Source organism: Peribacillus frigoritolerans, from assembly GCF_001636405.1.
Classification (GTDB): domain Bacteria; phylum Bacillota; class Bacilli; order Bacillales; family DSM-1321; genus Peribacillus; species Peribacillus frigoritolerans.
Genome location: NZ_KV440950.1, coordinates 2793767 through 2851437, shown reverse-complemented (window position 1 = coordinate 2851437; position 57671 = coordinate 2793767). Strand labels below are relative to the sequence as shown.

General features: G+C 37.1%; 42 protein-coding genes and 1 pseudogene (2 of these 43 running past the window's edge). 14 read left to right on the top strand and 29 right to left on the bottom strand.

Features of this window, described 5'->3' with window-relative positions:
- The 6 genes from A6755_RS13750 to A6755_RS13725 form a co-directional block, all read right to left on the bottom strand.
- Positions 1-2071 carry the 5' portion of a dihydroxy-acid dehydratase domain-containing protein gene (locus tag A6755_RS13750; protein ID WP_063590981.1) on the bottom strand. The gene continues 134 nt to the left of window position 1, outside the view, so only the first 2071 of its 2205 coding nucleotides appear in the window; its start codon is at positions 2069-2071; the stop codon falls past the left edge of the window.
- 63 nt (positions 2072-2134) lie between these two features.
- Positions 2135-3385, bottom strand: a complete 1251-nt coding sequence (locus A6755_RS13745) for a nickel pincer cofactor-dependent isomerase, group 22 (protein ID WP_063590980.1) — start codon at positions 3383-3385, stop codon at positions 2135-2137.
- 24 nt (positions 3386-3409) lie between these two features.
- Entirely contained in the window at positions 3410-4456 is a 1047-nt protein-coding gene (locus A6755_RS13740; protein ID WP_063590979.1) for a TRAP transporter substrate-binding protein, read from the bottom strand.
- Between the two features lie 60 nt (positions 4457-4516).
- Entirely contained in the window at positions 4517-5794 is a 1278-nt protein-coding gene (locus A6755_RS13735; RefSeq protein ID WP_063576079.1) for a TRAP transporter large permease, read from the bottom strand.
- Positions 5791-6363, bottom strand: a complete 573-nt coding sequence (locus A6755_RS13730) for a TRAP transporter small permease (protein WP_034307155.1) — start codon at positions 6361-6363, stop codon at positions 5791-5793. Before A6755_RS13730 ends, A6755_RS13735 begins: the two co-directional genes overlap by 4 nt.
- 36 nt (positions 6364-6399) lie before the next feature.
- Positions 6400-7428, bottom strand: coding sequence for a TRAP transporter substrate-binding protein (locus A6755_RS13725; protein ID WP_244889669.1), 1029 nt, complete (start codon positions 7426-7428; stop codon positions 6400-6402).
- 609 nt (positions 7429-8037) lie between these two features.
- On the opposite strand from A6755_RS13725, the gene A6755_RS13720 reads away from it, so the two are divergent.
- Together A6755_RS13720 and A6755_RS27385 are read left to right on the top strand one after the other, a co-directional pair.
- On the top strand, positions 8038-9207 hold the full coding sequence (locus tag A6755_RS13720) for a HAMP domain-containing protein (RefSeq protein ID WP_217349289.1): 1170 nt from the start codon (positions 8038-8040) through the stop codon (positions 9205-9207).
- 10 nt (positions 9208-9217) lie between these two features.
- A pseudogene (locus tag A6755_RS27385) lies at positions 9218-9766 on the top strand (methyl-accepting chemotaxis protein); the annotation flags it as partial.
- 76 nt (positions 9767-9842) lie between these two features.
- On the opposite strand, the gene A6755_RS13715 reads toward A6755_RS27385, so the two are convergent.
- The 5 genes from A6755_RS13715 to A6755_RS13695 form a co-directional block, all read right to left on the bottom strand.
- Positions 9843-10802, bottom strand: a complete 960-nt coding sequence (locus A6755_RS13715) for a DUF4822 domain-containing protein (protein WP_063590978.1) — start codon at positions 10800-10802, stop codon at positions 9843-9845.
- An 83-nt stretch (positions 10803-10885) separates the two neighbouring features.
- Positions 10886-11587: an ankyrin repeat domain-containing protein gene (locus A6755_RS13710; RefSeq protein ID WP_063592550.1), complete on the bottom strand. Its 702-nt coding sequence runs from the start codon at positions 11585-11587 to the stop codon at positions 10886-10888.
- Positions 11588-11860: 273 nt separating this feature from the next.
- Positions 11861-12547, bottom strand: coding sequence for a response regulator transcription factor (locus tag A6755_RS13705; RefSeq protein ID WP_063590977.1), 687 nt, complete (start codon positions 12545-12547; stop codon positions 11861-11863).
- The gene (locus tag A6755_RS13700) at positions 12544-13992 is read right to left on the bottom strand and encodes a sensor histidine kinase (RefSeq protein WP_063590976.1); all 1449 of its coding nucleotides are present in this window, start codon (positions 13990-13992) and stop codon (positions 12544-12546) included. Before A6755_RS13700 ends, A6755_RS13705 begins: the two co-directional genes overlap by 4 nt.
- Positions 13993-14741: 749 nt before the next feature.
- Positions 14742-16985: a metallophosphoesterase gene (locus tag A6755_RS13695; protein WP_063590975.1), complete on the bottom strand. Its 2244-nt coding sequence runs from the start codon at positions 16983-16985 to the stop codon at positions 14742-14744.
- Positions 16986-17301: 316 nt separating this feature from the next.
- Between A6755_RS13695 and A6755_RS28265 the strand changes: the two genes are divergently transcribed.
- The gene (locus A6755_RS28265) at positions 17302-17520 is read left to right on the top strand and encodes a DUF2690 domain-containing protein (RefSeq protein ID WP_174878717.1); all 219 of its coding nucleotides are present in this window, start codon (positions 17302-17304) and stop codon (positions 17518-17520) included.
- Between the two features lie 239 nt (positions 17521-17759).
- Here the strand turns inward: A6755_RS28265 and sdaAA are convergent, their stop codons facing one another.
- The 8 genes from sdaAA to A6755_RS13655 form a co-directional block, all read right to left on the bottom strand.
- Complete coding sequence (gene sdaAA, locus A6755_RS28125) at positions 17760-19322, bottom strand: L-serine ammonia-lyase, iron-sulfur-dependent, subunit alpha (protein ID WP_063590974.1); 1563 nt, start codon at positions 19320-19322, stop codon at positions 17760-17762.
- A 72-nt stretch (positions 19323-19394) separates the two neighbouring features.
- Positions 19395-20576, bottom strand: a complete 1182-nt coding sequence (locus A6755_RS13685) for an amidohydrolase (RefSeq protein ID WP_063590973.1) — start codon at positions 20574-20576, stop codon at positions 19395-19397.
- A 14-nt stretch (positions 20577-20590) separates the two neighbouring features.
- Entirely contained in the window at positions 20591-21826 is a 1236-nt protein-coding gene (locus tag A6755_RS13680) for an MFS transporter (RefSeq protein ID WP_084737729.1), read from the bottom strand.
- Between the two features lie 162 nt (positions 21827-21988).
- Positions 21989-24307 (bottom strand): helix-turn-helix domain-containing protein, encoded by a 2319-nt coding sequence (locus tag A6755_RS13675; protein WP_063590972.1) that lies wholly within the window; start codon positions 24305-24307, stop codon positions 21989-21991.
- 207 nt (positions 24308-24514) lie between these two features.
- Positions 24515-25075 (bottom strand): HPP family protein, encoded by a 561-nt coding sequence (locus A6755_RS13670; RefSeq protein WP_057277470.1) that lies wholly within the window; start codon positions 25073-25075, stop codon positions 24515-24517.
- 194 nt (positions 25076-25269) lie between these two features.
- Positions 25270-25794 carry a GNAT family N-acetyltransferase gene (locus A6755_RS13665; RefSeq protein WP_063590971.1) on the bottom strand — a complete coding sequence of 175 codons (525 nt, stop codon included), beginning with the start codon at positions 25792-25794 and terminating at the stop codon, positions 25270-25272.
- Between the two features lie 147 nt (positions 25795-25941).
- Positions 25942-26928, bottom strand: a complete 987-nt coding sequence (locus A6755_RS13660) for an NAD(P)-dependent alcohol dehydrogenase (RefSeq protein WP_063590970.1) — start codon at positions 26926-26928, stop codon at positions 25942-25944.
- Positions 26929-27705: 777 nt separating this feature from the next.
- The gene (locus tag A6755_RS13655) at positions 27706-28044 is read right to left on the bottom strand and encodes a DUF1360 domain-containing protein (protein ID WP_084737723.1); all 339 of its coding nucleotides are present in this window, start codon (positions 28042-28044) and stop codon (positions 27706-27708) included.
- A 180-nt stretch (positions 28045-28224) separates the two neighbouring features.
- On the opposite strand from A6755_RS13655, the gene A6755_RS13650 reads away from it, so the two are divergent.
- Together A6755_RS13650 and A6755_RS13645 are read left to right on the top strand one after the other, a co-directional pair.
- The gene (locus A6755_RS13650) at positions 28225-29376 is read left to right on the top strand and encodes a BMQ_0737 family morphogenetic spore coat protein (protein WP_063590969.1); all 1152 of its coding nucleotides are present in this window, start codon (positions 28225-28227) and stop codon (positions 29374-29376) included.
- Between the two features lie 324 nt (positions 29377-29700).
- Positions 29701-30135, top strand: coding sequence for a M67 family metallopeptidase (locus tag A6755_RS13645; RefSeq protein WP_244889667.1), 435 nt, complete (start codon positions 29701-29703; stop codon positions 30133-30135).
- Positions 30136-30247: 112 nt separating this feature from the next.
- Here the strand turns inward: A6755_RS13645 and A6755_RS13640 are convergent, their stop codons facing one another.
- Positions 30248-30976 (bottom strand): GT-D fold domain-containing protein, encoded by a 729-nt coding sequence (locus tag A6755_RS13640; RefSeq protein ID WP_063590968.1) that lies wholly within the window; start codon positions 30974-30976, stop codon positions 30248-30250.
- Between the two features lie 43 nt (positions 30977-31019).
- Positions 31020-32261: a hypothetical protein gene (locus tag A6755_RS13635; RefSeq protein ID WP_063590967.1), complete on the bottom strand. Its 1242-nt coding sequence runs from the start codon at positions 32259-32261 to the stop codon at positions 31020-31022.
- A 644-nt stretch (positions 32262-32905) separates the two neighbouring features.
- Between A6755_RS13635 and A6755_RS13630 the strand changes: the two genes are divergently transcribed.
- From A6755_RS13630 to A6755_RS13615, 4 genes are all read left to right on the top strand, one after another.
- Entirely contained in the window at positions 32906-37153 is a 4248-nt protein-coding gene (locus tag A6755_RS13630) for a hypothetical protein (protein WP_063590966.1), read from the top strand.
- A gap of 182 nt (positions 37154-37335) precedes the next feature.
- Positions 37336-38214, top strand: coding sequence for a glycosyltransferase family 2 protein (locus tag A6755_RS13625; protein WP_134402137.1), 879 nt, complete (start codon positions 37336-37338; stop codon positions 38212-38214).
- 82 nt (positions 38215-38296) lie between these two features.
- Entirely contained in the window at positions 38297-38908 is a 612-nt protein-coding gene (locus A6755_RS13620) for a class I SAM-dependent methyltransferase (protein WP_063590964.1), read from the top strand.
- Positions 38909-39614: 706 nt separating this feature from the next.
- The gene (locus A6755_RS13615; RefSeq protein WP_063590963.1) at positions 39615-40847 is read left to right on the top strand and encodes a glycosyltransferase family 4 protein; all 1233 of its coding nucleotides are present in this window, start codon (positions 39615-39617) and stop codon (positions 40845-40847) included.
- Positions 40848-42810: 1963 nt separating this feature from the next.
- Here the strand turns inward: A6755_RS13615 and sat are convergent.
- The 6 genes from sat to A6755_RS13590 all read right to left on the bottom strand — a co-directional run bounded on the left by sat (position 42811) and on the right by A6755_RS13590 (position 49177).
- On the bottom strand, positions 42811-43980 hold the full coding sequence (gene sat / locus A6755_RS13610; protein ID WP_063590962.1) for a sulfate adenylyltransferase: 1170 nt from the start codon (positions 43978-43980) through the stop codon (positions 42811-42813).
- Positions 43981-44027: 47 nt separating this feature from the next.
- Positions 44028-44642 (bottom strand): adenylyl-sulfate kinase, encoded by a 615-nt coding sequence (gene cysC / locus A6755_RS13605; protein WP_063590961.1) that lies wholly within the window; start codon positions 44640-44642, stop codon positions 44028-44030.
- 23 nt (positions 44643-44665) lie between these two features.
- Positions 44666-45532, bottom strand: a complete 867-nt coding sequence (locus tag A6755_RS13600) for a sulfite exporter TauE/SafE family protein (protein ID WP_063590960.1) — start codon at positions 45530-45532, stop codon at positions 44666-44668.
- Positions 45533-46525: 993 nt separating this feature from the next.
- Positions 46526-47491 (bottom strand): hypothetical protein, encoded by a 966-nt coding sequence (locus A6755_RS13595; protein ID WP_063590959.1) that lies wholly within the window; start codon positions 47489-47491, stop codon positions 46526-46528.
- 613 nt (positions 47492-48104) lie between these two features.
- The gene (locus A6755_RS27085; protein ID WP_174878716.1) at positions 48105-48266 is read right to left on the bottom strand and encodes a hypothetical protein; all 162 of its coding nucleotides are present in this window, start codon (positions 48264-48266) and stop codon (positions 48105-48107) included.
- A gap of 194 nt (positions 48267-48460) precedes the next feature.
- Complete coding sequence (locus tag A6755_RS13590) at positions 48461-49177, bottom strand: glycosyltransferase family 2 protein (protein ID WP_063590958.1); 717 nt, start codon at positions 49175-49177, stop codon at positions 48461-48463.
- A 334-nt stretch (positions 49178-49511) separates the two neighbouring features.
- Between A6755_RS13590 and A6755_RS13585 the strand changes: the two genes are divergently transcribed.
- The gene (locus tag A6755_RS13585; RefSeq protein WP_063590957.1) at positions 49512-50588 is read left to right on the top strand and encodes a glycosyltransferase family 4 protein; all 1077 of its coding nucleotides are present in this window, start codon (positions 49512-49514) and stop codon (positions 50586-50588) included.
- 289 nt (positions 50589-50877) lie between these two features.
- Here A6755_RS13585 and A6755_RS13580 read toward each other — a convergent pair whose 3' ends face one another.
- Both A6755_RS13580 and A6755_RS13575 read right to left on the bottom strand, forming a co-directional pair.
- Positions 50878-51594, bottom strand: a complete 717-nt coding sequence (locus A6755_RS13580) for a glycosyltransferase (RefSeq protein ID WP_063590956.1) — start codon at positions 51592-51594, stop codon at positions 50878-50880.
- 99 nt (positions 51595-51693) lie between these two features.
- Positions 51694-52593: an NAD-dependent epimerase/dehydratase family protein gene (locus tag A6755_RS13575; protein WP_063590955.1), complete on the bottom strand. Its 900-nt coding sequence runs from the start codon at positions 52591-52593 to the stop codon at positions 51694-51696.
- An 809-nt stretch (positions 52594-53402) separates the two neighbouring features.
- On the opposite strand from A6755_RS13575, the gene A6755_RS13570 reads away from it, so the two are divergent.
- From A6755_RS13570 to A6755_RS13555, 4 genes are all read left to right on the top strand, one after another.
- Positions 53403-54986 carry a peptidase G2 autoproteolytic cleavage domain-containing protein gene (locus tag A6755_RS13570; protein ID WP_063590954.1) on the top strand — a complete coding sequence of 528 codons (1584 nt, stop codon included), beginning with the start codon at positions 53403-53405 and terminating at the stop codon, positions 54984-54986.
- A gap of 292 nt (positions 54987-55278) precedes the next feature.
- Positions 55279-55725, top strand: coding sequence for a hypothetical protein (locus tag A6755_RS13565; RefSeq protein ID WP_063590953.1), 447 nt, complete (start codon positions 55279-55281; stop codon positions 55723-55725).
- A gap of 416 nt (positions 55726-56141) precedes the next feature.
- Complete coding sequence (locus tag A6755_RS13560) at positions 56142-57374, top strand: glycosyltransferase family 4 protein (protein WP_063590952.1); 1233 nt, start codon at positions 56142-56144, stop codon at positions 57372-57374.
- A 138-nt stretch (positions 57375-57512) separates the two neighbouring features.
- Positions 57513-57671: the 5' end (the start) of an NAD-dependent epimerase/dehydratase family protein gene (locus A6755_RS13555; RefSeq protein ID WP_063590951.1), read on the top strand. The gene runs 759 nt beyond the window's last position; only the first 159 of its 918 coding nucleotides appear in the window; the start codon lies at positions 57513-57515; its stop codon lies beyond the right edge, outside the window.

The window sequence follows — 57671 nt, the reverse complement described above, 5'->3', positions numbered from 1 at the left end:
CCATTTTCTGTCTAACTTTCATCCGCTGCTTGCGTTCAGCTGCCAATGATTGTCTTTCTTCTTTAAAATGATCCGCAAAATCATGAATAACCTTTCCAGAATGAAGTTGAGTAGAATCTACAAAATCAATTCGTCGATCACGAAGCTGAAGGTGAATTACATCCCCTGATTTAAGTAAACCTATGCTGCCACCTTCATACGCTTCCGGTGTCATATGCCCTATGGCAGCTCCATATGTGACTCCTGAATAGCGGCCGTCGCTAATGATTGTAGCGATTTTTTTCATAACACGATTTGCATTGATGTGTTGCATTGGTGTAAACATTTCCGGCATTCCGAATGCCACTGGCCCCTGCCCTGAGATAATAACCGCAATTTTCAATGTGCCGGCTTCAACCATCCTGTCAAATAATTCCCCATAGGTAGCGGTTTTTAAAAGAGACCATTCCGACTCATTGTTGTATTTAAGAGATTCTAGCAATAGATTATGTTCGAAAAGCTTTTGCTCTTTTATTTTTGAAAGCAGTTTTGAATCGAGCAGGCTTTTATTTGCATCATCTTCATTTTCGTAATAAAGGACAAATGCAAGTTTATCGTCGAATTGGTCAAGCTGTGGTGTCGGCATTCCGCTGATTTTTACAACGGCGCTTTCAAAGAAGTTTCCTTTTAATACATCAACACCGCTGAATCCACGTCGTGGATTGGATAAAATGACCTGATTTTTCTTTACATTAACCGCTTTTAGGCTACTTGTGATCGAAAGACGTTCTTTCCAAGTTTTTGCTGCGACAGTCGGCGCATCCTGATCCATTGCTACACCATTCTCAATAAGTTCATGAAAAAGTGTTTCCATTCCTCTGCTTTTCCCGCTGCAACACTGCATCGCAAGAGAATAAATGTCCCTTCCTTCTGTCAAACTGTAATCAAATAAGTCAGGAATTGGATGTGAATGATGAATGCGATCAAGATCCCATAAACTGAATTTGAATCCTGCATAAAGCATGCCTGCGACAATATGCATCATTAAGTTAGTAGAACCACCCGAAGCACTGTGAATACGGATTGCATTTTTTATGTTCGCACCGACAATGTTGGCCACGCCGTAGCGCTCTTCGTTTATCATGCCGGCAAAGCTATCAAGCACCGAGTTAATCTGCCGTTGTGTTGGCGGATCGGTCAACAGCTCCACTGCTGGATGTACGAGACCCATGCCTGCCACTAAATGACGTGAACTATTCCCCGTACCATTAAAGGCACATACACCTCCCTGCCCGTCACATGTTGCGACAGCAAGTCTCATTTCAAAGTATTTATGCTGTTCCTTCGTCAATATTCCTCGTTCATAGGCCCGTTCAAACACGCCCTGGAAAGCAGTATTCGATGAGCATTGCAATATATATGCCATCGTATCTCGTAAATCTACGGCTACATCGGCTGCTCCTTTGCTTTCCGCATTTTTCGCAAGAGTTTCCAATTCCTCAATCACGTCAGCTGGAATCGAACCGCCTTCCAAAACGTGAGCAGGTGCGAATGTTGCGAAAAAGGGTGCTTCACCACGGTTTCGGCGAACACGATCAACATGGGCGAGTGCACTTACAACACCAAGAGGCTGCTTATCACACCCTTGAATGACGAATGCACCATGATAACTGTGAGCTTCCAGCTGGTTGACAACCATTTGTGCAACCGCGTTTCGGCTCTGGAGAGAGTAACTCATTCCTTGATTGTTTTGTGCAGTGCCATCACACATCACCGGTGTCGAAAAATGAAACGGCACGCCGCCGTTTTGCCAAATGCGGATTGCTGCCCGTGCTGACGTTTGGTAATCCATTATATGGGCCGGATGATCGGAAGAACCACCTATTATTGCGATACGCGGGGCATTCCTCTCGAGCCGCATATAAATTTCTTCAAGCGTCCAATCAGGCTTCCCCCCTTCATATGTGGTGCCTAGCGTCAGCTTCGAACGGTCCAACAGCCCTGCAACCGTAATGGGTTCATTTGCTTTTCCCTGCACATTATCGCGGTAAGGGTTTATTTCGTTATCAATTAGTGGATATAGGTGTGTCATTTCAGCACTCCTTTTCTGAGTTCAAATCAATTCTTTCGTTCTATGAAAATAGTAAAGAAGATTTTAGTCCAGTGCCAAGTCTTCTGGGTCTGACAAGATCTCTATATTTTCATTTTTTAAAGCTTCTTCCATCATGTTTTCAGAAATCCAAATTTCACCGATTTCAAGCGTGTTTTTAATTCTTACGATTCTCACTTTATTCAAATCGAAGGCATTGCACGTTTTGATGGCAGCTTTTACAGCCAATTCCTGAGTATCCAAAAACATCGGGAGCTTTACTACATCTGTCACTGTGCTGGTGAGTGCATTTGCATACCCTTTTTCCCATTTTATTTCATTCATGACGGCTTTTGTCGTCATATCTGCCATGCCGATGCCGTTCGCATTACCGTGAGTTTTTTCAGTAAGTCCTAATACAACGGTCCGTTTAACGTCTGGCCCCCCGGTAGCATATGGTGTGGCGAAGTTACCCGTAATGTTCGGGTCCATTCCATCCCCTGAAATGTCCTTTCCGAGTTCATTTACAATAAGTACGTCCATCGAATCGAAATGTATTTTCGGCATCAATGATTTTGCTTCAAGCAACAGTCCCGGTTCCACTACCTCCAGATCCTCCGCTGGGACTGCGACGATTTTCGCCGGTTCATCATAAGCGTTTTCAATCGACGCAAGACCAAATATGATAGAAGCTTTTGACAAGGAAACCTTCGCCATCTCAGGTACATGTTCCGCCATATACTTAAAGCTGTATGCATGTGCAGCTTCGGCTCCCTTTTGCTTTCCTAAACCGATAGTTATCATTTTCATAAGTCCGCTTTCAACCGGTCCGCGAAATGCTGTATGTGGTTTTATCCGATTAATGACTATGATTTTATCCGATTCGTAAGCAAATTTATCAATATAGACAGGGAGGCCATTTGGCAATTCATCCAGTTTAATAACTTCCATCGATGACCTGATAGGCGCTCCAACCGCTTCTTCTGAAATACCCAGCTGAAGCAACACATCGATTTGCCCTTCCGCCGTGGCACCACCATGGCTTCCCATTGCAGGTACGATGAAAGGATTACCTCCCGCCGCCTTAACGGCAGCCACCGTTTCTCTTACTAATGTAGGAAGGTCCGCTATCCCTCTGCTTCCTACTGCAATTGCCACCCTGTCTTCTTCATTTATTCTTGATAAGACACCTGCTTCTTTTATCGCCTTCTTCACCTCACCAGCTACATCAGCGATTTGAGGTGCAGGAAATTTTTGCCTCACTTGTACCATTTTCGGTAATTGGATTTCACGTAAAAGTTCAGAGATAATATCCATTTTCTTTCCTCCAAACAATCTGGATTATTTACCGCGTACTTTTTCAACTTCGCTCATCATTTCCTCTACAAGATCTGGTCCGAATTTCTTGGCATATTCGTCCGTCACTGGTTGGATGGCCTTCTTCATTTTTTCCATTTCTTCAGGTTCTACTTCATTGATTTTCATTCCTTCTTCTTTTAGATACTTAAGTGCCTTTTCGTTTTCTTTTTGGTTAACTTCCCGTTGATACTTTCCAGCCTCTTGTGCGGCCTCACTCATGATTTCTTGTTCTTGTTCTGATAGGTCATCCCAGAACTTTTTACTTACAAGGAATACAAATGGTGTATAAACATGATTTGTAAGACTTAAGTATTCTTGCACTTCATTATATTTTTGCGTTTGAATTGTTGCGAGTGGATTCTCCTGACCATCAACAGTGCCTGTTTCCAGTGCAGTAAACACTTCTGAGAAAGCCATCGGTGATGGATTCGCCCCTAACTTTGAAAATGCATCTAAATGCACTTCATTTTGCATGGTACGAAGTTTAAGCCCTTTGAAATCTTCAGCCGTTTTAACAGGTTTTTTACTGTTGGTTAAGCTCCGGAAACCATTTTCCCAGTATCCCAAACCTACTAAATCATGTTCCGGTAATTTATCCAAAAGTTTTTTTCCTACTGCACCATCAAGTACTGTATAAGCTTCTTCTTCATTATTAAAAACAAATGGGAAGTCATAAATTCCAAATTCCTTAATCATACCAACAAGTGGTGAGGTTGAAGGAACAGTTACTTCCTGTAAGCCGCCTTGAAGAGCTTCTGTCATTTTCTGATCATCTCCGAGAGTGGCATCAAAAAAGTTTTGGACTTTCATTTTCCCCCCGCTTTTTTCTTCAACCAGTTCTTTAAATTTCTCCATTCCTTTTCCTTGTGGATGCATTTTACTATTTCCGATCCCTGCTTTGATTGTTCTTTCCTGTATTCCGTCAGCTGAAGCGCTCTCATTTTGTCCGCTTCCACAAGCGCTTAATAGTAGTAATGAAGGCAGTAAAACTCCAACCGCCAGACGTTTGAACAAATTATTCATTTTCATTTTCCTCCTATAAAATAAGATGAATACCAGCATACACACCCAAATACTTGTTTAATTCCGTTAGGAGGTAAACCATTCTAGAGGAACCAGCACTAGGGAAGGAAACAAAATCAACAAGATCAATACAATTACTTCCACGAGCAAGAAAGGCCAAATCCCCTTCATGATATCTTCCATACTGATCTTACTTATGCCGCACATGACATTTAACACGGTTCCAACAGGTGGTGTAAGTAATCCGATGGCGTTATTCAGGATAAACAGGACACCAAAGTAAACTGGATCAATACCTGCAGCGACCACCAATGGCATCAATACAGGTGTTAGAATAAGGATTGTCGGCGTCATATCCATAGCAGTTCCAACTACGATGACCAATAAGTTTATCATTATTAATAGAAGGAATGGATGATCCATAAATGGCTCCAGCAATCCAATCACCTGACCAGGTAAATCCGCTACAGTTATCAGCCAGGATGATACTAGAGCTGCAGCGACCAGAAACATGACAACGCTCGTCATTTTTCCTGCATGTACAAAGACCTCATACAAATCTTTCACTTTCATTTCACGATAGATTACAAGACCGACAAATATTGCATAGACTGCAGCAACTACTGCCGCTTCAGTCGGTGTAAATAAACCGAATTTCAATCCACCAATGATGATGACGGGCAGGAATAGAGCCCAAACGCCTTGACGAAGAGAAGTAAGAATTTCTTTTGTTGAAGCTCGAGGGTTAACGGCGACTTTATCTTTTCGTGCAACAATGGCCCAGGTAACCGTTAGTCCAACCGCTAGTAATATACCAGGAACGATTCCTGCCATAAACAGCTTTGTAATGGACACTCCACTTGCGACACCGAAAATGATAAAGCCAATACTTGGCGGAATGATCGGGGCAATGATACCACCGGATGCAATCAGCCCACTTGACCGGTTCACATCATACCCTGACTTCACCATCATTGGAATTAATATAGCCCCAAGCGCTGCTGTATCTGCAACTGCAGATCCTGATAAACTTGCAAACAACACACTCGCAATGATCGCAACATAGCCAAGGCCTCCCTTGATATGACCGACCAGGTTCATTGCCATCTCAACGATACGCCGTGATAATCCGCCCCTATTCATCGCCTCTCCTGCCAGCATAAAGAACGGTATGGCCATTAGAGGGAAGTTATCAGCGCCACTGATTAAATTTTGTGCGATTATTTGACTATCAAAAATACCAAGAAAGTACATAAGCACTACACTACTCACAAGTAAGGCAAAGGCAATAGGTATTCCTAGTCCCATGGCTCCCAGTAAAGATCCGACAAATACACCTATCATCCCTGTTTCTCCTCCTTGACAATTCTAATATCTGAAGCAAATTCATCAGTATGGAGAGAAATCAGCTCTTCTGACTCACTTATCATCACCAATTCTTCGTCTTTAATTTTATTGAAGAAAATCCGATACAAATTGAAGATGATCATGCTGCCCATTGACACACTCACAAGAATACCTGTCCCATATACAAATGCCAGTGGCATGCCAGTGGCCGGTGCAGTACTGTCAATGTTTATCAATGTCATTTTCCAGCTGCCATCCAAGATCAGGATAAGAACGAATAACATCATCAAATCACTAATAACTAGCACCACTTTTTTCATCTTATTCGGGAGCCTTTTGATGACCATGTCGACACCTAAGTGTTCTTTGTTTTTAAAAGCTCCGATGGCGCCAAGGAACGTCAACCAAATAAAGAGATACCTTGACATTTCTTCTGACCAAGTAATACCTGAATTAAAGAAATAACGGAGGACTACATTACCAAACACGAGTACGACCATTATTGCTAAAGCAATTGCCATAATAATGTTTAACGAATTTTCCAAGATTCTTGATATTTTATTCACCTATACATCTCCCCCTTCCTATCTAGAGCGCCTGCTTCATTCTGCTTGTATTTTCCCGGCAAGCTCCTTCGCCCAGTCATTTTTCTCAAAGACTTCATCATAAACAGGTTGAGATGCTTTTAACATTTTTTGTGAAAAGTCTTCGTCAGGCTTTGTGAATTTGATTCCATTATCCTTAAGATAAGCTTTGTCATCTTCATAACTTTTTTCCATCAAATCAAACTCATATGCTGCCGACTCCTTTGCTGCTTTTTGAATGATTTTTTGTTGCTCTTTTGTTAGCCCTTTATAGAATTTGCTATTGATAATGTAAATATTGGGGCTGAACATATGCTTGGATTCTAGTACATCACTTTGTACTTCATTCCACCCCGAGGATCTCAGTGTGGCTATGGGATTATCTTGAGCATCAACAACTTTTTGTTCAAGTGCGGTAAAAACTTCTGAAATAGGCAATGGGCTAACGTTTGCCCCCAATGATTCACCTAATTTTATGTAATTCGGGATGTTCGGCATTCTAAGTCGAAGTCCATCAAAATCTTTCATACTCTTAATTGGACGATTACTCGAAAACATCCTAAATCCGTTAGCACTCCATGCGAGCGGTGTCACCCCATGCTTTGGATCCAGATCTTCTGTCAATTCCTCTCCGATAGGTCCATTCAATACCTTCTTTACATGATCGTAATCCCTGAATAGGAAGGGCCATTCCGGAACACCCATTTTAGGAATGTCCGACTGCATGATTAGCCCTGGAACACCCATTTCGATCGTTCCGTTTCTGACGCCGTCATAAAATTCTTTTTCTGCACCTAATGTACTGTTCGCATAAATCCGAACCTCTAGTTCACCATTACTCTCCTTTTCAACCAATTTTTTAAACTTTTCTTTCAAAGCAATGTTTTGAGGATGATTTTCAGCAAAATAATGTGCCACTTTTATCGTTTTCTTTTCAACTCCAGATCCACTGGTTTTTTCTCCCTCACCTCCACCACATCCTGATAAAAGGAATGTCATTGCAAGAGTTAAGCTTGTGGAAAATACAAATAGCTTATTTTTTTTCAATAAAAACCCTCCCCGAAGTTTTTTGTAAGCGTTATCATTTAAGGCTGATCTTAAAAACTTCTCCTCACCCTTGTATAAGCAAAAATCAAATCGTTTTATAATATAAAACTCAGTTCTTGTTTTATTCGGAGTGAGGAAAAAACACTTCACTTCTCATTACGTTTCACAAGTTGTTTCACTTTTTAAGCCATTACCTTAATAAAATTAATGATTAATTGTTCTATAATATAAAACTCAGTTTTCGAATTTTATATCTTACGTTGATTATAAGCTCCCATTTTTACTAATGTCAAACCATTTTTTGAATTTTATAACAATTTAACAAATTCTCCATTTCTCTAATTATTATTTACAGTTGAGATTTTTAGAAACAAAACGGGAAAGATAAAAGTCGTTTTTTTCTATATTAGAATATTTATAGGATGGTAAAACAAGCAAAACCAGGTTTTCCTTAAATACATTCAATATGAACCCCTCTTACAACAGATTGAAATCTAAAAGAATAAAAACTCCACCCGAGGGTTTTAAAAAGGACTCATTAAATAAATTTAATTATTACCGATATATAAAACATGGTAAATATATAACACGGGGAAGGAATAAACAAAGATGAATAAACTTAGTACGAAAATAGGTTTTGTTCTTTTAACAGGCATGATCATTACATTAATTGGAAGTTTAATATTAATGTATAAAAGTACAAATGATACGGTTGAGAAAACAATCGCTATGAGCAGCTTAGACATAGCAAGCAACATCTCTCAAGGAATAAACCCAACATCTTATGCTGATTTTTTAAGTAATCAATCCGAAACCTCTACATATTGGGAGATACGCGAGCAGTTAGACGATTATAGACAAAAAACTGGAGCATTATATGTATATACATTGGGAATTAACGAAAATAGCGAAAAAATCCATATTCTTATAGACGGAATGGGTAAGGGAAATAAAAAAGCATCTCCCATTTTAACACCCACAACTGCAACTTCATTTCAGGATGTAGAAAGCGTCATGAAGGGAAAGGCTTCAACTACTTCCATCGTTCATGATCCTGAATATGGTGACTATTTATCCGTTTTCGTTCCCATAAAGAATGGTAACGAGGTCATTGGAATTCTAGGGGTGGATATCGATGCCAGCAAAGTCGATGCTACGGCCAGCAAGGTTCTGGGTGGTATCCTGCCCCTGACGATAATAATCAATGTAATCTTAATGGCAATCGTGGTGGGTGCACTAATATGGTTCTTGACTAAAAAGTTAAGCCCGCTTCTCAAGGTCAGCTTGGCTGCAAAGGAAATCTCAAATGGGGATTTATTAACAGCCAATAAACTGATTAGCAACACAAGGGTTAAGGGAAACGACGAAATCAAGGTTTTAGTGAAATCCTTTGAAGAAATGATCACCAATACAACTCTGATCGTCAATTCCATGAAAAGCTCATCATTCCAGCTAATGGAATCATCAAGTGATATCGAGCACAAAATCAAAGAAATGGATACTTCCACACAATATATCGTTAATGGGATTCAGCAAGTTGCAGGAGCTGCGGAAGTACAATTGCACAGAAGTGAAGAATCATCGAGGGTCATCGAAGAAATGACTATAGGTATACAAAGAATTGCCGAAGCTTCTTCTGAAGTCAGCGAACAGACAAATCATGTTTCAACTAGGATGTCCATTGGAAATGAAGATATAAATGAACTCTCAAATCAAATTCTGCAAGTAAAAGATGCAAACAAGTTCAAGAATAAAGAATTTGGACGATCAAGCAAATGAGATTGTGAATATTGTACATGTAATTACAGGAATTGCCGAGCAAACAAACCTGCTATCACTAAATGCGGCAATTGAAGCTGCTAGAGCCGGTGAACAAGGTAAAGGTTTTGCGGTGGTATCGAACGAGGTACGGAAATTGGCAGTGGGCACGAAGGAATCTGCAATCCATATTCAAGAGTCCCTGCTTCATTTTAAATCCATCATAAATGAAGCAGTGAAAATGATGGAAACTGGAACTAATGAGGTAGAAGAAGGGACAAAATTTGTGCTGAATACAAGAGAAACTTTTAAACAGACTATAAAATCTTTTGAGCATGTTAGTGATCAGATTCAAGAAATATCAGCCATTACAGAGCAGATGGCAGCAAGTTCTCAGGAAATCAATGCTTCGATAGAAGATTTTGCAGGGTTGACAAGGGAAACGGCAGTGGCTTCAAAGCAAGTGGCACAATCAACCGATCAACAAGCCAAATCCATGGAGGACATTTCCTTCTCCACCTCCTCAATGGTAAAGCTCGCTAATGACCTGGAAACATCCGTTGAACGGTTTAACGCTTAAACATCTCTAACCACCACTCTATTATTATATCAAGAAAGGGATTTTGCTATTCATGCAAAATCCCTTTCTTACTATTTTACTTAGTTGATTTTAGTTTCAAATCACCTTCATAAGGTATATGTTCCACTGTTATCGTTATATCTTTTCCCTCTTTATCTTTACCGATTCGTTTATAAGTGAATTTATTTTCATTAAGCTCTGTAAGTTCAAGAACTGCGCCATATTTATTTTCCCCTAGTGAAACATGTGCTCTTATCTTATTTCCGTGAACAACATCGTAATAGCCGTAATCACCACGGCTTTCACCGGTTTTAGCATCAAAAAATTCATACTTATTTGTTTTATCATCATATTTTGCAAGACCTAAATAATTCGAGTTATAGCTTGATACATCATTTCCCTTTTCATCCAATGCCACTGTTCCTTGCCATGGGGTGCTTGATAAGATTTTATCTCCATCAACATCTGTTTCTACGTCTCCTGTGTAAGTTTCCAAATTTTTGTCTGGATCTGTAAAGGAAAGTTCTGTTTCCTTATAAGGAATATGATCAACAAACACCTCTACGTCATTTCCATTGGCATCTTTACCCATTCTTTTATAAGTAAACATATCCTTATTCAGTTCTGTTATTTCAACAACGGCCTGGTAACCCATCGATTCTGAAATTAACACTCGCATCTTCCCATTGGTAATAAAGAAAGTTCCCTTATCACCACGACTTTCTTTTGTATTTTTATCAAAAAATTCATATCTGGATGTTTCATCGTCATATTTTGCGAGACCAATAAAGTTAGCATTCTCCTTTGTTAAGTCATTATTATTCTTATCATAAACTTTTGTACCTTGCCAATTCGTGCCACTAAGAATTTTAGTCAATTCCTGGCCTGCCGTTAACTTATTTTCTTGTTTACTTTCTTTGGCAGTTTGTTCCTGCTTCTGTGCATTATGACTGACTTGTGCGTTTGTGTTACATCCTGTTAGGGCCAATGTTAATCCAAGTAGTATAGATGATGAAATTTTTGCTTTTTTGTACATTTTTTCGTCTCCTCATATCTTATTGTGATTCTAATTAACTAGCGGTGCAATTGACATTACAAAATGAAAGTATCGCAATCTGATTATTTTGCTCCTGCTGTTAATAAAATTTGTTCAATCTCTTTAAACCCTTTTTCTCGGGCATGTTGTAAAGGGGTCACATTATTATTATCAGGAATGTTGACACCTGCACCATGATCTATTAACAATTGCACTGTTCGCTGCTGTTTTCCATCACCATCATTCAAAATGATGGCTTCTAGCAAAGCTGTCCAACCGAGATCATTTACATGATTCACATCAATATCAGTTTTAGTTAGGAGTTCTTTAATAACCTCTACATATCCATGTTCCGAAGCAGGGATTAAAGCCGTTCCTCCATAACGGTTGGTTATGGATGGGTCGGCACCTGCTTCAATCGTAAGTTTAACTAAATCTAGATAACCTTCAGCACCGGCATACAAGAAGGGGCTATTTTTCATTTCATCCTGAATGTTGACGTCTGCACCCGCTTCAATAAGGATTTTTGCAGACTCTGCATCGTTGTTATAAGTCGCAATCATAGTGGCGGTTCGCCCTGCCGAGTCCTGTGTATTAATATCTGCACCTTCCTCAATCAAACTCCTTATTCTTTCTGTTTCTTTTCGTGCTACTGCTTGAATCAGTAATTCATTCATTCCCTTTCCTGACTCCTTTTGCTGTTTATTTGGCTCTCTTTCGCTATCTAAGGCACACCCTTGAAGGATGAATAGGCATCCGATGACAATCGTTAGCCGTCTCCACATGAAACACACCATCCTTTCATCTGCCCATATGAATTTTCCGTCATCTTGATGCACCAAAATGACTTGTGCTATAAATGTGTTTGAGGTTGCATGATTATTTTTCCCCCTTATATTTTTTAGTTGCATTTCTCGATCCGTCCCCATTATATTAAGGCTTAATCTTAAACTCCCTCTAAACAATTTCTTAAAAAATGATTAACTTATTCATAAAGTTTCTTAAGGTTTTATAAAAAAAATCCCGTCACCTGCGTGACGGGTCATAAAATATATTATTTAAACATTAAAACGATACCCCGCTCCCCAAACAGTTTCCAAAAATTTAGGATGTGCAGGATTTCTTTCAATTTTTTCACGTAGTTTCCTGATATGGACAGTGACAGTCGAAACATCCGCAGCCGATTCCAATCCCCAAATATTTTCATAGAGCTGCTCTTTACTTAATACTTGATTAGGATGCATGACAAAAAACACTAAAGTATCGAATTCCTTTGTTGTAAACGAGACCACCTCCCCGTTTATGTGAACCCTGCGTGCTGACTTATCTATTGAAATTCCATGAACATAGATTGAATTAGATTTGGGGTGACTTCCTGATAAACGTTCATAACGCGCTAAGTGCGCTTTCACTCTTGCAACTAGTTCACTTGGACTAAAGGGCTTTGTAATATAATCATCCGCTCCTAGTCCAAGCCCCCGAATTTTATCAATATCTTCCTTTTTCGCAGATACAAGCAAAATCGGGATATTTTTGACAGCACGTATTTGTTTGCATATCTCAAAGCCATTTAACCCTGGAAGCATGATGTCCAAAATGATTAAATGATAATTTCCTTGAAGGGCCTGTTGGAGACCTGCATCACCAGTGTGTTGAATATCGACACTAAAATCATTAATTTCCAAATAGTCCCTTTGCAATTCTGCAATACTGACTTCGTCTTCAATAAGTAATATCTTTTTCACATTTCCTCACCTTTCTTTATGGAAAAGAAAACACTTGTACCTTTTCCTATCTCACTGGTAGCCCAGATATCTCCTCCATGCTCGTCGATAATTTTTTTTGCGATCGCAAGCCCTAAACCACTTCCACCTGTCAGGGAATTCCTAGATTGCTCAGCCCGATAAAATCGGTTAAAAATATAAGGCAAAGCGGAAGATTCTATTCCATAACCATTATCTGTTACTTGTACAACTACATCATATAGTCCTTCATGCAGAGAAATGGAAATGTGTTTTTCATCTTTATTCATATACTTTACACAATTGCTGATCAGGTTGGCCAATACGCGTTTCAGTTTCTCTCTATCCGCTGACACGTATATCGGTTTATACAGCTGTTGAAGTTCAATTTGGATTCCTTGTTGAAGTAAATCCAGTTGAAGCTCTTCTACGTAATCTTTCAAATATTTATCCATTCTGACCGTCTCAAAAGTGAATAGCTCCTTTTTTAAATCCAACTTTGAAAATAAAAACAATTCATCTATCAATGAATCCATATCCCTTGCTTTCAGGTATACCGTCGATAAATACTTATCCATTTTCTGCGGGGTGTTTGCTACCCCGTCTTTTATCCCCTCAACATAACCCATAATCGAAGTGATGGGGGTCTTCAAATCATGAGAAATATTGGAAAGAAGTTCTTTGCGATTTTCCTCATACTGAAGCTGAAGGTTTACGGACTCCTTTAACTTTTTTCTCATTTCCTCAAATTCCCTATTCAATTGTCCGATTTCATCATTCGAAGTCGCTTTGATTTCAAAGTTTAAATCTCCTGATTTTATCCGCTCCGCTCCCTCTTTAAGTATTGAGATAGGTTTGATGATGCTTCTTGAAACTAAATAATTTAAAAGTCCGATAATCATTACAAACAGTAATAACAATAGGGAGAATAAAATGGGAAATGACTCACGAGTCAGCTCGGCATAGGAACTTGCCTTTCTCATGACAAAAATGCTTCCTTCACTTCTATCCGAAAAATAAAAATCAAACTTCACATAAGTGAAAAAAGAGTCTTTCATTTTGATTGTGTCCCGTGTATTGATGTTCGTTTCTTCGAACATGGGAAGTGATTGAACCAAGCCTAGCTTATCAAGTGCGGGGGACGCATACTCAATGTCATTAACTTTTCTAACGACAATCTCAATATCTCCATGTTCAAGCTTCTTCAGCTGCTCTTCGTTCAGAAGCTGTTCGGGGTTATTTTTTGCCAAAAGCTTTAAATCGAGAAACACACTTTCTTCTGCTGCAGTCAAAGGTTTTTGGAGATAAGAGTTTTTATATAGATGCTCTATCGATTTTACATCACCTGTTATTGCAAAAATAAGTAAAAATCCGGCTGTTAAAAATAAAGTGATGGAAATAAGAATTACGCCAACGTAGGACAACAGAAACCTCATTTTAATTGACAATTTTTTCACCCCGTATCGATCTTTCGTTTACTCTTTTATAGATAAGTTGTTTATCTGCTGTTCTTGCATTTCCATGATAATTTTTTCTTAGAACTCAAAAAAACATATCACACAAATCTTAAAATTTTCTAAAATACATGAAAAAAATCCTATTCTATTTTAGATATATATTTTTTTATTGAAAAACGAATTCTAAAATCCGCTCTTTTTCCGCCAACTGTCAAGACTCCTAGACGAAAGCGTCTGTGGGGTCTCGGCAGACAGTTTTCCGGCAGGAATGTCGCATATTTCTTCAATCCATTGGGGTTTCAGTATTAAACAATATAAAATCATGCTGTATAACCAAGTCTTTATTTAGTTTACCTGTGGTTTTTTAATTTATGAAAGTTTCAGATGAGTTCCGAAATCAGCGCCTTTTCCGCCGACTGTTTACCAAGCTTCCTCGACGCAAGCATCTAGCGGAGTCCCCGCTAAGCTTATTTTTTGTTAAAGTATGTTTTAAACCTACCTTTTATAATAATGATATTATTTATAAATTATCCAAGTATTATATATAGATGCACTTCAGTATTTTCATTAAAAATACGAAATTAATTAGGCGAAACCTTTATCAAGCACACGGAAAAGATCATGAAGGTTTATTAGTTTACTATTTGTCCCGAGTTTGTAAGACATAGAAAAAAGCGAACTTCCCCTTAAGGAAAGTCCGCTTTTTATAAATTTCAAGAAAAGTTCACCTGTTCTTCTTATTAATTTGGCAAGATGATCATTTGGTCATCCAATCTAATATCGTCAATCGACCAAAACCAATTATTTTTCGCATTATGCATTCTCCATTGTAATTTCATAGAAGATGCATCTTCAGGAACCTTAATCGATTTAACTTCATACTTATTCAAAACATGTCCATTTTTATTATCCGAAGCTGCTTTATTGTCATAAACGAGAACTTGTTGTTTTTCCCCATTATCAAAAACAGCAGTTACTTCTGCAGTTTGTGTTCCTTCTTGTTTATAGTGAGAAGCAAATCCTACGTATAGATCTTTTGCACCCTCAACTTTTACAGAAGGGGAAGTTAATGTACTATCAAAAAAGCCTTTTGATGCTGGTGAACCGTTATCATCCCATTCATCAGGATCCGCTACTGCTATAACACCTTGTCCAAGTTCAAATTTGCTACGATCTTGGTCTTCCGCTTTTGTCCAAAATTCCTTTGTTGTGAAGCTCCACCCTTGCCACTCCTCTGTACCAGCTGGCATATTCGAGCTATTTGTAACCGACCAGCCGTCAGGAGCTGTATGGCTCCAGCCGAGAATGGAACTTGGAATGTTTTCATTTACTGCTGGCTTTAATGCAGAGTCCAATTGGTCAAAACTTTCTCCAAGCATCATGTTGACAAATATATTTATATTCTTGGAGCCAATTGTTTGGCCTCCCTCGTAAGCAGTAATCGTGAATTGTGAAGAACCGGAACTTTCTTTACTAGGTATAGCTTTTATTGGCAAATTCTTTTCTTCAGATCCTGAAAGCTCATATTCAAGTTCATTGTGCTCCACACTCCACCCTTCAGGTGCATCAACTTTAATTTTTCCTTTTACACAATCATTTCCAAAGTTTTTCATCTTCACTTGGAGTGTAGTCGATTCACCTGTCGTTACCAATGATGGAGAAGCTTGTGCAGAGACCATTTCCAGTGCTTTTGTCTGACCATCAGCCAGTAACACCTTTTTACTGCTATTATTAAATGAATCCAGTGCTTGTACCTTAATTTCATAATCTGTTCCTGGCTTAAGTCCGGTTACAGGGAACTCTAAATTTTTTGGCACAGGATCAAGATAGAATTCAGAAAATGCGGTGAAATCTGCGTCTAGTTCCCCTGATTGCTTGTTTTTGGCCGTTATGTGATAAGTATGTACGAGCACGTTATCTTTCGCCTGGGGAAATGTCACATTTAAACTTCTTAGTGTCGATTTTTCTTTTACAATCGAAGCCTTGTCTTTACCTGCAAAAGACGGTGACAACTGATCTCGGTCGTCTGTATATTTAAATTTATTTTTTATTACCCATGGTTTTCCTGTCCAATCGTCTTTATGAAAGTCACGTTTTTTAATGATAACTTCATTATTATATACTTCTACAATCATTCCTTGACTAATATCCCGATATCCTTCTGGATGAAACCCTTGAAGTTTGCCCGGTTCTAATTCCAAATAACTCACAGAAGACGTGCCAACAGACGTAAAGTCTTTTTGATGAATCGTTCTCGGGTCCTCAAGTGGATAATGAGAATGGCCTGAAAATGTAATAACTTGTGGATGCTTTTTTAACGTATCATATAAAAGTTCTTTGTTTTCCTGAGTCCCCCACAAGTCACTTCCATATACAGTGTCTTTAATGTGTTGATGAAGAAAAACAAAGATGGGTTGGTCCGGATTCTCTTTTTCTGCAGCAGCTAACTTTTCAGCTAGCCAGTTTATTTGATTAACAGAATATAAACCATGCGTATTACCATTTTCGGGACTTAACGAAATAAAATCATATCCATTTACTTTTTTATGATAGTAAAGGGAATCCATTCCTGATTTCTCGAGAAAACGATCTTGTGCTTTTTCAACGGAAAGTCCATTCCAATAATCATGGTTTCCCATTGTAAACATGGATTGGACATCAGCTTGTTTCTTCTCATTATAAATGGAGAAGAACTTATCATATTCAGTAGCGTATCCATAATCCGTTAAATCCCCAACGACCACAAAAGCATCCTGTTTAGGCGCAGCTTTGTTTAATTGATCCATGGCTGTTCTAAACTTGTTTATATCAGCAGTTGATCCATCATCAATATGTACATCACTGATTACAGGAAAAACGAGCTCCGGTTTACGTTTATTTTCTGAATTTGAAGATTCCGAGAATGCTTGTACACTTGATAAAGAAGTTGTTAATCCTACCGTTACAACTGTCAACATTGCAGCAAATTTATTTTTCGCTTTCAAAATCAATTCCTCCTATTTATCGTTTAGCCCCATACATTATGTAATCATTTTGAAAATAGACAAATATCCTCCTCAATTTATAATTTTTAGGTATTTACCAATTAAAATACTACCTTTGCATTATTAATAAAATATAAGAACAATGTAATTTATATATTAATAAATCAAAAAAAGGCCTATGGCCAGTATTCGTTCCATTAATGGGAATGGAATACTATTCCTTTACTACATGACTTATTCGACAGGTTGTGTGAATAAAAGTCCAATCACCTATGAAACAGAATATATTTAGAAAAACGGTGTAAAAATTGGTTATGTGCAGCTAAAAGGAAGTGCGTATTGTCATACGGCTTGGGGATACCTAAAGTTTTATTCGGCTGCTCCGTATGATTACTATGCAAATGTTTGGGTGGATAGTTTTAATGGCACAACAAAGATGGCATTTACAAGTTGTGCCAGTTCCGGTGGTAACGGTTGGATCATGAAAGGTCAGACGTCCTGTTATACTGCACATTTATGGAATTTAAATCCGTAGAATGCTTTGGTCAAAGTAGTTATTTATTCTTCAAGTGGTGCTCTCATTATTTCTGTGAACACCGGTCGTTATTAATAGGTTATAAAAGGGGCCCTACAGCAGAAAAAGCTTCTATACAGTCGATTCCCTATTGCTTCAGTTTATTGACAAAAGGCATTCGGAAAGAAATCCGAATGCCTTTTATGAATTTAATCGCATACCATGCTTTTTTGAATCAGCGAAAATACGATTGCAGGTAACTACTTAGTTTGAACCAAGACAATTTCGTCAATAATCGGAATCTCTCTTTTTAATAAAGATAAGAAAGTGTCTTCGATTATATTGTCGATTTCACAAACCGTTATGGCATCACCATTGATTTTGGAACGTTCATTGGCCATACGTGCTATATTGATCCCTTTTTGATAAAGAATATCCGATAATTCTGCAATAACCCCTTTTTGATCGGAATGACGAATCACAAGTGTTGGCCGTTCTCCTGAAAATTTAAATGGATATTCATCGAATTCCTGAACCTCCACTTTTCCACCGCCTAAAGAGCTGGCCAAAACCTTTACAGTACGTGCGCCCCCTGTCAATTCTACGAGAACGGTATTCGGATGATAGCTTCCGAGCACCCTTTTCGTGAATTCATATTGTAAGCCATTTTCCTCAGCAATTTTCTTTGCATTTGGAATGCCATCATCCATGGTAGATAGCCCAAGAACACCGGCCAATAAAGCTAGGTCTGTACCATGGCCTTGATAGGTTTCGGCAAAAGAGCCCATCAGCGAGAACTTTACATATATTGGATTTTCATTTAAAAGCTGGCGTGTAATATTCCCGATCCGAACAGCCCCGGCTGTATGGGAACTCGAAGGGCCAACCATTACGGGCCCGATGATTTCATACGCACTTTGGTATTTTGCCGGCCCACTGCCACTAGTTTTTCCGTTTAGAATCTGTTTCTTTAGTTTTTGCCCGGTCGGAGTTCCGGCAAGACCGCCAATCCCGGTTTCTCTCAACGATTCTGGCATTTGCTGCCCGACTTCATGCATCACATGGATCACTTCATCCGGTGGGATGACGCTGGCTATCCCGGCTAAAGCCATATCTGCTGCGGATTGGGCGGTTATTGCATGTAAACCGTTGCGGATGATGCACGGAATTTCCACCAGCCCTGCAACCGGGTCACAAACCAATCCCAATGAATTTTTCAAAGCAATTCCGACGGCATTTCCAACTTGCATTGGGGTTCCACCGGCAAGCTCCACCAGGGTGCCGGCTGCCATCGCGGTTGCTGAACCGATTTCAGCTTGGCACCCGCCGGCTGCCCCTGATATCGAAGCTTTATTTGCAACAACTAAGCCGAGGGCAGAAGCAGTGAATATGGACTGGACAATCTGCTTTCGGGTAAATTTCCCGCTGTCAAGGGCGTGAACAAGGACAGCGGGCAAAATTCCCGCTGAACCAGCTGTTGGCGTCGCCACTATCCGCCCCATAGCAGCATTTACTTCTGATACCGCTAGCGCATTTGCTGCAGCATTCAATGTTCTGGGATTGACAAAGGAATTCCCATTTTGGGCATACTGATGAAGTCGGTTTCCATCCCCGCCCGTCAAACCAGTACGCGACATGACTGGGCTCTTTGTACCTCTGCGGACAGCCTCCTCCATTACAATAAATTGTTCTGCCATTTTTTCGATAATCGTCTCCCTGGAACAACCTTTCTGTTGTACCTCTGTTTTGATCATCAATTCCGAAATAGTTGATTTTTCCTGCTTTGCTAGTTCTATTAACTCTTTTAAATTAGTGAAAGACATCCGATCACTCCTTTATAAGAAGAAGGTCCCCACGCCGCAAGCATAAGAACCATCCCCCTTTTTTCCTTTTGTTTATTTCTGTACAAAATATTCTGCAACAACAGCTGCCATTGCTTTTGCCGCGATGATCAAGCTGTCTTCATTAATGACGAATTTAGGATGATGGTGTGGATAAACCGGACCAACATCCGGCTTTGCGCCAACATAAAACATACTGCCTGGAATCTTCTGCAAATAGTATGCAAAATCCTCCGATCCCGACATTGGCGGCGTTTCCACTAACGCTTTAATTTCAGGAATTCCGGCCTTTTCAATCCCGTTTACAACCAGTTCCGTCATGGCTTTATCATTAACTAAAACAGGGTAATCATGTGAGTATATTAAGTCATAGGTAATATCAAATTCTTGAGCAAGCCCCGCTAATATTCGCTTGAATTCCATTTCCACTGTAGCACGAACTTCACTTGACATGGTTCTAACGTCTCCTTCAAGTTCCACGCTGTCCTTTATAACATTAAATGATCCCTTGCCATCAAACGAGCCGATCGTTACTGTCGCCATATCAAAAGGATTGATTCGGCGACTGACGATCGTCTGGGCTGCTACAACAAAATGGCTTGCTGCGACAATACTGTCATTGCTTGTATGCGGCATCGAACCATGTCCGCCTTTTCCTTGGATTTTCACTTTGAAATACGAGCGCCCGGCCTGCATTTCTCCAGCACGATAACAGACTTCCCCAGTCACCGATAGGGACATGAGGTGAATACCGAAAATACTATCCACACCTTCTAAACATCCATCTTCAATCATGGCAATTGCACCACCTGGAGGCGTTTCTTCAGCAGGCTGATGCAAGATAACGACGTTTCCTCTTAATTGGTCTTTCATTTCGATTAATGCTTCGGCTAAAATCATTAAATAGGCAGTGTGCCCATCATGACCGCATGCATGCATAACACCTGGATTGCTCGATTTAAATGGTACATCTGCTTCTTCCATAATTGGCAGTCCATCAAAATCGGCACGCAGGGCAACTGTTTTACCAGGGAGTCCGCCCTCGATTATCACAACCACTCCATATCCGCCAACATTTGTCCGTATCATTACACTCTTATCTTTATAAAAATCAGCAATGTATTGAGCCGTTTTTTCTTCTTTAAAAGATAATTCAGGATGTTGATGGAGATATCTGCGAATTTCTATCATTCTTTCTTTTTTCTCATCAAGCTTTTGCAATAATTGATCTAACATCTTTTTCCCTCCAATTATTTTTCAGTTTTAACGGTAAGTAACACTAGACCGCATATTACAACGGCTATTGCCAAGGTGATAAATACGATGGAAAACGAGCCACCTGCCATGGAAATTAAAGCACCGAATGCCATTGGGGCAATAAAACCCCCAAATGTTCCCCCTGTATTGACGATTCCAATAGATGAACCAATTACATTCTCAGGCAAAATTTTGTGCGGCCATGAGAAAATCCCCACAAAGATCGTCGTTAATAAAAAGGTAAGCACATATAAGAAAGCAATGGAAAGGGCCAAGGAATTTGAGTATACTAAACCAAGAAACAACAAGGATGAAAGTACAGAACAGCACATTAGCAGTAACTTTTCCTTGCCAGCAAAATATTTTGTTAATAATACTCCCGCAAATATGGAGGCTAACGTTCCTCCAATAGCGTTCACTGCCAGGATTATCCCAACCGTACTTATGGATAGTGCAAACTTTGTCTTTAGGAAAGTTGGCAGCCATGACATATTTCCATAAAAAGCCACATTCGCCAGCAGCATGGCGACGAATAAAATAATTACATTTCGATTGGAAATCACTGACTTAAAACTAACTTGTTTCTTTTCAATCTTCGTTTTGGCAGTTGGTTGGCTATTAGGCACCAATAAAGCAACCATAAGTAACGCAATGGCAAAAAATGTCCCCAGTGCATAGTAGGCATAGTGCCAATTTAAGTCAATCAGCCGTGCCCCGATTACAAAAGCAAAAATTCCGCCAATTCCACTCGTTGACAAAATGAGCGATTGAATAAAAGTCCGTCTTGTTTTCGGGAAATTTTCGGCGATTCCTTTTGAACAGCTTGGAGGATAGCCTGCATGGCCAATACCAGCCAAGAAACGAATCAAAATAAACATCAATAAGCTTCCAGCAAGGCCAAATGCAAATGAAAATATCGTAATGAGCGAAAGCGAAAGCATTAATACCTTTTTATATCCAATCCTATCTGCCAGCCATCCCCCAGGTATCTGCATTAACGAATAACCCAAGAAAAATAAGCTCATGATCAAACCGGTTTGACTTGTTGTTAGATGGAATTGTTCCGCAATTGGGATAATTGCAGTCGAAATCATGTTTTTGTCCATGTAAATCATGGAATAACCAGCCATTAAAGCTGTAGTCAACAAAACCCCACCGGTATTCTTTTCCTTTGATACCGAAAGTTTTGCATCGCTTTGCTTCTTAATCGTTCCTTGAGAAACAGACATAAAAGGCTACCTCCGAATTAATATTTATGTAATCGCTTTCTTGTCTTCATTATAAATTTTTAAAGTATTGAAAACATTCCAATCATTGTCGAAAACATCTCCCTTCATTTGCCCTTTTTCATAACTTCGCTTAACCAAACAACAAAAAAAGACCATTAAGTTTTAACCTAATGGCCTAATTTCAAAGAGATGAATGGCGTTTAACGTCAAGGTGGATTGCACTAAGAGCTCCGATTCAATGTTTTCCTCATAGATTTGCAAATCTGGATAGGCTCGCTGCTTAAGATACGTAATGATCTCTTGATCATAGATATACTGTTGGTTGAGATTGAGCCAATTAAAGTAAAAAGCACCGTTATTTCTATCGAGAATGTATTTGCGAATTTGATAAGTGCCAGAAGGCAACCCTGAAATCATGATTTTCTTTTCCTTTGTTAATGAGCTCAAAAAGAAACTTTCTACAGAATAAGTGGGATTAACATAGGAATTGTTATAAATTGCTAATTGGTACCCTTGTTTCCCCTTCGTCAGTACAAAGTCCTCCCCTTCAGCTAAAATCTCCAGTCCAATTTTCGCAATTAATTGGATGTTAAAAAACGCCGGACGTTTTATTTGATAATAATAAAGCAGGGCAATTCCATTCATAGCAATATCTTCGTTATCCATATTACTTTTTTCTAACGAATGGGTATCAATCCAGAATCCCAAACCGGAAATCTCTTTTATAACATCGAGCATATCTTTAAAAATGAGAGCTGATCGAAAAAAAGTTCCGCTTAAATTTACTGTATTACCGTATAGTGTATTCCAGTTTGTCAGGTAAATGGGTGTGCCAGCCAAGCCAGCTGACGAAAGGTTCGCCTTTAATTCCATACACGATTTCTTTATATGATTCTTTACACCCTTAAAGGAACTGTTATCCATATCGGTAAAGTCAACTTGTTCATTTGGATTGCAGCTAAAGCACACCAGATCAATTTGGTCCATTTGCTTTAAAAATTCAGTAACAGGGACTGATAAACCTTTTTCTAAGGAAAATGGCACATGAACTCCGACTTTTGCGGTGGAAGCCCTCCTTTTGACAGTTTGAAAGTATTGTTGATAAAAACTCCGGGCTTTTTGATCCCACTCGGAGAAAACCAATTCAAATTGCCATTTCCCGACATAGGCATCGCCAAAATAACTGACAGAATGCTGTAAAAATTCATCTAACATCTTTATATAATCCGGACAGCTTACGACTTCCTTTTCAAATTCCACACTAATGAATGGAATTAAACCCAGTCTTTGAAACTCGTTAAATAACGCATCAATCTTATAATACGGCCCCCCTATTTGCAAAAGCGGGTCCATTATCGTAAACGAGGGGGAAAATAGGTTCGTGAAATAGGCATATTCAAAATGAAGCTGCTCCTGAATTAGCTTTAATTCAGCTTGGACCTCATCATTTAAGGCATATTCCAGCTGTCCCATCACCAGTAATCGCTGGGCTTTATCCCGGACAAGAACAGGTTCTTCCGGGAGGTTGATATGTACCGTCGAAACCCCCGATTCTTTCACCGTAACATTTCGGTCCTTTTGCGAAATATACTTGCTCAATTCAATTAAAAAGTGCGGTGAATTCACCAAGGTATATTGTTCGCCTATATTATTTATTTCCTGGAAAGGTTCTTTTTTATGAAGACCTCGATATTCGGCAGGTGTTTGATTGTACATTTCCTTAAAAGCCTTGTTAAAAGCTTTCACATTAGGAAAACCATTATTTAACGAGACTTTCATGATGTTATGATCGGTATATAATAGCTCATGAACAGCTGATTTCAAACGGGTTTGCTTTACATATTGTGAAAAACTGACACCAACAGCCTGCTTGAAATAACGGGACAAATAGTATAGTGATAAATATTGCCGTTTGGCAATCTCTTCCAAAGACATCTGTTTGTGATAATTTTTTTCAATAAAAGTAAGGATGTCCCTAATTCTATCATCCTTCATTTCAATAAATCGATTGTGACCGAGATGTGTGGTTTTGAAATTCCGGATAAGGAGTGTAACTAGCTTGTATATCAGGCTGTTGATTTCAAGTACACTTCCGTCCTGCTCTTGGTAATGTGCGATTAAAATCTCAGCCAAGAGTTGACGGATTTGATCAAAAAGAAGATATAACCCATTATCCTCTTTGGATGAATGGCAGTCAAAATAACACATATGAATATCCTGATAATGCTGCTCGATGGAATTAAGGGGAATTTGCAGCAATAGAACCACATTGTCTTCATGCCCCTTTACGGAATGGACATCATTGGCATTAATTAGCAGGAGATCATTTTCCGCCAAATGCCAGAAATCTTGATTGACCATAACCTCGACTTCTCCCCGGATTACGAAAAGAATTTCAATTCCTAAATGGATATGCTGAGAGTGATGGCGAATATTTTGCAAACTGATTTGATAAGAATCTTCTATTACTGTTCCAGACATGAACATTCACCTTTTTACTGGGATTTTACCACTGCCCATCAAGCTTTAGTAAATCATTATCATACTTTACTTTTATGTAATAAGATGGTAAGTAAGGTTTTTAACTCTTAGAGTAAGAAAAAGCAGCTCCCCGCTTATTGAAGTAAGGCAGTTAGAACAATAAAGGATGAGCCAAAACAGTCACATAAAAGCATGTGATATAAATTTTCATAACCAGTGTTTTGGATATTGTCTTGTTTGAAATAAATTATTATAAATCATCGATATAAAAACTAATAATAAAGTGCCTATTACAATTGAAGTCAGGAATCCCCAACCGGCTTGGGAATTGATCGAAACAAGAGCACTAGCTGCTGCGGGCGGGTGAACAGTTTTTGTAAAAGTCATTATAATTAATACAATGGCCAATACGAGACCGATAATGAATAAGCTTTTACCAAAGATGCTCCAAATGATAAGAGCTATTGTAGTAGAGATAATATGTCCTCCAATAACATTACGGGGTTGTGACAAGAGACTTTTATGCGCACCAAAAACAATGACACAGCTCGCCCCAAGAGGAGCTAATGCCATCGGATACCCTAAATAGACAGCTATAAAACTAATAATGATTATAGCAATGAGCCCACCCATAGCTGAAACAAAGGAATCGATATAATCAATTCTATCCTTTTCCCTAGCTTCACCCTTCATTTTCTTTAAATATGCTGTTAGAGCAATGTTTTGTTGATTGCTCCAACTTTTTTCAACACTTTTTTCGAATTCCATAATTTCTATTTTCCTCACGTTTTCTAAGTAATCGACAAATCGACAGGTTTTTTATATATTGTTATCTTACAGGAAAACAATGAATTTTTAAATATATATCTGAATATTCATTTATTGATTCCCGTAAAACAGGTATCATCCCCCACTTTTTTGTCTGTGAACCTTTCAATATTCATTGGCATACCATCAAGGATTTACAGTAAAAGAGAGTATAGATTAGTATCAAATGAAACATCATTTTGGTACATATAATTTCTTAATATCCCTTCCTTTTTGAAACCTAAATTGATCAACAATTTGTTGGATGCTTTATTTTCAATAAAAACAATTGCTCCAATACGCGTTAATTCAAGCTCTTTAAAACCATAAGAAATCACTTTACTGACAGCTTCTGTTGCATAACCGTTACCCCAATATTTTGGGAAAAGTGCATAGCTCAGTTCTGCCCTTTTATGTTCATGAGACCATTCTTGAAATCCAATCGTTCCAATAATGCCCTCCTTTCCTTTCCATTCAATTCCCCATTTAATTCCATGTTTTTCTCCGTAACTCTTTGAAAAATTCCTAATGATTTGCTTCACCTGATCTGTATTTGTTAATGGAGTTTGCCCATAATATCTTAATACATCTGGATTGGAAAAACATTTTAATAGATCTGCTGCATCACCTTCAACCAATTCTCTCAAGACCAACCGCTTTGTTTCTAAAATCGGAAACATTTTTCCACTCCCTTTGCTATAATTAGATCTATATCGTACCAGCGGCGCACCTCAATAACACCCGTACCCAATACTTCCATTTAAACCGGCTGCCTTATAATTAAGAACACACCCCTTATCTTTTTAAGGGCTTCGTTGTTTCACCCATCAGGATTCCCCATTATGTTCCATAGTTATTACGACATTTCCCTTCTTGTGTCCTTTCTCTACATACCTATGGGCTTGAACTAATTCTTCAAACGCATAACATCTGTCAATGATCACTTTTAACTTCCCTGCTTCAACAAGCTCCTTGAGGACGTTTAGAGCTTCGGGAGTTTCTGGTGAATTTTGACTCAATATCAGCTTCTTGCCGGTTGTCAATTTAGTCCATAGCATTCGAACACCTGGTACCGGTACTGTGACATTTAGATAGGTTCCGTCCTTCTTCAACGACTTCATACAAGCTGAAAACGGACTCTTGTTTACCGCTTCAAAGATAACATCATAGGTCTTACCATCTCTGGAAAAATCCTCTGAAGTGTAATCGATGACCTTATCGGCTCCAAGAGATTTTACCAATTCTACATTCGCGGTACTGCAAACCCCTGTAACTTTTGCTCCGAAATACTTGGCAATTTGTACTGCATAACTTCCTACACTCCCTGAAGCACCATAGACAAGAACCTTTTGACCACTCTGAACGTTAGCTTTTCTAAGATAAAATAATGCTGTACGTGCCCCGATTGGAATGGCTGCGGCTTCCTCAAAAGATATATTATTAGGTTTTATGGAAACGGGCCCGTCTTCACGCAAGCACTTATACTCGGCATAAGCACCATAGCCCACTTGGGAAGCTGCAAAAATCTGGTCACCTGCTTTAAATAGCTTGACATCTTTGCCCACTGACTCAACTTCTCCAGATAACTCCAAGCCCAATATGGTTTTCTTGGGACGTCTTAATCCCATAATAATCCGAGCTGGCAGCCAAACAGAGAGGGGAACTGTAAAGCTCCGTGACCGAATATCCCCCATTGTTACCGTTGCCGCTTTTACTTTTATCAGTATTTCATTCTCCTTAGGATCCGGTTTTTCTACCTCTTTCAAATGAAGAACGTCAGGGGGACCGTACTTGGTGTACACGATTGCTTTCATTAATCCTCCTCCAATTCGTTATATTCACTTAAAATCCGCTAACCTTCAATAACTGTACTTGAACTATCCTGCTCCATTCGTTGAAGAAAGAATACCGAATTGTAGAAATGGAAAATAAATTATTCCGGATACATACTCTCCAAAAGCTATCAACTTTTGAATAATCTCTATAAACGCGTTTACATTAGCTTACTCGCCTTCATTTATCTTCATGCCTCTAATAAGAACTCAGCCACCTTAGGACGAGTAAACTCAAGTCGCGATAAGTACCTCCCTGAGCATTTCCTGGCTTAATCCCATACATATTAATCCATCTTCATCTTTTGTATTGGGAGTTCTAACATTTTTTGCAGGAAAAACTGTGTTCTAAGAATAGGGTTTTATTCCTATTTTCAGCGGATCGAACTAGCTAAAGATTTCTTCGGCATCATATGCCTAATAAGCGGCTCACCCCCATCATATCGGGAGACATGTATTTTAATGAAGTTTTACTCCAATTTATATTTCCATTTCAATTCCTATTATTATAAGAAAAAATCCATTCGTACCGAATGGATTTAAATCAATCATTAGCTTCCCTAATGCTTAATAATAAAATGTAATGCCCCTCGTACTTGCTATCAATCCACAACAGCTTTTTAGGTTGATTATCATCTAAAACCTAGCCACTCTGTCTATGAAGCACTTTTATGATGTTCAGCATATACTATTAGTCTGAATATCGATACATAAAGTTCATTATGCTTTTAATTGTCCTTACCCTACACGATTATGCTTTCATGTTTTAGATTCAATAAAAGCGGCAGCTCCAGCAACAGCAAAGACCACTATGATCGGAAAAACAGCAGGAAAAAAATAATAAATAAATACAGTAATGAGGGAACACCAAAACCCTACACACCAATAGCAACTTAAAAGCGAACCAATGAAATGACGAAGTCCCGATCCTTTTATTTCAATGATTTCCTCCAGTTGTCCAGAGGCATTTTCTTGGATGGTGGAAGTCAAGAAAGGTTTTCTGATGAATGAAGTGATATCGTCAAATACGATTAAATGAGTTAACCGGAAGGTAGCCAATATTAAAATAAAAAAATCAAGCCATTCAATAGCCAACACCTATTCACCTCCTAATCTTTCTTTTCATATTTTATGATTTGGATTTTGATTATATAAATATACATTTATAAATTCATAATATTTTATTAGCCCATTTTCCAAGAAAAATGTACCCATAAAAAGATATCCCCATAGTATGTTAATGTGTTCAAAACCTGATACTGAAGGGAAAGATGTTTGATGAAAAAAAGGAACGTCAAATCTATTCAGGGCCGACAAGTGGTACCGAACCCCATCGGACCTGAATGTATTCGTGTAACAAAAGTATATGACTGGGTTGTTCTAACAAATCGTGATCGCAATAAAGTTCAAATACCTGAGGAATGTTTTGCAGCAATTGAAGATGCACGTCATGATGGTAACACCATAACCGCTACTTGTTCGGAAGTAGTTGGTACACGAAGCTGTGATTTTATCGGTGCCATTCCAGCTAACATTCCAAGTGTTCCAGGCGCCCAAATTGTTTCCCTTGCCTTCCATGTCCATATCCGCGTTCAATTCTTTTGCAATGGAGAACCACTACCAGGTTGTAATTTCGTAGTACCTGTTAGTTTCATGGATGAAGTAATCCTATGTTTCCCAGAGGGAACAGAAATCAACTGTAATATTTTCGATGTTCAATGTACAGTTGTTTTAAATCAAATGCTTGGAGATATGGTTGTACTTGATGTGACCATGTGTAAAGATGTTCAAGTTGAGGCTGAGGTTAAGCTGGAGGTCGAGGCTAAGTTCTGTGGACCGCGTCCTGTCATCCCAATTCAAGAAGATGGGTTCGTGTGCCCAACACCACGATTCCCGCAACAATGCCCAACCTTCTTCCCGACATTGAACTGCGACTGCCAAGGTTCAGCAGACTTTAGTGGCGAAGCATCCATCCTTGTATTTGAGGACGGTCTAGGAGGTCCAACAACAGGAAACTTAGATTTGACTGCCCTAGTTTGTGACCAATGTACCCTTGCTGGTAGCAGGATTCAAGTTACCTACATCGATACATTAGGCCCTTCTCCTACTCCACCTGGAACGCCAGATGCTGATATTGACCAAAGCTTCACGTTTACAGCCAATGACTTCGAGCAACCTACATGTGTTACTGATCCTGTTACTGGATTAGTAACTGGACTTACTGCAACTGGCACCGGTGTTATAACACCAGCCGGAGGTGTACCAGAAAATGCGACATTCACACTAACTCTAGCTGATGCTGATCCTTTAGGAGATACTGCTACACTTTTCATAACTGGTGCAACTTCAACTGTTACTATTGCTCTGACAGATGCAGCTAACCCTGGATTGGAGGTTGAAGTAGGAGATTGCGAACGTTTTCCTGTATAATAATAAAAACCCGAGGGATATTAATCTCTCGGTTTTTTTTTTGAAAAGAAACTTGGAAAGTCTAATACCATCATTTACTTCAACACTCAGTATATATATCCCGCATTTTAGGCCACCCATTTATTAATTATTAGGTTACATATAGATTCATGTTTTCATATTTATAGAGCATACCTATAAAAGGAGAGAAAAAAATGGCATCTGATAAGCTAAGACGTAAAGTAAGAAGAAAATTAGGCATGCCTAACCCGCAGCCCGCTCAACAACATCAACAAATCACTCCCTCAGCCCTCCAGGTTCGGCCAGTACGGGCAAAAGGTTGTTGTGGAAAAAACAAATGATCCCGGTGTAATATCCGGTACTTTTTTCATGACCAATCATGTTAGGCAAAAATTGATTTCTCATTGTAAACTAGAACTTCCTTATGAAGCCTGTGGACTGCTTTCAGGGGGAAATGGGATTGCAGAAACAATTTGGCCAATGGAAAATGTAAATAGGAGCTCCTTTTCCTTCTCGATGGATTTAGATCAAATTCGTCATGTATTTGATCTTATCGATAGGAGGAATGAAGATTTTATCGGTATATACCATTCCCACCCAACAGATAGTGCTTATCCGTCAGAAGGAGATATTACTTTAAATAACTACCCAGAGGTAGGTCACCTTATTATTTCGTTTGCAAACTCGACCCCTGAATTAAAATGTTTCCAACTAACAGGAAAAAAAGTCTTTCCGATACAATTAAAATTCGTAAACTGAATTTAGTGAATAAGATACTCGCACCTCTTCCTTTATGAATTCAAGGTTGAATTTGCGAGTATTATTTTTTCTTTATTTCCCTACAATGTTAAATTAATTGTTGTTTTCCTATTTAGGAAAACTGATCATTCCACTTTTTTACTAAGTCGGAAAGTTTATATTCTTCTCCATCAAGAATCATATCAAGGGCATGCCCGAAATCAATGGCAACCTTCTGGGTCGTTTTTGCAATTCTTGGAGCTAAAATGGTTGCCGGGATCCCTGCGGAAATTAACGCTATTTCCCATTCCTGATTAGACTGGAGCTCATTTTGCACTCTAATTAACTCTTCATACCCATTTAAACCTATACTGCCAGTAATTTGTATGCCCCGTTCTTTAAAAACGATTTCTGCTTCTTTTGAACGGCGTCCAACAAGAAATACCTTCTTATTACTCAGCCATGGCCATAATGTCCCCTCGTCCAAGAGGCTCTGCATGATCCAAGCACAACAAGCCTTCGTAGGGATAAATTTCAGTTGTTCAAGTACAGTTCGAGTTTGTTCTGCCCAAGGGTCCAATCGCCAAGGAGCTATCAAACCAGCAATATCAGTATCCCGCAATGACCTGACCAATTCCCTCCTGATTATCTCTGGGGCATGTGATACGCCTGCATAAGATTCATACCGTTTAAATTCCTGTACAAGTAATCCATTGGCTGGATAGCTTAAATAGCTTATTTCACCGATTCCAAAACGAGCAAGAGAAAAGCCTCTATTCTGTTTTATCGCTTGGTCCAATAATTTTATCACTTTCCTATTATCTAATAAGTATTTCTCAAAGTGATAATTTCCTTCAACCACCCCACTCCCACCCCCGGTTTTCTATGCCATTAAATCTTTCAACTTATTGTTTCTTCGTTAATAATAAGGAAATTTGATTGCTTGAACTGATTTCCAGATCTTGTTCTTTAAAAAATACAAAAGCCTCTACACGAATATTGCTGTTTTCTTCAGGTTGAAGGACGCTTATTTGTAAGTTAGTTAAAGATTCTGTTTGCCTAGGGTTTATATTTTTAGATTGAATTGGACATATCCAGGTTTCACCCTTCTCCATTTCTTCAAACCATTCCTCATTCATATATTTCCACCCTTTGGTTTCTTCATTTTTCATGACCCCCAAAGTTTCGGCAACATTTGGCGGCAATATTTGCCCAGATATTTTTATACTTTCTGAAGGGCTGGAACGCAGACAGATAACTGGATTACGCAAAATTTCCGTACCTATATTTTTAATATGAAGATTTCCTATAAGCTTGATTTTGTTACGTTCTTCAAGTTCTTCAATAAAAATATGATAATCTAAAAACACTTCCGCTTCTTTTCTTTTAGTAATAGTTGGTTTCTTTAATAAAAACTTTTTCTTTTCTGGTAAACTTTTTTCTTTTTGCATGGCAGGCTCTAAATTTAACCCAGTATTTTCAGAATGAACAAACATGTTTGAGAAAATTTCAATTGGAACTAATGACAAAACAGATAAAGGCGAACTTTCGTGAAATCTAGCCAATATTCCTATTGTTATGGACATCGCATATTTCTCACCAAGTTTTTCCCAAAAATCTTCATCCGTAATAACAGGATACATAATCTGTATATTAATAAAAGGGTTACTTGAGCTTCTGACTACCTCATTAGATTTAAATTTTGTTCCAGTCCTTTTACATTCATAATGAAAAATATCCAATAACTTTTTATTAGCTGATTTCGAATTATGGATTAATTCAAGAATGGGCTCTTTTATTCCTGGGATTTCAAAGAGTGAAAAGCATACATGAAAATCAGCCCTTTCTGATTCCTTCTTTTCATCCATAAGAATCACCTTTGCCCCACATGCAGATAGGAAAGCTTGAATATACTCCAGCACCTTCCTTTCTAGAAGGTGCTTTCTAAAGGTGTTATATTTAACATCATAGTCGGAAGAAATGACTATTCTTTTACCATGCAATGCAGAACTTAAGTGTACCTTCTTATTTTCAGTGTCTGGCTGCACATCAAAACCCAATTCCCTGAAAAGATAAGTAAATGCCGGAAGAGACTCATAAGGGATGGCTCCTGCCCTTTTATCTCCAACTTCTACTTTAATGTCCATTTATGTATCCCCCTCTATATTAATCCTGGTTACAGATTTACTATTCAAAAGGATTAATTAATACCGTACGGCCCTTTTCCCACAACCCTTATATCACCCAATATTTATAATATGTAAGAGGAATGAAGAAATGATAAAGAATGCACTCAGCAGACTCTAATTCCTTGTGTAAGTTTGTGTATACAATATTAAAAGGATATGTAGTGCCTCCATCCATGTAAATGAATTTTATGAGGGAATCAAAAAGGTGATAAATATAATCACCTTTTTGAAATACGGTACATATAACTATTATGGAATCATTTATAAAGGGATCAGTATTTGATTAAAACCAGTCACATGAATATTGAAAAATTGAAATCAAAGATTTTTCGGTCAAGATGATCATTTTATGAGGAGGAATTTTCTTTTGTCTACCATACCCCTTAATGATTTGGATGTCGCTGTGTTCCTAATCATGAAGCAACACCAACACTCTGACGAACGGTACTCCACCCCCATAAAAATCTTGATAAACATCTCCGCATAGGAACTTCTTGGTCATTTACAGTCGCTCAATCTCATCCTATCTAATTGATTCCTTATTAGTAATGGCCGGAGATTACCGCCTGTTCACACGTGATCAAAAATAAGGAGTGGTTATTTTGTACACAGATGATGAAAAAGCCAATGAAAATCAAAAAAGTAAATTGAATAAAATAACTCCAGTTCAACTTCAGCAAATGATCATTCATCTTAGATCTGAACTTTCCCTATACAAATCAAAAGTTAATGAATACGAAGTCGATTATAGTAAAAAGAAAATAAGAAAACTAATAAAACACAATGAAGAAATGGTAAATGAACAAAGATCATATCAAGAACTAATCAATCGGAAGGAACATGAAAGAAAGAGTGCAGAAACCAAGGTTCAGAAATTGGAAGAAGAAATTAAGAAATATAAGGCTGAACTACAGTACTTTAAAGAAACCAAAACAAACGATGAAAAGAAAAATAACGACATAAAAACTCTTGGAGATAAGAATAAATTATTACAAAGTGAAATTGCTTCTCTTCAAAAGAAAGTTAAAGATTATGAGTCTGCTCAAAAACAATATGTTAAAAATGAGGAATTTAAAAGCCATGATGGTTTTCAAAAAATGGCTGATGGGCTTACAGAGGTGAAATCCCTTCTTGCTCCAGTAAATAAAAAAATAACTAACTTAGATGTACAAAGCATAAATTTAGAGATTGAGAAATTGGTTGAAAAAGTTATGTTTTATTTTCACGAGCAAAATATTTTCAAAAATGAAATTCAAGAGTTAAAAGGAACCATTCATTCTCTCAACGAAAAAGAAATGAATTATAAAAATGAAATGAATCAGCTTACTAAAACCATAGATCTTTTATACGATCAAGAAAAGCAATATAAAGTGGAGATGAATCATTTAGAAAAAGCACTTTCAGATAAGGAAGAGCATCATAAAAAAGATATAAAAAAATATAAGAAAGAAATTGATCATTATATTTCAAAGATTAGCCACCTATCCGAACAGGAAAGTCAATTCAAGGTGGACATTGCTAATTTAGAACAGATGATTTCCGATCTAAAGGAAAAAGAGTCCTACCATCAACAAGAAATCGAGCAGTTAAATCAAACGATTAGCGATGCATCCCAACAAGAAAGTCAATATAAAACGGAGATTGATAATTTAGAGAAATCGATGATCGAACTTACTGAAAAGGAAGCGCAGCAGAAACAAGTTATCGAAAACTTTAAACTTGAAATTGAAAATTATACCCAAATGATTGGCCACCTATCCGAAAAGGAAAGTCAATTCAAGGTGGACATTGCTAATTTAGAACAGATGATTTCCGATCTAAAGGAAAAAGAGTCCTACCATCAACAAGAAATCGAGCAGTTAAATCAAACGATTAGCGATGCATCCCAACAAGAAAGTCAATATAAAACGGAGATTGATAATTTAGAGAAATCGATGATCGAACTTACTGAAAAGGAAGCGCAGCAGAAACAAGTTATCGAAAACTTTAAACTTGAAATTGAAAATTATACCCAAATGATTGGCCACCTATCCGAACAGGAAAGTCAATTTAAGGTGGACATTGCTAATTTAGAACAGATGATTTCCGATCAAAAGGAAAAAGAGTCCTACCATCAACAAGAAATCGAGCAGTTAAATCAAACGATTAGCGATGCATCCCAACAAAAAAATAAATATATAGTAGAGATTGAAAACTTAGAAAAAGCCATGTTCGAGCTTTCTGAAAAGGAAAGGCATCATAAACAGATTATCGAAAGCTTTAAACATGACATTGAAAATTATACGCAAACGATAGGCCGCCTATCCGAACAGGAAAGTCAATATAAAGTGAATATTGAGAACTTGGAACAGATGATTTCCGAACTAAAGGAAAAAGAAAACTACCATCAACTAGAAATCAAACAGTTAAATGATACGATTAGCGTTGTAACCCAACAAGAAAATAATTATAAAACCGAGATTGAAAATTTAGAGAAATCCATGATCGAACTTTCCAAAAAGGAAGAGCAGCAGAAACAAGTTATCGACAACTTTAAACATGAAAATGAAAATTATACTCAAATGATCGATCAACTATCGGAACAGCAAAATGAATATAAGGAGGACATTGCTAATTTAGAACAGATGATTTCCGATCTAAAGGAAAAAGAGTCCTACCATCAACAAGAAATCGATCAGTTAAATCAAACGATTAGTGTTGAATCCCAACAAGAAAATAAATATAAAGTGGAGATTGAAAATTTAGAGAAATCCATGATTGAACTTTCCGAAAAGGAAAATCATCATATACAAGTTATCGACAACTTTAAACATGACATTGAAAATTATACGCAAACAATCGACCACCTGTCCGAACAGGAAAGTCAATATAAATTGAACATTGAGAATTTGGAACTGATGATTACCGATATAAAGGATAAAGAGAACTACCATCAACAAGAAATCGAGCAGTTAAATCAAACGATTGCTCTTGTTTCGGAGCAAGAAAATAAATATAAAGTGGAGATTGAACGTTTAGAAAAAGCCCTGATCGAACTTTCCGAAAAAGAAGAAAAGCAAACACAAGTTATCGAAAACTTTAAACTTGAAATTGAAAATTATTCCCAACTGATCGGCCAACTATCGGAACAGGAAAGTCAATATAAGGTGGATATTGCAAATTTAGAACAGATGATTATAGATTTAAAGGATAAAGAGAATTACCATCAACAAGAACTTGAACAGTTAAATCAAACGATTAGCGTTGTATCCCAACAAGAAAATAAATATAAAGAGGAGATTGAAAGATTAGAAAAAGCCATGATTGAACTTTCCGAAAAGGAAAATCATCATATACAAGTTATCGACAACTTTAAACATGAAATTAAAAATTATACTCAAACGATCGACCGCCTATCCGAACAGGAAAATAAATATAAAACCGAGATTAAAAACCTAGGGCAAATGATTATTGATTTTAAGGAAAATGAAGATAACCATCAACAAGAAATCGAGCAGTTACATCAATCGATTGCTCTTTTTTCAGGGCAAGAAAATAAGTATAAAGCGGAGATTGATAACCTGGAGCAAATGCTTATTAATTTTAAGAAAAATGAAGATAACCATCAACAAGAAATCGAGCAGTTAAATCAAACGATTGCTCTTGTTTCAGAGCAAGAAAATAAATATAAAGCCGAGATTGATCATTTAGAACAGACGATTATCAATTTAAAGGAAAATGATAATCAACATCAACAAGAAATCGAGCAGTTAAATCAAACGATTGCTCTTGTTTCGGAGCAAGATAATAAATATAAAGCCGAGATTGATCATTTAGAACAGACGATTTACAATCTAAAGGAAAATGAAAATCATCGTCAACAGGAAATCGAGCAGTTAAATCAAACGATTGCTCTTGTTTCGGAGCAAGAGAATAAATATAAAGCCGAGATTAATCATTTAGAACAGACGATTTGCAATCTAAAGGAAAATGAAAATCATCGTCAACAGGAAATCGAGCAGTTAAATCAAACGATCGCTTTTGTTTCGGAGCAAGAAAATAAATATAAAGCCGAAATTGAAAACCTAGAGCAAATGATTATTAATTTTAAGGAAAATGAAAATCTACATCAACAAGAAATAGATCATTTGAATCAAACGATTGCTCGTGTTTCAGAGCAAGAAAATAAATATAAAGCCGAGATTGATCATTTAGAACAGACGATTATCAATTTAAAAGAAAATGAAAGTCAACATCAACAGGAAATTAAGAACTTAACCGGTTCCATAATAGATTTAAAAGATAAAGAAATTAGTTATTTGCAAAAAATAGAAAATATAAATAAAACGGTAAATGATCAAAAAGCAAAAGAAATACATGATAAAGATGAACGAACAAAATATATTAAACAACGAGAAAAAGATCATTTGCAAGCAACAGGAAAAGTGGAAAAACCTTTTAATAAAAATGGAATACAACAGCAAATTGGAAATACTCGTGTTAATATGGGAAATTTCAATTCGCCAAATAACAAAGAAGTAATTAATCAACCAAGTGCGTTTCGATTCTCGAATGAAACAAACCAACAAAAAAATACAACCCAAAATTTTAATATGCAAACATCACATAGTCAAATATCCTCTCCCCTAAATAAACCGAGTTACACAGAAATTGATCGAACTCAACAAAATTATAATTCTAGGATCTTGTCATCGTATCAGAAAAAAGATTACCAAGATACTAAATTTAAAAACACTAATTCAGATTCATTTTCATTAGATATGTTTTATAAAAATCATCCTTTATATAATTTACATTCCGGAGTGCAAAAAACAGCGATAGATCCCTTTAAGAATTTTAGAAAGCATTAATAATAACCATTATTTAGAGAATATATACCCTCACTTTAACTATTTGAACTACAAACTGAAACTTAATTACCACTTTCAACCGATGATCAAGGATTGTGATAATCCACCTCTTAACATCAATATCACAGTCCTTGAATTTTTCTTGATAATGAAAAATCGTTACAAAAGGAGAGATAAATGAAGTGAAAAATCATCCTTTAATTTCAATAATTTTCCCAGCCAAAAATGAAGGGGAAAATGTGAAAAACACTCTCGATTCATTATTTTCAGTTGCTACAGATTATTCCTTTGAAGTGATTATTATAAACGATGGATCATCAGATGATTGCTGCGATTTTCTTAATACCTATAATCACGCAAACCAGGTTAAGCTTTTTGAAACAAATGGCGTTGGAGCTGCCAGCGCACGAAATTTAGGAGCAGCAAAAGCTTCTGGAGAATTCCTGATTTTTTGCGACGCCCATTTACAGTTTGAAGATTTGTGGATCGATCATATTGTAGAACCCCTGCTTACAGGAAAATCTGATGCAGTAACCCCAGCAATCGCTTCGTTTGGCAATTCCGATTTCATTGGCTATGGTATGACCTTAAAGTCAAACCTCAGAATTAAATGGAACGCTAAACAAAATGGCCTCTTTGAAACTGCCGTATTACCCGGAGGATGTTTTATTATCTCAAAAAAAGTGTTTGAAGATGTGGGCGGATTTGAAACGGGATTTAAAACTTGGGGACATGAAGATGTAGAGCTTTCAATTAAGCTATGGCTATTTGGATTCCGCTGCCACGCTCTGCCTAATGTAAAAATAATCCATTTGTTCAGAAAAGCTCACCCGTATGAAGTTAGCTATGATGAAGTTTATTATAATTTATTAAGGATGGCCTACTCTCATTTTAATACTCACCGCATCCAAAAGTGCAAAAAACTCATGATACATGTAAAAGCAAACCCGATTGAATCCCAAGTGCTCCTTGATGGAGTTAAAAAGCAACGACGGGCTTACTTTCAAAAACGAAAATATGATGATGATTGGTACTTTGCCAAATTCAATATAGATTTCTAGATTTTACAGATCACCCTTTCGAGTCATGTCGTTTTATTAATTCCTTTATAAATTAACAAAATGATGAAAGGTGAGAATGTAAATGAAAGAGCTATTTACAAATATTTATAAGAAAAACATGTGGGGAAACTCTGAGTCTGTATCTGGTACGGGTTCATCACTTACTCAAACCAAAACACTCATTCAGGAATTACCAAGCATGATAAAACAACTTCAGATAAAAAAAATGATAGATGCACCATGTGGTGATTTTAATTGGATGAAGGAAATATACAAAAATACAGAATTATATATTGGGATTGATATCGTCGATGACATAATAAAAAGAAATAAAAAAGAATATCCATTAAACAATGTCCATTTTTTTCATATGGACATTACAAAAGATCGATTGCCTACAGGTGATTTAATCCTCTGTAGAGATTGTCTCGTACATTTTAGTCTTTCTGATATTCATTCAGCTTTAAACAATTTTAAAGCAAGCCAGTCGAGGTATTTATTAACGACAACATTTACAAACCTTACGTTTAATCAAGAAATAAGAACAGGAAGCTGGCGCCCTCTTAATCTAGAGATTGAGCCATTCAACTTTCCAAAACCCATCTTGGTTATTAATGAGAATTGTACGGAAGGAGAAATGAACTATACTGATAAATCACTAGCTTTATGGGATTTGAATATCATCAATTTTTAAAATATATTACTCTACATCCGCTTGCGCATGATATTTTCCCCTTAGTTAGACTGTATAATAAGCCCATGAAATAACATGGATGTTAAACAACTACTTGGATAGATCTTATTTTTCCTAAAAAAGGGGATACATATCAATTTTCCAAGGAATTAAAGATACAAGTTGTACAAATTTATTTGTATGATAAGGGTATCCAATTAGCCACAGCGAAGAAATATGAGCTTAAAAGTAGAGGGGTTAGTGCGGAAATAACGGTAATGAGGGGCTTGAAAAAACCCCTTGAAAGGACTTCCTCGTATGAAATTCGATAGTGTGGAAGATGATTTGGAATATTATAAGGCCCAGGTGGCTCACTAAAAAAAGCAGTACCCCCAATCTATAGGCAGTGTTCTTTCTCAGGCTTTACAAGAATACGACCTAAAAAAACAGAAGCTGATGGAACTATTTCATGGTATAGGGAATATGGTGTATTACCGACAATTGTCTGCTTTGATTTGAAAAAGGGAAAACAACTGTGGGAACAACAGGTTGAAGAGTATGGTATGAATGCGATTATTCGTTTCAAAGTGAAATTGAAAGTGACATATAAACTACATGGACAATGTTTTTCGATTTTATACTAGCCCATTAATGATTATGATCAGGAAAGAGCTATACATCTGTTAATCAAGCTAACACCAAAATACTGAAGGGAGGGTTAATAGAGATGAAAATATTAATTGCTTCTTACTATCCACTTCCGGCTCTTGGCGGAATTTGGAGTTTTGTCTCACAATTAAAGGAACGGCTTGAGCGTTTAGGGCATAGTGTTGACATTCTTAGCCACAATTTAAATGCTACCAAATACCGAATTATTGGACGAAAACCGGAGCTTTCCATTTCACAAATTACTCCTCATATTGATGCAAAACTAAAGAGAATTCTTCCTCAGCATTCTAATCAATGGATAGACAAAACGGAGGAATACCGTTACTCATTAGAATTGTCAGCTTTATATTACGGACTTAACCAATATGATATCATTCATGCACAAGATGTAATTGCTGCGGATGCGCTAAGAAGGGTAAAACCGAAACATATTCCTTTAGTGACTAGTGCTCATGGCTATCTATCAGGAGGTATTTTCTATCATCTTAAAACACTGCATCGCAATAAAACGGATGAACAAATTAAACAGATGTTTGAATATCAATACCACAATGCATTAGAGTATGAAGGTTATCATGCTAGTGACTACATTCATGCACCTTCTAAATGGTCGTATAACAAGATTGTTAACGAATTTTCAGTTATGCCAAAAAAACTGTTTACCTTTTCGGACGGAATGGACATTGAAGGATTTTTAAGCCGTTCTAAAGGAGAATCACCCATTTCTCGACCGAAGGATAAAAAGATCATTCTTTTTACGGGTCGCCTTGTGTTTTTGAAAGGAATTCAATACCTCATTGAAGCGCTCGCAAAGTTAAAGCTTGATAGAAGAGATTGGGAGTGCTGGATTTTAGGAGAGGGGGCAATGCAATCTGAACTCCAAGGAAATTGCACAAGATTAGGTCTTACAAATGAAGTCAAGTTTTTAGGAGTTACAAACAATGTCCCCCATTTTCTTAAACAAGCAGATATCTTTGTATTACCTGGATTGCAAGATACACAACCGCACTCACTAATGGAAGCACAATTGATCGGACTTCCTGCTATCGTAAGCGATGCAGCTGCACTTCCTGAAATGGTATCAAATGGACAAAATGGATTAGTTTTTCCTGCAGGAAATAGTCAACAACTTTATATAAAATTAAAATACCTTTTGGAAAATGACTTACTTAGAGAGCAGTTTTCCCATCATGCCAAGTTATGGGCGCATAAACGATGGTCAATGGATAAAATGATCAACAACACTCTTAATTTTTATCATAAAGCCATTGGAAACAATAAAAACTCATAAACCGACGGCTAGAGTAGATTGGAAAAAAAATGTACGATAATGCTAAGAATCATACGTTTAAAAGGCCGCGGAATTGGCGGCCTTCTTATGGTAATAACGCAGCCATTGCCTTCCATGTAGCACAAAACAGTGCTTCACCACAGAGAATAAAAATGAAAATGGTTAGGAAGTTGTGTCATACTTATATGTAATTTTTCATTCTGAAACTTTTTGGGTTGTCTAAATCCAATTATATGGTCTTCTAATGTATCCCATTGCACCAGTGGTAAATATTTCTCCTCAACTTCCATACAACGCTATTAATTCGTTAGATTTGTACCCTTTCATTTAATAAATAATTTTTGATGCCCCACGAAATGCTTCTTCATATTCTACTTCCATACCTTCCTTAACTTGTGAATTATGATCGTGCTGGTCAATGTCAACATATCTCGTGGAGGACAATCCTCCATGTCTCACAATATTCGCTCTCAAATTCCAACATTTCTCTAAGGTGGATGTTAGTCAAAATGCCCCAGAAGGTCTCCATGCCCAAAGTTTAGTTGCTTTACTGATTAATCCGTGCTTTAAATGTCTAAAAACCATTGAAACCATACTATTAAAACCGATCTCACAAGAATTAATCGACTGCTTCTGCTATCTGGTGTCCTGCCATATGAGTAATGTCCTTCAACATTTTATCTTCCCGAAATTCAAATATTTTTTATAAAACCCTAATGAGTTTGTTACACAAAGCGATCAGGGACTGCTCTTCCTATTCCCTTAATGGCCAACATTTCTTGAACGTCAGGTTTTTGGTAAATCAATAGAGGTACTAGCTGCATGTTTCAATCCTTGAATTTTACTAAGTCCTAACTGCATAAAACAGCCTTTCTAAAGTGGTTTAATAGCTCCTGTCCTGAGAATTCTACAAGTTCATGTGATAACGCATTTAGTTTTAGAAAGTTGTAAATCTTCATTTCCTTCCCATTTCTTTGAACACGTTTTACTTGCGAAACCCAGTCCAGAAAATGCCAAAACCCTTATTTCGTATTTTCGAAGAAACTGGCTACATATTTGAATATTTCAATATCGACACCTATTATAAGTGTTTCAAAAGAAATTTGAGCGATTTCCTCAAATTGGTTATAAATCATGATAGGGCCTCCTTGTTTCGATAATTTTGTCCCTTTAGCTGCCAGCTCCAGGACACTTTATCATACTAGATGTCTTTTTATGCTCAAATCTTATTTTTACTCATTACATGAATGCTGCCCTATAGTTGAAGAAGGGGTACCTTTTTTTTAATTTAGTTTAATTACCATACATTCAAATCCTTGATTTCATTAACTTTTCAAGATTCTTCTCTTAATACGGACAAAAAGAGAAAAAATAGTATTCAAATCGTGGGTTTGAAGAATTTAGAAGTTAAATTTTGAATGAAGAAGAAAGAATAGTCGATGGAGCTGACGCAACCAAAAGGTGTGCAGCCGATCTGTGGTCAACAGCAGTTAAAATATATGAAATGGGGCTGAGCGTGAATATATCTTGTTTGTTGTAGGCTCCAAGACCGGCCTACGTGACGGGGACCTACTCAAGCTCGCCACGAAGCAGATCCTGGACCTTTAAAATAAACAATATAAGATTCACCGGGTCCAGAAAGGCAAAACACAAAAATCCGAATAGGTTAGTGTTCCTTGGGCATTTCCCTAACTACCTCATAATCGTTATTGCCTCCATTCCCCCTTTTACATCTTTAGGAGCTTTTTTAGCTTTTGACTCTTCACCATCAATAATGTACTGCTGTTGTCCAATATGTCCACGACTATGCTTATGTCTGATCCAAATTTTCAAGGTAATATAAAAATTGTTTTAAAGATATCCACTTACAAAGAGGCTTATTTTATAAAAATATTTCATGTCCCTATATGAACTGTTACTCATAGAATCCCACAAAACATTTTTCACAAGTTTATTTGTCATTTTATTTTTTCTTCATGCCCCTAATAAGAACTTCTGCCACCTCAGGGCGAGTAAATTCCGGTGGTGGTGTAAGACCATCATGAAGCATTTCCCTGACTTTCGTTCCACTTAAAATGAACCTATCGTCAGCAGAATGAGGGCATGTCTTCAATGAAGCCATATTCATACACTTTTTACAGTAAAAGCTATGTTCAAAAAACAATGGTTTAATACCTATTTTCATAGGGTCGAACTGGCTAAAAATTTCTTGTGCATCGTACGTTCCATAATAATTTCCTACCCCAGCATGATCGCGGCCGACAATAAAGTGTGTGCAACCATAATTCTTTCGAACAAGCGCATGAAAGACCGCTTCCCTAGGACCGGCATAACGCATAGCCGCTGTATAAATTGCAAGTCGGACTCGGTCCAATGGGTAGTAATATTTCAATAAAATTTGATAGCTTTCCATCCGTATATATGCAGGTATATCATCCTTTTTCGTTTCACCCACAAGTGGATTCAACAAAAGCCCATCAACCGTTTCTAATGCTGTTTTTTGCAAGTATTCATGGGCTCGGTGCACTGGATTTCTAGTTTGAAATCCGACCACAGTATTCCAACCTAAGTCGGTGAACATTTTTCTAGTTTCGTTTGGACTCATATAAAATTCTTCAAACGGTTTATGTGAAGGCCTATTTACCAGAAAAATAGGTCCAGCAATATATATGTCCCCTTGCTCAAATAGCTTTTTGACCCCAGGGTGGTTAGAGTCTATTGTTTTATAAACGAGTCTAGCTTCTTCCTGTTTATCGTATTCAAACATTTCTTCTACCTGAATGACCCCGGACAGTTCTCCCTCAACACTATATAGAGCCACTTCATCCCCCACATTTATACTCTTCGCTTCTGCCTTTGTAACAGGAAGAGTAACCGGAAGTGTCCATGGTAATCCGTTTGCCAGATGCATATATTTTAAGACGCTCTGGTAATCTTTTTCCCCCATAAATCCAATAAGTGGACTAAATCCACCATTTGAAATCATTTCCAGATCCGAAATAATCCATTCTGAGATAGTAAGGGATGAAAGGGATTTGCACTTTTCCAAATACTCTTTACGAGCAATTCCTGTTAATTCACGATTAATCAGCTTTCCGCCATGTGGTTCAATGATGGTTTTTTGAACATCCATATATAACACCTCTATCATTTGTACGTTCCATTGTGACTTTTTGAGACCTAAATATTGACATCCCCTAAATGCCCATTATCTTTTAAGAAGTTCATGATCTGCTGCACACATTCTTCAATAGAATATTGACTGGTTTCAATAATGATTTCAGGGTTTACCGGTTCTTCATAAGGGGCTGAAATCCCAGTGAATTGAGTGATCTCCCCTATTCTAGCTTTCTTATATAACCCTTTGGGATCTCGTTTCTCACAGGCTTCTAAAGGACATTTGACATATATCTCAAGAAATTCACCCTGTTGTACCTTTTTTCTGACATCTTCTCGGTCACTAATATAAGGCGAAATAAACGTGGCTAATACAACGATCCCGCTATCGACAAAAACTTTGGCAACTTCCCCTATTCGGCGTATATTTTCCTTTCTATCTTCAGAACTAAAACCAAGGTCTTCATTTAATCCATTCCGTAAATTATCTCCATCTAAAATATATGTCGAGATCCCCTTCTCATGAAGTCTTCCTTCGACCAGATTCGCTATGGTTGACTTACCTGAACCTGATAAACCTGTAAACCAAAGAATAAAACTTTTATGTCCGTGTAAAGCTTGCCTAAGTTCTTTTGTAATAGAAAATGAATGATGATGGATATACTCATCTTGACCCATATAATCTCCCCTTTACTTTTTCGTTATGGAACAGGATTTTTGTTATTCCGTATGGCATAGACTATAGAAACTGTCCAGCCAATTGATATGAGCATATAAATAACGAGAGACCAATGATCAGTAAACGTCCAAGTGTTAATCAACGTTCGTGCATTGGTCAAAATAATAAATCCCCCTACAAGGACTCCCAATAAATAAGATGGCAATTTTGTAACGATCCAGGCAGCGATTGGTGCTGCAATAATTCCGCCTGCCATAAGTGCAATTACCCAAAACCAGTTCACTTCCTGCCAACCTAATGCAATAAGAAACCCCAATGTTGCAGAAACAGCAACAGCAAACTCACTCGTATCCACCGTACCAACTACTTTTCTAGCAGGAACACCTTTTTGGGATAAAAGGACTGGAGTTGTAATCGGACCCCACCCTCCCCCACCGGTTGCATCTGCAAATCCAGCCATTAACCCCAAAACGATTGATTTTTTTCTTGATATATTAATTGATTTTCTTTCACTTCTTGTTTTAGACATAATTAAAAAACGAAAAAGTACATATACGCCAAGAATTAACAAAAAGATCGAAATATAAGGTCTTACTACATTTCCTGGTAAATTACTCAAAAAACACGCTCCCGCAAATGCCCCAATTGAACCAGGAATGATTAATTTTAAAAGCGCTTGACGATCAACGTTCCCGAATTTCATATGGGATATACCAGAAGCAGCAGTAGTCACTACCTCGGACAAATGTACGGATGCAGAAGCCACTGCAGGGGCAATTCCAAATGTCAACAACAGAGAGGTTGAAGTAACCCCATATGCCATCCCTAAGGATCCATCAATTAACTGAGCCAAAAAACCGATAAACGCGAATATGATGAGCTTTTTCATGTTTTCCTCCTACAAAACGATTCCTTTTACCTTTGTATATTCATCCAACATAAAAAGAGTCCTTAATTCACACCTAAATTATTGCTGTAGGGTCCTCATTTATCCGATTTATTGATTATCAATATTGTATTTTTCCGATGTAAGAGCCGAATCCACACCCTATAAACGTGTGCTCGTCAAATATAGATTCTCTGAATTCATTCTTTTACTAATGGTATTATTTTCAGTCATTTATTTTCACTCAACTATATAGAGTAATCTCCCGTATATATAGAAATCTCTAAATAGGATATGCAAAGGTTTCATAAACTGTATTGGATTTCATTTAAAACAAAAAATTGTAAAATTTATCTGTGAATATCCCTATTATAGACACTTCAAAAAAGGTCATATTCGAGATTTTTCTATTTCTGAAAACTAGGAACCTGTCTGAATTCAATTCAGATAATTTAGTGGGTCAATGAACGTGGTAAAGATTTTTCCTCATGTCAATCAAGAAGTATCTGATTGTTCGTTTGCTTTTCATCTGACTTTAAGGTGAAAGCTGAAAAGAGGATCCGTCTGAAGAATTAAGCAACTCATGAGCAACAATTGGTGCCTAAATAGGAACATTATAAGGAGTTTTTAGAAGGAGCTACATACAATTGCTTACTAATATGACAGTTGAGTCAACAAGCTTATCACTCTTGTATCAAAAACCAAATACACCAGGAATCCTCGCGGTTATCTCGTATTTAAAATCGAGATTGTATAACAAACGCTTGGAAAGCACTCTGCTAAAATGAATTTGAGCTTGTTAGTCAATTTCCCGAAAGACAAATTAACTAACAACGCCCAATGTAATCATTTATTGGTCACTTCATGGGTTAAATAATATTATTATTGGAATTTAAAACGGCCGTCTATAGGAAGCCCTTCCTCTAACTCCAAAAAGTACTACATCTTTTTTTATCGCCTGATATCAAACTTGCTCATTATATAGTTGAATGATTTCTAAGCTTTATGAATCGAATATATTGCATTCAAATTATATTCCTCAAGCTGTTGCTCCCATAATAATTTTCCATGTTTTAAATCATAACAAGCGATCCTTGTTGGTAAACTACCATATTCTCCTTCCATGATAATTGTTCCGTCTTCTTTAAACTTTTTGGAGGGTCTTATTCTTGAAAACCCAACTATCACCTTATGTTCATCAAGCACGATAATCCCTCTGCACCAACCCAAATTTTTATTAGTGTTGGTGTAGTTATTTAAATTAAATACTTGTTTTACTCTAAGTGTATGGATATCAACCCTGACCACTTGTCCGTTTACTTGAGTAAAGTAAATCGAATCTCCAAACACAATACCGTCATGAACCTTTTCTCCGCCAATTTGAATTTGTTTTTTAGGTTCAGTTAAACAGATTGCATCTTCCTGCAAGCAGCGGGTTGCCCAAATATCTTTTCCGATTTGAAATACAAAGTTAGGATGCGATTGATGGGGTTTCGTAGTGGCTATTTTACGATAATCGATCGTGCGGGAAAATTTTTGCCATATATTCTCTCCAAAAACATGCCATTCATTTAAAATTTTTCCTATAGGCGATATCTCAAGCACCATATCCAAACCAGTATTTACAACGAGTAAATTCCCTTTTGATGTAGGACTAACATGATGAATGTCATTAAAACAAGGAAGTGATAGATAACCAACTTTTTGAAAGTTCGGAAGGGTATACACTAATATTTCCGTCTGCGTGCCTACATATAGATGATTGTTTTCAATGGTCGCTGCTGTGAATGAAATGGAAGGGGATTTTTGTGGAATAACTTCTGGAGGTGAAATATATTCTATACATTTCTCAATGAGATTGTGTCCTGGAGAAACTTTTAGTATCACACCCTTTTGATATTGTTCCCAGTCTTTGTAGACTCCGTTCTTTTGTTGAGCTCCTACTACATAATATTTTTCCAATTATCTCACCTTCTGTTGTTTTTTTATTATTAACCTATCTATTCTCTAAGAAATGTTCTCATTGCTCAGGAAATTTGTACTATGACTAAGCGATTTGATATTTAATCCGGCAATACCTTTCTATTAGATACTTAAAGGTAAAGAACGTCTATTTCAATAGCTCTTATTTGCCCGAGGAAAAAAGGCACTTTCTCTTTTACACTTGTGCACTGAGGCATCAGTTAAATTCACTCTTATTACACTATGTATTCTTCACTATAACTGCCATGGACAAAGGTTTAATATAAGTATATAAATATGGAGAATTTATTAATTAAAAAAGTTTATAAGTTCAAATCGCACAGCTGAATTAATATAAAAGCCCATAAAAAAGGATTAAAAAAAACTTATTTAAAAGAACTTACTTTTTAGTAAGACCTAAACAGTCAAGCATTATTTTATAGTTCATATTATATCTTTCTAAAACAGTTGGGGATAATTCGTTAAATAACTGAGTGATATATGGGTTCTTGGGTTTAATAACCCGTCTTTATATTTAGTAATAATTGGCTTTACTTGTATTAACACATCCGTCTTGCTTGATCTATTGCTCCAAAACCTTGGAGTTCATAAATTAATTTTTTTCCTTTATATCCGAGATTTCAAATCGAGGCAATGCTCCACTATCTGATGTAATTACAACTACATCATAATTTCCTTTAGTCAAAATCTGCTTGAACTCTGTATCTTCGAAGGAAGCAGAGTATTGATACTCTGCTTCGTTTTTAATTTTCATCGTGATCAATCTGAGGTATCGATAAAACCATTAGTTTGTAAAATCAAAAATCTATATATACCAAATACTTAAATATAAAAGCAAAATAAAAGTTCAAATACAATTTATGGACAAGATAGAAACAGATTGAGGTATCGGAGATGTAAGTTAAAATATCCTACAGAATTAGTTTCATAAACTGTGAATTTGATTTTTTAATGTTTCCTCAGCAACCTTTTCAGTAATTGTCGCATGTTATCACCATGACGGCTAACAACGAGGCTCTTTTCCTTTGTGATAGCATTTGCATGCTTCATTGAGCCCATTTGCATATGAACTCTATAAAGCAATAGTGGTTGAGGTACAAAGTGTATATCAAATTTTTGTACTACTCGTAACCATAATTCATAATCGTGAGTGTATGGAAGTTTTTCATCAAATACACCTAAAAGATTAAATACCTTCCTATGAATCATTACAGAACAGCCATTTATAATATTTCCCCTGCTCATTGCTTTGATTAGTTCAAGTCGGTTAGGCGGGTTTATGCCTAAGTTAGCAGTGATAATTTCGCTTTTTTCATTTATACAATGATAACTTGTATAACTAAAGAGGGCACGATTCCTTTGCATGAAGTCCAACTGCACTTCTGTTTTTTCAGGATAAAAAATATCATCTGAACTCAGCCAACAAATGTAATTACCAGTGGCATTTTTTATACCCATATTTAAGGCACTCGCCGTTCCTCCATTCTTCTTTTCGATATACTTTATCTTATCTAAGTAAGGAACAATTTTATCTTTATATTGTGTGGAACCATCGTTTACGACGATTATTTCTATATGTTTATATGTTTGGTTGACCAAACTTTCCAATGCCTGATCAATGTATGGACAATTATAGAAAGGAACAATGATAGATACCATTGACATACTTGAACCACCCCTCCATCAATATACCTTTTAATACAAATCTGGATCCTTGCTCACTTAAACATTGTAACCCTTGAGTTATTCGTAAATTACAGTTAGTCTCACACTTATTTAGATGCGTAAAAACCTTTAAATGACATTCTCCTCAAAAAATGGCGTGTATTATCTGGATATCAAAATAAAATCGGTCCCTATATCATATATATAATACATATGTTTTGGACTCATCCAAGATGTACGAATCAATTTAGACTTGTAGCCTGTTTATATAGGGTTTCAACCCTTTAATCACTGTTATATAAAAATCATATTGGTTTATTTTAGGAGGAGAAATATGAATATACTGTTTGTTTTCTATGTTCCAAGTGGAGGAGTGGAGACATTAAATCGACAACGATCGGCCGCACTAAAGAAATTTAATATTAATGCACATTTCCTTTATTATACAAATAAAAGAAAACATATAAATGATCACAACGCCCCAACATTCATTTCGAATGATGATATCGAAATCAAGAAAATTTTAGAAGATGGAAAATATAGCGCAATCGTTGTGGTTTCAGATTTCCTAGCCTTACCCAGATTCAGAAGTATGGGTTTTAAAGGAAAGATGATTATAGAAATTCAAGGATACGGCCCCAAAAGTGCAGCAAGGGCGGCACTTACAAATGCTATTCCACATGTCACAGCCTACGCAGATGGATTCCTTAATCCAAAAACACCACACATCATGCAATTATTATCTGAACTTTATCCTTCAATTCCAAAATTCAGTTTCAATAATTGCTTCGATACGAATCAATTTTCTTACCGGTCATTTCCATTAGTAGGTGGACCAAAAATTGCATGGATCGGCAGAATTGAGGATAACAAGAATTGGAGGGAATTTCTTCAAATAGGTTATCAACTTATCCACCAAATAAATTCAAACATACAATTGTATATGTTTGAAGATCCCACTATTGGTGACCCAAAAGAAAGAATCCAATTTAAAAATTTAATAACACAATTAAATTTGAACAAATACCTCACTCTTCATTCAAATGTTCCTAATTCCGAAATGGCCAAATATTTCTCACTTGTCGGCGATTCAGGAGGTTTTTTATGTTCAACCTCAAAAGTGGAAGGAGCCCCTTACTCACTTCTCGAGGCAATGAGTTGTAAATGCCCTGTGTTGACGACCGATTCCGATGGCGTAAGAAGCTCAATCATTCATAATCAAACTGGAAAATATTATGCTCTAGGGAATGTATCCGAAGCAGTCAAAGAGGCAAATGAATTAATGAACAACCATAAATTAAGAGAAGAAATACGATTAAATGCCCTTAGACATGTAAAAACACATTTTAATCCAGATTTATATTGCCAAAATTTTATCAACATGCTTAGATCACTCGGAATAAATTTTTAATAATAAAAAGAAACTTAAAGCCGGAAAAGTAAATTCCGGCTTATGTTTCTATATACTTACTCCGCTGTCACCAAACAACGATAACTTCCCTTTTCTTTTAGGTGAAAAATTTATCGAATGCCAAAACTATTTATAGATTATTAGCTTCAATTAAGGCTTTATATTTATATTACACCAAGTTTTTTGTATAAAAATTTTACTAATCTTTCCCTACGATTTTGAGTATAGCGATAAAAAATCAAATTTTCTTTGACTTTATAACCATTCATCTAATAAATATATATGACCCTTATAAAAAAGCCTTCATGTTTTTCATAAGAAGTGGTCGATAATAGTTTTCAATTATGGCTATTTCTTTCTTCATTTCAGGTTGAAATTTACTTGTACCCGACTCATTGTGCTGCCTCAATTTTGTTAAGCTTTCATCTAAATAATACATCTTATAGCCGTTTACTAGTAACCGAAACCACATTTCATAATCATGTGTATAACGATGATATGGAATAAAATAACCAATCTTATCAAATATCTCTTTTTTCATAACGACTGTACAGCCATTAACAGGATTTCGAAATAAAAAAGCTTGATACACTCCGTTTTCAATATCCGAAAAGCGTTCTCCGACCCAATTAAGTATTACTTGATTATTTTTATTGATACAATCATAATTCGTAAAACTTATTTCTGCATTATTTTTGAGCATAAAAGTTATTTGCTTGAATACCTTTTCAGGAAGAAAATAATCATCCGAACTTAACCAGGCAATATACTCTCCCGATGCAGCCTGTATACCATGGTTTAATGCCGTAGCAGTTCCACCGTTCTCTTTTCTTAAGTAAAGTACCCGCCCCAAAAATGGTTGAATTTTTTCAGTAAAAATTGTTGAACCGTCATCTACTACTATAATCTCTATATTCTTATAGGTTTGATTTAGTGCACTTTGAATAGCTTGATCTATATAGGAGCAATTGTAAAAAGGAATAATGATTGATACTTTCGGATCCATTGCCTACCCCCCTGTAAAAATTAAAATGATTAATACAGATACAAGAAGTATCATGTAGTAAATCGATTGTTTAATAAAAAATTATTTTTTCCGGCATTTTCACTTTTGTCGACGATAAAAGTTAAGAATGGCCAATAAAGATGATTCAAGTGAAATTCTTTGCTTCCATCCTAAATTCACAAGCTTAATAGGATCGCTTTCAATATTTTTTTCAATTAAATCATTTCGTTTCAACTTCACCTGTATTTCTTCGGATGTTAACAATTTATATCCTTCAATGATTTCTCCTAGAGTACAATTATTACCTGAAGCAACATCATATATTTCTCCGGACTTCCCCTTTTTCAATAGAACTTCATAAGCTCTAACTGCATCTCTTACGTCAAGAAAATCACGTTTGGCATTCAGATTATGAACCTCGAGAACTTTTTCTGCCTTTTGCTCTTCCATCTCTACAATTTTTTGTGCAAAAACAGAACAAACACCTTTTGAGAATCCTGGTCCAATTAAATTAGATGGTTTTGCTATGACGATATCCATATTGTATAAAACTGTCCATGATTGTGCGATAAGTACTTGAAGTGTTTTACTTAAACTATATGGATGGGAAAGTGTGGATATAGATGTTGGATCAAATTGAAGAGCGGAGCCAACTATCAAGATTTTACAGGTTGGACTTTCTTTACGAAGGGCATCTATTAAATAAGCGGTGGACATGGAATTTGCTTCCAACGATGAAACTGGGTCCAACCATGATTCTCCAACGTGATTTTGGCCTGCTAAATGAAGAAGGAAATGAGGTTTGATACTTTTAACCAGGCTGTATACATCCTTTTTATTTGTAAGATCACAACATTCTGTGTGGATTTCTTTTTCGAAATTTATCTTTTTTCTTGAAACTGCTGTAATATCAAAACCAGATTTCAGAAAGTGTGCACATGCATGCTGACCGGTAAACCCACTAGCTCCTGTGATTATTAATTTGCCTTGTTGATTCATTGATTTCTCATCCAATCACTATTGATGTTAATACTCGCTAAACTCTATGTTTTTGGAGAATTTTTTATAATAGATACAAACTCTGTAGGATTTTTGATTAACCACTACCCATTTGTTCACTAAGAGTCAGATAAACCATTCAAATACAAAACAACTCATCGAAACCCCATTAATGCTCATTATTCACCTTTATCCATTTCAAGGCACTTAATACTTAACCTTTACCATTTCTATAAAATCCTTATTTCATCACAAACACGGTCTCTTTATTACATTATGCCTTTAATCTCCCTGTTGCTATGGGCTACTCTCCCCAAATAATAATAAAAGCGCAAATAAATTATAAATATCATTTAAACGATATAACTCCCAAACTTTAAACATTTGAGTGACAAGATTTTATTATGTGTTTTATCAATGTGAGTTTTCATTTTAATATTTACTTTTTAAATTTTGTTGAAAAATATTGGATTACCTAACAATGGAAAAATTTAAAGTCCCTATAATTGAATGATTTGTCCATATCAATATGTTCCAGAGGCATACCATAATAACAGGGTCAATCATGCTGTCTTCAGAAAAAAGAAGTCATATTTAATAAAGGGAATCGCCTAATAGTTGTAAAATTAAGAATAATTATTATTCTCACGAAACGTGTTTTTCCGTATGATGAATAGCTATAGAAATAATGAAGATTTCCACTATATTTACAGCTTAAAAGATTTTTATTTCCGAAGAAAGCCGGTTAATACAGTGAATGTGAACTTAATAAGTCTTTGATAAATCTAATACCTAAGGAGAGAATTAATATGACGAATGGTTGTAATCAAAATCCAATTGGAAATTGTTCAGAAGCCGAAGGGATCAATACAATTGCCAACGGAGTTGCTTCTCATGCGGAAGGAAGTGGCACAACAGCAGGTGGGAACGCTTCCCATACAGAGGGGTTTCAGACGAACACGACAGCTGATGTCGCACATGCAGAGGGCTATACCACGACAGCTAGCGGTGCGGCTTCGCACGCAGAGGGTTTTCGTACCACAGCTAGCGGAGAAACTTCCCACGCAGAAGGTTCAAATACTAAAGCGGAGGGTATCGCTGCCCATTCTGAAGGCAACTCTTCCTTAGCCTCGGGTAATGCCTCCCATGCTGAAGGTTCGAACTCACGAGCCTTGAACTTATTTGCTCATGCAGAGGGAAGTCTAACGACTGCCTCTGGTATTGCATCTCATGCTGAGGGTGAAAATACGGTCGCTAGTGGGCTTGTTTCTCATGCAGAAGGACAAGCGACTAGGGCTCAAGGGGAATCTTCGCATGCCGAAGGAGATCAGACGGTAGCTAACGGAAGAGCCTCACACGCAGAAGGAAACTTGACGTTGGCTGGTGGAAGTTTTGCCCATGCTGAAGGGCAACGCACCGTTGCTTCCGGGGATCTTTCCCATGCTGAAGGAAATCAGACTCAAGCACTCGGCCAAAACTCTCATGCTGAGGGAGCTCTAAACATTGCGAGCGGTTTCACCTCTCACGCTGAGGGTGTTAACACGGTTGCTTCTGGTTTATTTTCCCACACAGAGGGACAATCAACTAATGCAAACCTCTTGGAAGGCGTCCATGTCATGGGACAATTTGGTGCAGCAAATGAGCTTCCGTATTCTTGGTATCTGGCAAATGGCACAAATGCCTCAACGCCTGGTTTGGCTGCTAAAATTTTAAGTAACGGTAATATAAAAATTGATGGAACCCTCACCACCCCGGCAGCAGATTATGCGGAAATGTTCGAAACGACAGATGGATACCCAATCGAATTCGGGTACTTCGTTACGTTGGAAAAGGATAAAGTGCGAATTGCAAATGGTCAAGATGATTATATACTTGGAATCTCAAGTGCAAAACCTGCCTTCTTAGCTGATAGTGGAGAGCTTAGGTGGAAACACAAGTACTTGACTACAGAATGGGGTGAAATTTTGTATGAAAACATCACACTTCCTTCTGTATTAGACGCTACCGGAAATGTGATCGTGCCCCAACGGACAGAACTAAGACCAGTTATAAACCCGGATTGGGATGCTACGCTTGAATACAAACCTCGCAGTAGCAGACCTGAATGGATAGCCATTGGTCTGTTAGGAAAACTGTTAGTTAGAGATGATGGCAGTTGCGAAGTTAATGGGTACTGTATGCCAAATGGTGAAGGAATAGCCACAAAAGGAAAGCAAGGGTATCGGGTACTTGATCGCACAGGTACAAATCAAATATTGGTTTTGTTTAATTCTGTTCCAGTAAATAGTTCCAATCATATAGAGGATCTTAAGAAGTTAGCAGAATTGAAAGAACAGGGCTACCTTACTGAGGAAGAATTTCGAATTGAAAAACAAAAGCTATTAAACTCATGAGAAGCTTTTTCCTAGCTAATAAGAACCTTAGAACAGTTAGGACAAGTTTAAGCGGATTCTGATAGGCAGGTTCCACCTATTTCTGAGAACGCCCTTTTCGTGCATGCTTCTAATAATTTTGAAGTGTAAATGAGGCGATACAACTCCATAGAGGAATTTAGGTAATACACTCTATGCTTTATGTGATTCGAAAAAAAATAATTATATTTTTCGGAAAATGGATAACTTGTCCATACAATAATATAAAACATTAATATATTGGAGGTATACCATTAGATAAGAGGTGTTAATTATGGGAAGATTTTTAGACGCTAGGATTTCGCAGAACATAAGTCAGAGTGGGCAGATTGCAATTCCACTTTCCTCAACTCCCGCGCGTTTTGGAACACTTGGCCTAGTCACATCAGGTGCTGGACCTAACCTTCGTGTTCAATTCACTGCAACAGTTGCCATTAGTTCTTTAGCTGCTGTATTAGTCCCCGTCCTCATCGAAATTTACAGAGGCCAAGGACCAGGGCGTGTCCTTGTTTATTCAGCTACAGAAACAGCACCAGCTGCAGGCGCCTTATTAGTTGCTTCTAGAAATATAATCACTGTAACCGGTGCTGACTATTTACCACCTAACCCCCCAACAGGACTTTTGGCTTATGAAGCGTTTGTCAGTATACCTGGCGGGGTGCCAGTTGCACCAACTCGTACTGGCCCTGAAAGTTTTAACGCTGCTGCATATTCCGACTAATAATGCCAAAGGTTAAGGATCATCAACCGGAACATTCACCTAAGATGTCTTCCTCTTTTATGAGAGCAATATCAAACAACTATATAGCGAGCGCGTATCTGTATTTTACAGGAGCTCGCTATTTTTTTGTACTTTTTAGTTTTAAAAATACATATCCTTTTCAATCACTTACAAAGTGAGAATAAAAGATTTCCAGGGATATACCCGTTTTTATCATTATGATACTTGCAGAACAAACATGAATTTCTTACCAGTCACTCTTTTTTAGTTCTTTTCTTCATTTGAAAATATTCGGTATCAAGAATATTATGCTAAGAAGGCATCCGTCTATAACACAAGTTTATTTCCTGAATATTCATAAAAAAAGAATATGGAAATGATGAACTTCAAAGTACTAACTGACAGGAGATATTTTCATGAAAATACTGCTTGCCACGTTTTGGGAGACTCCACATGTCGGTGGGGTATGGAACTATATGCAGCAATTAAAAGATAAGCTTGAAACTCTAGGACATGAGGTCGATTTCCTAAGCTTTGGTGAGAACCATGAATTTGTTCACATCATTAATGAAAATCGAAAGATATATAGGGATGCGCTGCTGCCAAAAAATATCTCGATATTGATGGACCAAAATTATTTACCCATTGATAAGGATCCAGTGATCCATTATTATGAATCACGGTGTAATTTCTTTCAGTTAGGAGCTAATTATCTAGGTTTGGAACCATATGATGTCATTCATACACAGGATATATTTTCAACGGTCTGCATTAACCGAATCAGATCCGAAAAAACCGCTCTAGTCGCTACCCTCCATGGTTGTGTGGCTCACGAGCTCAAGAGCGCGTACTACAGTTCCAAAACGCTAAAGAAAAGCTTCACAAAACTAGGATGTGATTATTTTAACCAATATGAATATGAAGGTGCGACCTCGGCTGACTGTACAATTGTAGCCAATGAATGGATGAGAAATATTTTAACGGATGAATTTAAAGTGCCGAAAGAACAACTTAGCGTTTTTCATTATGGATATGATACCGAATCCTTCCTGAAACGAGTGGAAGAGAAAACCGAGATTCAACGCCCAGCCGATAAGAAAGTGATTATTTATACAGGACGCCTGAATGAGTTTAAAGGGGTGCATCATTTAATAGGCGCACTCTCGGAATTAAAAAAAACTAGAAATGATTGGGTTTGTTGGATAGTTGGGCACGGTCCCAAGGAAATGGATTTAAAAAATAAAAGCAAGGCCATGGGCTTGGAAAGTAACGTGGCCTTTATGGGGAGACGGGATGATATTCCTTATTTGTTATCCATTTCGGATATTTTCGTTCTTCCAACATTGATGGAAAATCAGCCTTTGTCTGTAATAGAAGCACAAATTGCTGGAAAGGCCGTAATTGCCAGTGACGTGGGGGGAGTACCTGAAATCATTGAACATGGAGTAACAGGCGTATTGACACCTGCAGGGGATGCACAAATGTTATGCATCAATATTAATTATTTACTAGAACATGATCAATATAGGTGCAGGCTAGGAGCCAATGCCCAAAAATGGGGTCTGGAACATTGGTCACCTGATAAAGCTGTTCAAAATGTGCTAGGTGCATATGAAAGAGCAATTTCAAAAAAGAAAAATAGTTTATGACTACAAAGAAGATACTGAACCCTTTCCTTTTCGTCAGCATCTTTCTTTATCCATTTTTTATAGAATACTAGGTATCTGTCTTAAACCCTTATTATTAGCTAACATACAATACTAAAAATATATAAAGGAGTATGATGTATGAAGGCTATTGTGACTGGAGGGGCAGGATTTATTGGTTCCCATCTCGTTGAGGAACTTATCTCCAATGGTGCAGAGGTACATGTATTAGATAACATGATATCTGGACAAAGAGACTATGTACATCCACATGCAATAATCCATACTGAAGATATATGC

Excerpts from the sequence above, each read along its gene's own strand:
- A6755_RS13745 (WP_063590980.1), bottom strand. The coding sequence starts at position 3,385 with ATGGATATTATCTCTGAACTTTTACGTGAAATCCAATTACCGAAAATG.
- A6755_RS13740 (WP_063590979.1), bottom strand. The coding sequence starts at position 4,456 with ATGAAAATGAATAATTTGTTCAAACGTCTGGCGGTTGGAGTTTTACTG.
- A6755_RS13735 (WP_063576079.1), bottom strand. The coding sequence starts at position 5,794 with ATGATAGGTGTATTTGTCGGATCTTTACTGGGAGCCATGGGACTAGGA.
- A6755_RS13720 (WP_217349289.1), top strand. The coding sequence starts at position 8,038 with ATGAATAAACTTAGTACGAAAATAGGTTTTGTTCTTTTAACAGGCATG.
- A6755_RS13715 (WP_063590978.1), bottom strand. The coding sequence starts at position 10,802 with ATGTACAAAAAAGCAAAAATTTCATCATCTATACTACTTGGATTAACA.
- A6755_RS13710 (WP_063592550.1), bottom strand. The coding sequence starts at position 11,587 with ATGTGGAGACGGCTAACGATTGTCATCGGATGCCTATTCATCCTTCAA.
- sdaAA (WP_063590974.1), bottom strand. The coding sequence starts at position 19,322 with ATGTCTTTCACTAATTTAAAAGAGTTAATAGAACTAGCAAAGCAGGAA.
- A6755_RS13685 (WP_063590973.1), bottom strand. The coding sequence starts at position 20,576 with ATGTTAGATCAATTATTGCAAAAGCTTGATGAGAAAAAAGAAAGAATG.
- A6755_RS13680 (WP_084737729.1), bottom strand. The coding sequence starts at position 21,826 with ATGTCTGTTTCTCAAGGAACGATTAAGAAGCAAAGCGATGCAAAACTT.
- A6755_RS13675 (WP_063590972.1), bottom strand. The coding sequence starts at position 24,307 with ATGTCTGGAACAGTAATAGAAGATTCTTATCAAATCAGTTTGCAAAAT.
- A6755_RS13670 (WP_057277470.1), bottom strand. The coding sequence starts at position 25,075 with ATGGAATTCGAAAAAAGTGTTGAAAAAAGTTGGAGCAATCAACAAAAC.
- A6755_RS13665 (WP_063590971.1), bottom strand. The coding sequence starts at position 25,794 with ATGTTTCCGATTTTAGAAACAAAGCGGTTGGTCTTGAGAGAATTGGTT.
- A6755_RS13660 (WP_063590970.1), bottom strand. The coding sequence starts at position 26,928 with ATGAAAGCAATCGTGTACACCAAGTACGGTCCCCCTGACGTTCTTCAT.
- A6755_RS13650 (WP_063590969.1), top strand. The coding sequence starts at position 28,225 with ATGAAAAAAAGGAACGTCAAATCTATTCAGGGCCGACAAGTGGTACCG.
- A6755_RS13635 (WP_063590967.1), bottom strand. The coding sequence starts at position 32,261 with ATGGACATTAAAGTAGAAGTTGGAGATAAAAGGGCAGGAGCCATCCCT.
- A6755_RS13620 (WP_063590964.1), top strand. The coding sequence starts at position 38,297 with ATGAAAGAGCTATTTACAAATATTTATAAGAAAAACATGTGGGGAAAC.
- A6755_RS13615 (WP_063590963.1), top strand. The coding sequence starts at position 39,615 with ATGAAAATATTAATTGCTTCTTACTATCCACTTCCGGCTCTTGGCGGA.
- sat (WP_063590962.1), bottom strand. The coding sequence starts at position 43,980 with ATGGATGTTCAAAAAACCATCATTGAACCACATGGCGGAAAGCTGATT.
- cysC (WP_063590961.1), bottom strand. The coding sequence starts at position 44,642 with ATGGGTCAAGATGAGTATATCCATCATCATTCATTTTCTATTACAAAA.
- A6755_RS13600 (WP_063590960.1), bottom strand. The coding sequence starts at position 45,532 with ATGAAAAAGCTCATCATATTCGCGTTTATCGGTTTTTTGGCTCAGTTA.
- A6755_RS27085 (WP_174878716.1), bottom strand. The coding sequence starts at position 48,266 with ATGAAAATTAAAAACGAAGCAGAGTATCAATACTCTGCTTCCTTCGAA.
- A6755_RS13590 (WP_063590958.1), bottom strand. The coding sequence starts at position 49,177 with ATGTCAATGGTATCTATCATTGTTCCTTTCTATAATTGTCCATACATT.
- A6755_RS13585 (WP_063590957.1), top strand. The coding sequence starts at position 49,512 with ATGAATATACTGTTTGTTTTCTATGTTCCAAGTGGAGGAGTGGAGACA.
- A6755_RS13580 (WP_063590956.1), bottom strand. The coding sequence starts at position 51,594 with ATGGATCCGAAAGTATCAATCATTATTCCTTTTTACAATTGCTCCTAT.
- A6755_RS13575 (WP_063590955.1), bottom strand. The coding sequence starts at position 52,593 with ATGAATCAACAAGGCAAATTAATAATCACAGGAGCTAGTGGGTTTACC.
- A6755_RS13570 (WP_063590954.1), top strand. The coding sequence starts at position 53,403 with ATGACGAATGGTTGTAATCAAAATCCAATTGGAAATTGTTCAGAAGCC.
- A6755_RS13565 (WP_063590953.1), top strand. The coding sequence starts at position 55,279 with ATGGGAAGATTTTTAGACGCTAGGATTTCGCAGAACATAAGTCAGAGT.
- A6755_RS13560 (WP_063590952.1), top strand. The coding sequence starts at position 56,142 with ATGAAAATACTGCTTGCCACGTTTTGGGAGACTCCACATGTCGGTGGG.